51 protein-coding genes, 1 tRNA gene and 1 pseudogene (2 of these 53 only partly in view) are annotated in these 57,671 nt (G+C 37.2%); 9 read left to right on the plus strand and 44 right to left on the minus strand.

Going from position 1 to position 57,671, the window contains the following annotated elements:
- From argH to BIV16_RS06195, 4 genes are all read right to left on the minus strand, one after another.
- Window positions 1-952: the 5' portion of an argininosuccinate lyase gene (gene argH, locus BIV16_RS06180; RefSeq protein ID WP_075678662.1), read on the minus strand. Its footprint begins 443 nt before the window's first position; only the first 952 of its 1,395 coding nucleotides appear in the window; it begins with the start codon at window positions 950-952; its stop codon lies beyond the left edge, outside the window.
- Window positions 904-1,599: an epoxyqueuosine reductase QueH gene (locus tag BIV16_RS06185; protein WP_075678661.1), complete on the minus strand. Its 696-nt coding sequence runs from the start codon at window positions 1,597-1,599 to the stop codon at window positions 904-906. The genes argH and BIV16_RS06185 overlap by 49 nt, the downstream gene beginning before the upstream one ends.
- A gap of 70 nt (window positions 1,600-1,669) precedes the next feature.
- A complete protein-coding gene (locus tag BIV16_RS06190) occupies window positions 1,670-2,827 on the minus strand; it encodes a glycosyltransferase (RefSeq protein ID WP_075678660.1) in 1,158 nt (385 codons plus the stop codon).
- Between the two features lie 234 nt (window positions 2,828-3,061).
- The gene (locus BIV16_RS06195) at window positions 3,062-3,358 is read right to left on the minus strand and encodes a hypothetical protein (RefSeq protein ID WP_143524677.1); all 297 of its coding nucleotides are present in this window, start codon (window positions 3,356-3,358) and stop codon (window positions 3,062-3,064) included.
- A gap of 187 nt (window positions 3,359-3,545) precedes the next feature.
- Here BIV16_RS06195 and BIV16_RS06200 point away from each other — a divergent pair, with 187 nt between their 5' ends.
- The gene (locus tag BIV16_RS06200) at window positions 3,546-4,724 is read left to right on the plus strand and encodes a GDSL-type esterase/lipase family protein (protein ID WP_075678658.1); all 1,179 of its coding nucleotides are present in this window, start codon (window positions 3,546-3,548) and stop codon (window positions 4,722-4,724) included.
- A 111-nt stretch (window positions 4,725-4,835) separates the two neighbouring features.
- Here the strand turns inward: BIV16_RS06200 and udk are convergent, their stop codons facing one another.
- The 8 genes from udk to BIV16_RS06240 form a co-directional block, all read right to left on the minus strand.
- Entirely contained in the window at window positions 4,836-5,453 is a 618-nt protein-coding gene (gene udk, locus BIV16_RS06205) for a uridine kinase (RefSeq protein WP_075678657.1), read from the minus strand.
- Between the two features lie 55 nt (window positions 5,454-5,508).
- A complete protein-coding gene (deoC, locus tag BIV16_RS06210; RefSeq protein WP_075678656.1) occupies window positions 5,509-6,153 on the minus strand; it encodes a deoxyribose-phosphate aldolase in 645 nt (214 codons plus the stop codon).
- A gap of 44 nt (window positions 6,154-6,197) precedes the next feature.
- Window positions 6,198-6,620: a cytidine deaminase gene (locus BIV16_RS06215; RefSeq protein ID WP_075678655.1), complete on the minus strand. Its 423-nt coding sequence runs from the start codon at window positions 6,618-6,620 to the stop codon at window positions 6,198-6,200.
- Window positions 6,621-6,805: 185 nt separating this feature from the next.
- A complete protein-coding gene (locus BIV16_RS06220) occupies window positions 6,806-7,759 on the minus strand; it encodes an ABC transporter permease (RefSeq protein WP_075678654.1) in 954 nt (317 codons plus the stop codon).
- Window positions 7,759-8,868: an ABC transporter permease gene (locus tag BIV16_RS06225; protein ID WP_075678653.1), complete on the minus strand. Its 1,110-nt coding sequence runs from the start codon at window positions 8,866-8,868 to the stop codon at window positions 7,759-7,761. The genes BIV16_RS06220 and BIV16_RS06225 overlap by 1 nt, the downstream gene beginning before the upstream one ends.
- Window positions 8,869-8,870: 2 nt before the next feature.
- Window positions 8,871-10,403 carry an ABC transporter ATP-binding protein gene (locus BIV16_RS06230; RefSeq protein ID WP_075678989.1) on the minus strand — a complete coding sequence of 511 codons (1,533 nt, stop codon included), beginning with the start codon at window positions 10,401-10,403 and terminating at the stop codon, window positions 8,871-8,873.
- Between the two features lie 167 nt (window positions 10,404-10,570).
- Window positions 10,571-11,716 (minus strand): BMP family lipoprotein, encoded by a 1,146-nt coding sequence (locus BIV16_RS06235; protein ID WP_075678652.1) that lies wholly within the window; start codon window positions 11,714-11,716, stop codon window positions 10,571-10,573.
- Between the two features lie 69 nt (window positions 11,717-11,785).
- A tRNA-Thr gene (locus tag BIV16_RS06240) sits at window positions 11,786-11,858 on the minus strand.
- Window positions 11,859-12,229: 371 nt separating this feature from the next.
- Here BIV16_RS06240 and BIV16_RS06245 point away from each other — a divergent pair.
- The 6 genes from BIV16_RS06245 (at window position 12,230) to BIV16_RS06270 (ending at window position 17,598) form a co-directional block, all read left to right on the plus strand.
- Window positions 12,230-12,769: a helix-turn-helix domain-containing protein gene (locus BIV16_RS06245; protein ID WP_075678651.1), complete on the plus strand. Its 540-nt coding sequence runs from the start codon at window positions 12,230-12,232 to the stop codon at window positions 12,767-12,769.
- A 33-nt stretch (window positions 12,770-12,802) separates the two neighbouring features.
- The gene (locus BIV16_RS06250) at window positions 12,803-13,876 is read left to right on the plus strand and encodes an ABC transporter ATP-binding protein (RefSeq protein WP_075678650.1); all 1,074 of its coding nucleotides are present in this window, start codon (window positions 12,803-12,805) and stop codon (window positions 13,874-13,876) included.
- Window positions 13,869-14,708 carry an ABC transporter permease gene (locus BIV16_RS06255; RefSeq protein WP_075678649.1) on the plus strand — a complete coding sequence of 280 codons (840 nt, stop codon included), beginning with the start codon at window positions 13,869-13,871 and terminating at the stop codon, window positions 14,706-14,708. The genes BIV16_RS06250 and BIV16_RS06255 overlap by 8 nt, the downstream gene beginning before the upstream one ends.
- The gene (locus BIV16_RS06260; RefSeq protein WP_075678648.1) at window positions 14,702-15,487 is read left to right on the plus strand and encodes an ABC transporter permease; all 786 of its coding nucleotides are present in this window, start codon (window positions 14,702-14,704) and stop codon (window positions 15,485-15,487) included. The genes BIV16_RS06255 and BIV16_RS06260 overlap by 7 nt, the downstream gene beginning before the upstream one ends.
- A gap of 17 nt (window positions 15,488-15,504) precedes the next feature.
- Window positions 15,505-16,566 (plus strand): ABC transporter substrate-binding protein, encoded by a 1,062-nt coding sequence (locus BIV16_RS06265; protein ID WP_075678647.1) that lies wholly within the window; start codon window positions 15,505-15,507, stop codon window positions 16,564-16,566.
- Between the two features lie 129 nt (window positions 16,567-16,695).
- Window positions 16,696-17,598 carry a DUF5688 family protein gene (locus BIV16_RS06270; protein ID WP_075678646.1) on the plus strand — a complete coding sequence of 301 codons (903 nt, stop codon included), beginning with the start codon at window positions 16,696-16,698 and terminating at the stop codon, window positions 17,596-17,598.
- Between the two features lie 177 nt (window positions 17,599-17,775).
- Here BIV16_RS06270 and glgA read toward each other — a convergent pair whose 3' ends face one another.
- From glgA to dinB, 17 genes and pseudogenes are all read right to left on the minus strand, one after another.
- Window positions 17,776-19,236 carry a glycogen synthase GlgA gene (gene glgA / locus BIV16_RS06275; RefSeq protein WP_075678645.1) on the minus strand — a complete coding sequence of 487 codons (1,461 nt, stop codon included), beginning with the start codon at window positions 19,234-19,236 and terminating at the stop codon, window positions 17,776-17,778.
- A 138-nt stretch (window positions 19,237-19,374) separates the two neighbouring features.
- Window positions 19,375-20,175 carry a sporulation transcription factor Spo0A gene (gene spo0A / locus BIV16_RS06280; RefSeq protein ID WP_075678644.1) on the minus strand — a complete coding sequence of 267 codons (801 nt, stop codon included), beginning with the start codon at window positions 20,173-20,175 and terminating at the stop codon, window positions 19,375-19,377.
- Window positions 20,176-20,335: 160 nt separating this feature from the next.
- Entirely contained in the window at window positions 20,336-21,769 is a 1,434-nt protein-coding gene (locus BIV16_RS06285) for an MBOAT family O-acyltransferase (RefSeq protein WP_075678643.1), read from the minus strand.
- 61 nt (window positions 21,770-21,830) lie between these two features.
- Window positions 21,831-22,853 (minus strand): hypothetical protein, encoded by a 1,023-nt coding sequence (locus tag BIV16_RS06290; RefSeq protein ID WP_075678642.1) that lies wholly within the window; start codon window positions 22,851-22,853, stop codon window positions 21,831-21,833.
- An 89-nt stretch (window positions 22,854-22,942) separates the two neighbouring features.
- Window positions 22,943-23,056 (minus strand): annotated as a pseudogene (locus BIV16_RS15720) (SpoIVB peptidase S55 domain-containing protein); the annotation flags it as partial.
- 38 nt (window positions 23,057-23,094) lie between these two features.
- Window positions 23,095-24,654 carry a recombinase family protein gene (locus BIV16_RS06295; RefSeq protein WP_075678641.1) on the minus strand — a complete coding sequence of 520 codons (1,560 nt, stop codon included), beginning with the start codon at window positions 24,652-24,654 and terminating at the stop codon, window positions 23,095-23,097.
- Window positions 24,644-26,368 (minus strand): recombinase family protein, encoded by a 1,725-nt coding sequence (locus BIV16_RS06300; RefSeq protein ID WP_075678640.1) that lies wholly within the window; start codon window positions 26,366-26,368, stop codon window positions 24,644-24,646. The genes BIV16_RS06295 and BIV16_RS06300 overlap by 11 nt, the downstream gene beginning before the upstream one ends.
- Complete coding sequence (locus BIV16_RS06305) at window positions 26,368-28,014, minus strand: recombinase family protein (RefSeq protein WP_075678639.1); 1,647 nt, start codon at window positions 28,012-28,014, stop codon at window positions 26,368-26,370. Before BIV16_RS06305 ends, BIV16_RS06300 begins: the two co-directional genes overlap by 1 nt.
- 135 nt (window positions 28,015-28,149) lie before the next feature.
- A complete protein-coding gene (locus BIV16_RS06310) occupies window positions 28,150-28,383 on the minus strand; it encodes a DUF6870 family protein (protein WP_143524676.1) in 234 nt (77 codons plus the stop codon).
- Window positions 28,384-28,499: 116 nt separating this feature from the next.
- Window positions 28,500-28,856: a type II toxin-antitoxin system PemK/MazF family toxin gene (locus BIV16_RS06315; RefSeq protein WP_330546469.1), complete on the minus strand. Its 357-nt coding sequence runs from the start codon at window positions 28,854-28,856 to the stop codon at window positions 28,500-28,502.
- Window positions 28,849-29,019, minus strand: coding sequence for a hypothetical protein (locus tag BIV16_RS06320; RefSeq protein ID WP_159435903.1), 171 nt, complete (start codon window positions 29,017-29,019; stop codon window positions 28,849-28,851). Before BIV16_RS06320 ends, BIV16_RS06315 begins: the two co-directional genes overlap by 8 nt.
- Window positions 29,009-29,344 carry a hypothetical protein gene (locus tag BIV16_RS06325; RefSeq protein ID WP_075678635.1) on the minus strand — a complete coding sequence of 112 codons (336 nt, stop codon included), beginning with the start codon at window positions 29,342-29,344 and terminating at the stop codon, window positions 29,009-29,011. Before BIV16_RS06325 ends, BIV16_RS06320 begins: the two co-directional genes overlap by 11 nt.
- A 50-nt stretch (window positions 29,345-29,394) precedes the next feature.
- Entirely contained in the window at window positions 29,395-29,823 is a 429-nt protein-coding gene (locus BIV16_RS06330) for a recombinase family protein (RefSeq protein ID WP_075678634.1), read from the minus strand.
- A gap of 705 nt (window positions 29,824-30,528) precedes the next feature.
- Window positions 30,529-30,891, minus strand: coding sequence for a helix-turn-helix domain-containing protein (locus tag BIV16_RS06335; RefSeq protein WP_075678633.1), 363 nt, complete (start codon window positions 30,889-30,891; stop codon window positions 30,529-30,531).
- Window positions 30,892-31,475: 584 nt separating this feature from the next.
- Complete coding sequence (locus BIV16_RS06340; RefSeq protein WP_075678632.1) at window positions 31,476-31,688, minus strand: hypothetical protein; 213 nt, start codon at window positions 31,686-31,688, stop codon at window positions 31,476-31,478.
- Between the two features lie 174 nt (window positions 31,689-31,862).
- A complete protein-coding gene (locus BIV16_RS06345) occupies window positions 31,863-32,108 on the minus strand; it encodes a hypothetical protein (protein WP_075678631.1) in 246 nt (81 codons plus the stop codon).
- 11 nt (window positions 32,109-32,119) lie between these two features.
- Window positions 32,120-33,367 carry a DNA polymerase IV gene (gene dinB / locus BIV16_RS06350; RefSeq protein WP_075678630.1) on the minus strand — a complete coding sequence of 416 codons (1,248 nt, stop codon included), beginning with the start codon at window positions 33,365-33,367 and terminating at the stop codon, window positions 32,120-32,122.
- Between the two features lie 194 nt (window positions 33,368-33,561).
- On the opposite strand from dinB, the gene BIV16_RS06355 reads away from it, so the two are divergent.
- Together BIV16_RS06355 and BIV16_RS06360 are read left to right on the plus strand one after the other, a co-directional pair.
- Entirely contained in the window at window positions 33,562-34,260 is a 699-nt protein-coding gene (locus BIV16_RS06355) for an XRE family transcriptional regulator (RefSeq protein WP_075678629.1), read from the plus strand.
- A 95-nt stretch (window positions 34,261-34,355) separates the two neighbouring features.
- Window positions 34,356-34,562, plus strand: a complete 207-nt coding sequence (locus BIV16_RS06360) for a helix-turn-helix transcriptional regulator (RefSeq protein ID WP_075678628.1) — start codon at window positions 34,356-34,358, stop codon at window positions 34,560-34,562.
- A 175-nt stretch (window positions 34,563-34,737) separates the two neighbouring features.
- On the opposite strand, the gene BIV16_RS06365 is transcribed toward BIV16_RS06360, so the two are convergent.
- The 15 genes from BIV16_RS06365 to BIV16_RS06435 form a co-directional block, all read right to left on the minus strand.
- Entirely contained in the window at window positions 34,738-35,637 is a 900-nt protein-coding gene (locus BIV16_RS06365) for an AbiH family protein (protein WP_075678627.1), read from the minus strand.
- A gap of 93 nt (window positions 35,638-35,730) precedes the next feature.
- Window positions 35,731-36,267 (minus strand): O-acetyl-ADP-ribose deacetylase, encoded by a 537-nt coding sequence (locus BIV16_RS06370; RefSeq protein ID WP_075678626.1) that lies wholly within the window; start codon window positions 36,265-36,267, stop codon window positions 35,731-35,733.
- A 13-nt stretch (window positions 36,268-36,280) separates the two neighbouring features.
- Complete coding sequence (locus tag BIV16_RS06375) at window positions 36,281-36,691, minus strand: peptide deformylase (RefSeq protein ID WP_075678625.1); 411 nt, start codon at window positions 36,689-36,691, stop codon at window positions 36,281-36,283.
- Window positions 36,691-37,032, minus strand: coding sequence for an arsenate reductase family protein (locus BIV16_RS06380; protein WP_075678624.1), 342 nt, complete (start codon window positions 37,030-37,032; stop codon window positions 36,691-36,693). The genes BIV16_RS06375 and BIV16_RS06380 overlap by 1 nt, the downstream gene beginning before the upstream one ends.
- Before the next feature lie 12 nt (window positions 37,033-37,044).
- Window positions 37,045-37,458, minus strand: a complete 414-nt coding sequence (locus BIV16_RS06385) for a PAS domain-containing protein (protein WP_075678623.1) — start codon at window positions 37,456-37,458, stop codon at window positions 37,045-37,047.
- A gap of 3 nt (window positions 37,459-37,461) precedes the next feature.
- Complete coding sequence (locus tag BIV16_RS06390; RefSeq protein ID WP_075678622.1) at window positions 37,462-37,680, minus strand: aspartate dehydrogenase; 219 nt, start codon at window positions 37,678-37,680, stop codon at window positions 37,462-37,464.
- A 10-nt stretch (window positions 37,681-37,690) separates the two neighbouring features.
- Window positions 37,691-38,140, minus strand: coding sequence for a YaiI/YqxD family protein (locus tag BIV16_RS06395; protein ID WP_075678621.1), 450 nt, complete (start codon window positions 38,138-38,140; stop codon window positions 37,691-37,693).
- Window positions 38,141-38,171: 31 nt separating this feature from the next.
- Complete coding sequence (locus BIV16_RS06400; RefSeq protein ID WP_075678620.1) at window positions 38,172-38,963, minus strand: Shedu anti-phage system protein SduA domain-containing protein; 792 nt, start codon at window positions 38,961-38,963, stop codon at window positions 38,172-38,174.
- A 476-nt stretch (window positions 38,964-39,439) separates the two neighbouring features.
- Entirely contained in the window at window positions 39,440-43,687 is a 4,248-nt protein-coding gene (locus BIV16_RS06405; RefSeq protein WP_075678618.1) for a hypothetical protein, read from the minus strand.
- A gap of 15 nt (window positions 43,688-43,702) precedes the next feature.
- On the minus strand, window positions 43,703-44,524 hold the full coding sequence (locus BIV16_RS06410; protein WP_075678617.1) for a hypothetical protein: 822 nt from the start codon (window positions 44,522-44,524) through the stop codon (window positions 43,703-43,705).
- A gap of 4 nt (window positions 44,525-44,528) precedes the next feature.
- A complete protein-coding gene (locus BIV16_RS06415; RefSeq protein ID WP_075678616.1) occupies window positions 44,529-49,829 on the minus strand; it encodes an ATP-binding protein in 5,301 nt (1,766 codons plus the stop codon).
- Window positions 49,830-49,831: 2 nt separating this feature from the next.
- Complete coding sequence (locus BIV16_RS06420) at window positions 49,832-51,349, minus strand: hypothetical protein (protein ID WP_075678615.1); 1,518 nt, start codon at window positions 51,347-51,349, stop codon at window positions 49,832-49,834.
- Between the two features lie 11 nt (window positions 51,350-51,360).
- On the minus strand, window positions 51,361-53,046 hold the full coding sequence (locus BIV16_RS06425) for a hypothetical protein (protein WP_075678614.1): 1,686 nt from the start codon (window positions 53,044-53,046) through the stop codon (window positions 51,361-51,363).
- A 31-nt stretch (window positions 53,047-53,077) separates the two neighbouring features.
- Entirely contained in the window at window positions 53,078-54,214 is a 1,137-nt protein-coding gene (locus tag BIV16_RS06430; RefSeq protein WP_075678613.1) for an aminotransferase class V-fold PLP-dependent enzyme, read from the minus strand.
- 11 nt (window positions 54,215-54,225) lie between these two features.
- On the minus strand, window positions 54,226-57,671 hold the 3' portion of the coding sequence (locus tag BIV16_RS06435) for a hypothetical protein (protein WP_075678612.1). 139 nt of this gene lie beyond the right edge of the window; only the last 3,446 of its 3,585 coding nucleotides appear in the window; its start codon lies off the right edge, out of view; its stop codon occupies window positions 54,226-54,228.

The following is a 57,671-nucleotide window of genomic DNA, read 5'->3' on the forward strand; positions in this document are numbered from 1 at the left end:
TATAGGCAAGTGGGATTCCCTTCATTGTGGTAAGAAGTGACATTAAGGCACCATAGACACGTCCTGTCTTGCCTCGTACTAATTCTGCAATATCCGGGTTCTTTTTCTGTGGCATAATACTGCTTCCTGTGCTGTATGCGTCATCAATCTCCACAAACTGATATTCATTTGAGTTCCAGATGATAATTTCTTCTGAGAAACGGCTTAAATGCATCATAATTGTGGCACAGGCAGATAAATATTCAATCAAATAATCACGGTCTGAGACACCGTCCATGCTGTTTAAGGTAGGGCCATAAAATCCTAACAGTTCTGCCGTGTATTCACGGTCTAACGGATAGGTTGTTCCTGCTAACGCACCAGAGCCAAGCGGGCAATAATTCATTCGCTCATAAATATCATGCAAACGCAGTCTGTCGCGCTTAAACATCTCAAAATAAGCTCCCATGTGATGTGCCAGTGTGATTGGCTGTGCCTTTTGCAAATGTGTAAATCCCGGCATAATAGTCTCTGTATTCTCTTCCATAATAGAAAGGATGGTCTCTAATAATTCTTTTAAAAGTTCATCCGTATGCAAGACTTCTGCTCTTGTATACAAACGCATATCAAGTGCAACCTGGTCATTTCTGCTTCGTCCGGTATGTAATTTCTTTCCGGTATCACCTAAGCGGTCAATCAGATTCGCCTCCACAAAACTGTGAATGTCTTCGTATTCACTGGTGATCTCTAAACGGCCTTCCTCGACCTCTTTTTTGATTTCATTTAAGCAGTCAATAATTTGCTGCATTTCTTCCTTGGTTAAAATTCCCTGTTTTCCAAGCATCGATACATGTGCAATACTGCCCTCAATATCCTGTTTGTAAAACTTCTGGTCAAATCCAATCGATGCATTAAAATTATAGACTAACTGGTCTGTTTCTTTGGTGAATCTTCCACCCCACAACTGTGCCATGTTTCATTCCTCTCTTTCTGCTCCGCAATCTCTTTATCACGCTGGTTCTTCGAATAGACACATCCGCAATAATATTGACGATACATCCCATATTCTTTGGACAGTTCGACAGAACGTTTGTAACCATTTTTCTTTTTAAAATCAGAATAAAGATACGCAATTCCATATTCTTTTTCCAATGCCGCGCCAATCTCATTTAATTTCGTTGCATTTTTCAAAGGGCTGATGGAAAGTGTGGTCGTAAAATAATCCATTTTGTGTTCCTTCGCCACCTTTGCAGCCTCCCGCAGCCGAAGTTCATAACAACGGAAGCACCTTTCACCGCCCTCTTTTACATCCTCAAGCCCCCGTGCCATCTCATAGAATTTTTCTTTTTCATAGGCACCCTCAAGGAATGAAATCGGATATTTTGCCGGAAGCTTCCGAATAAATTCCTGCTGTTCTACGGTTCGTTTTGCATATTCTTCCTCCGGATAAATATTCGGGTTATAATAATACACCATTATCCGGAAATAATTGGATAAATATTCAAGGCAATACGAACTGCACGGCGCACAGCAACTATGTAACAAAAGTGTTGGAACTTTTCCTTCTTCCTCGTTCTTTTGAATTGTCTGCTCTAATATCTTTTGATAATTCTGATTCATACTCCACCTATTCTACATGACTTTTCTTAAAACTTCAAGTATATAATGTATATTTATGCATATTATTCTTTTATATTTGCATACTTATAAAACGAGCACGTTCCTTCCAGGTATGCTTTTTCTGATAGGAAGCATACGCTGTCTCCTCAATTTCTCTTCTTTTTGCAGGATTTAACAACAACTCTTCCGCAAGGTCGGCCACATTTTGTCTCTCCATCAGATTGTAGGTACAAAGTTCCCTGCCACAATCAAAATGCTCCGTTATATATGGATTCTCCTCCGTCAAAACCACAGTATGGTTTGCCATTCCCGCAAATACACGGTCGTGAACCCCATGGTGAAAAATTGGTGCAACATTTAAAAGAATGTGCTCCTTTGCAATTTTTTCAAAAGACAGATTGAAAAATACTGGCTCCTCACAAATGATGCAATCCTTGTTCGGATGCTTTAATTTCTCCCATCCATGACCAATCGCACGCATCGGAATCCGGTTGTTTAACAGCTCCTCAATCACCTGATTTCTGAAATAATTTCTGACATACACATCAACGGCATACATCCGGTTCATCTCTTCCCGAAATTCTTTTTTGGAAAGTTCCATCCCTTTTTCTTTCAGATAAATGCGAAAAGCATCTTCCATCGGAAGATTCGGATCTGCAAGGCGCATTTCAATCAGCTTCCACATACAGTTTCTTCTTTCCGGTTCTTCCTGATTGATTAGTTTTGCCACATTTTCAGGTATCTCAAACGTTCCCGTAAAAAGGACTCTTGCCTCCTTGGACTTTTCAACCGGCACAAAGGATTCTGATGCACTAAGCGGCAGCATCAGCGTCTTTTTTATATTCGGATAGTACGTCTCGACGTATGTTTTCTGTGTTTCATCCAGGCAGAGTGCATAAGAATCTTTAATATCCGCAGACAACGCCACATGATGAAACAGTGGATGATCCACAAGCCAGTCCACAAAAGGCCCCTTAAAATGATTCACAAGCAAGCTGTGATCATCCAGCTCCATTCTCGGGAGTAAGGAATTAAAATCCAGAATCAAATCGTACTCCTGATCCACATAGGGCGTCAGTTTTTGATCCAAATCATCCTCCATCGCAAGCTCGCACACAAAGACCTCGTTTCCAAGTTCTTCAAATGCAGTTGCCATCTCATTTGCGAAAAAATTGCTGGAGAAATAACAAATTTCCCTTGAGCTAAAAATCAAAATCCGCTTTCCCATTTTCGCATTATTTCCTCCCGTTTTCACCAGTTTAATCTTTTTAATACGTATAAAACTTATTTTTGTGTAATCCATTGACAAAAAGATTTACAGGATTCACTTATTGGGATTCGGGTGTCAAAAGAACTGTGAACAACCTTTTGACACCCGAATCTTATTGGTAAAGTCCTGTTATACAAAAGAAGCTCTTGCAAAAGTGATTCCTTTTGTCAAAAGCCCCTTTTCTTACTTTTCCTACGCTTCTTTCTTATATTTTAAGACCAAAATCGCAACGACATAAATCACGATACACAAAAGAATAAATACAATCTTTTTACATAAAATTCCGGCTACCAGCTCTGCAATCAATAATACCCCGTGTAACCAGACCGGTTCATGATGCAGACAACATGCAATCCCTACATTCAACAGTAAAATCACACACACTGCAACAACCGGAATCTTCAAAACAAACATGCTGATTACTATCATCGCAGCACACGCTGCCAGCGCAATCACCGACATGATAAGCTGTTTTTGATTTTCCTTCATAATGCAATCCTCCCATACTTTGACTACATAAAATATTATATCAATTTTCAAAAAAAAGGACAACCCGATTTTCATCTTTTCAAAATTTGGTAGCATTCCTCCTCCATTTAAGGTATAATAGCGTCGGTTTATGTCAGTTTATCCTATAAAAAATAGATTACAAATAGAAAATAGTGAGGTTATACTTATGAAAAATCACACAAAATGGGTGTCTATGTGGGGAAATGCGATGTCTATCGCCACACATAGACCCGAAAGTTATGCGAAAAATATTACACTGCGTTATCCCATCTACACACCGTTTGATGGTTCTTCCTTAAAATTTACGTTTGATAACTATTGTGGTACAGAACCAATCCACATCACACGCGCCACAGTTGCGCTGGCATCCGAACAAAATCCAACCCCTTTGAGCTGCAGTGCTGTGCGCGACACATTCGCTCCCATCACCTTTTCCGGCATGGAGGATGTTGTCATTGCACCTGGCGAATCCGTCGTCAGCGATGCCATTCCTTTTTCTGTCAAAAGAGGGACTTCGCTTTTGGTAAGCTTTTACCTTGCGGATTTTACACAGATGCAGTCTGCGGTCTTAATTACCGGACCTTTGTCAAAGGCTTTTTATTCCCTCAGCGACCAGACCAATGCCGTGCAGCTTCCGGTGAATGATACAAAATCCATTTCCTGGTTTTATTTTTTGAGCAACATCGATATCTTGACAAGTGAGGATTCTCATACCATTCTCTGCTACGGTGACTCCATTACTGCCCAGGACTGGCCGGATTATCTCTCACTCACTTTAGGCGAGCATCACATCTTAGACACCGCTGTCATTCGCAGAGCCACAAGCGGTTCCAGAATCCTGCGTCAGTACGATTGCATCACCTATGATTCTTATGGCTTAAAAGGAACCAACCGGTTCGACCATGAAATTCCGACCAACGGTGTTGATACCATTATTATCCAGCAAGGAATCAACGATATCATCCACCCTGTCGGCGTCGAAAAGAATCAGTTCCGTCCTATGAGTGACCTTCCAACGGTCGATGATTTGATTGCGGGTATGCGCTGGTACATCGAACGTGCACGTAACTACAATTGTAAAGTATATGTCGGAACCCTGTTGCCAATCTTTGGCTGGCGCACCTATGCACCTTTCCGGGAAGATTTAAAAAATAAGTTCAATGACTGGATTAAATCAACCGATGAGATTGATGGTTCTATCGATTTTGAAGCTGTGTTAAAAGACCCACAGCATAAAGAAGCTTTCCGCAAAGAATATGACAGTGGCGACCATTTGCATCCAAGCAGCATTGCTTATCAAAAGATGGCAGAATGTGCCTACGAGAAGCTTTACCAAAATAAATAGCAAAAAAACCTGTGACGAATGCCGGTTTTCCGGAAATTCTCACAGGTTTTTCTAATACATTAAACATCATTCCTGACATTTTGATACACTTATCTTTTCTTTGATACACGCCTATTTGGAAAGGTGATTTCTCACACGCTGGATTAACATCTCAAGTGCAACAAGGTTTTCTCCACCTTCCGGAATGATAATGTCTGCACGGCGTTTACTTGGTTCTACAAACTGCTCATGCATCGGCTTTACCGTTGTCAGATACTGATTGATGACACTGTCAAGGGAACGTCCCCTGTCTTTTACATCTCTTGCAATTCTACGCAAAATACGCACATCCGCATCCGTGTCCACAAACACTTTAATGTCCATCAAGTCGCAGAGACATTTCTCCGCAAAAATCAGAATGCCCTCTAATACGATAACCGGTGCCGGATTTACCACAATCGTCTCATCGGAACGATTGTGAATCGTATAATCATACACTGGCATCTCAATTGGTTTTCCCGCTTTTAAAGCTTGCAAATGTTCAAACAATAAATCTGTGTCAAATGCATCCGGATGGTCGTAATTTAATTTTGTTCTCTCCTCGTAACACATTTCGTCATGTCTTTTATAATAATTGTCATGACGCAGGATACTCACTTCATCACGGCCAAAACTGTCCACAAGCTTATCCGCAAGTGTCGTCTTACCGCTTCCGGTTCCTCCTGCAATTCCGATTACGATTGTATTCATAATAATCTCCATTCTAGCATGAAAAATTTATTTTCACGCTACTACCCTGTCTTACTTATTTGCCAATGATTGCAAGTGTTGCACTTGTTCCAAGACGGTTTGCTCCGGCTTCTACCATCTCTAAGGCTTCCTCTGAAGTGTGGATTCCGCCGGATGCTTTAACTCCCATTCCCTCGCCAACTGTTTTTCTCATAAGCGCTACATCAGAAGCTTTTGCTCCGGCTGTGGAGAATCCTGTTGATGTCTTTACAAAATCTGCTCCGGCTTCTTTGGAAAGTTCGCAGGCTTTTACTTTTTCTTCATCTGTCAAAAGACATGTCTCGATGATAACTTTTAATACGATATCTTTTCCGCATACTTCTTTTAATGTTTTGATATCATTTAAAACGTAATCGTATTTCTTGTCTTTTAATGCACCGACATTGATTACCATATCCACTTCTGTTGCACCATCTTCGATTGCAGCCTTTGTCTCGAAGGCTTTCACACGTGTGTCGGACATTCCAAGAGGGAAACCAACTACGGTACAAACCTTTACATCAGAACCTTTTAACTGCTCTGCTACAAATTTTGTGTAATACTGGTTCACACATACAGATGCGAAATCGTTTTCGAGTGCTTCCTTACAAATTTTTGCAACCTGTGCCTCTGTTGCATCTGCCTTTAAAATTGTGTGATCAAATAATTTTGTGTTTAACATATTCTTCTCTCCTTTTTCCTTCTTTTTCTGTTACAGCTTCTTTTTTATTTTTCAATGCCCATATCAATCGGACCAAATCCTAATGGCATTACTTCCTCTAATGTGTAGGTCTTATATTCGTCCTCCGATTTTACCAGGATTACCTGAAATGTTTTCGGATCACAAAATTCCATCATAACCTGACGACATACACCGCATGGTGGGCAATAATCTAATTCTTCTGCACCTTTTGGACCACCCGCGATTGCAATGGCACAAAAGTCCATTTCACCTTCACTGACAGCCTTAAAAAAGGCAGTTCTTTCTGCACAGTTTGTCGGTGTGTAACTTGCATTTTCGATGTTACAGCCGGTATAAATCCTGCCGTCTTTTGTCATCAGTGCCGCACCAACGCAAAAGTTAGAATATGGTACATAAGAAAATGACCTCATGCGCAATGCTTCTCTTCTCAATTCGGAAAAATCCATGTTTTACCCCTCCTACATGATGTGAATCGCTTACAAGATTTCTTGCAAGTAATTATAAGTTTTTCTTATAAGCAATTGTTTTTATTCTTATATTTCTTATAAATTGCCATAATACAAGATTAGCGACGCATGAACATCATACGCCGCAAATCTGACTTTTTACTGGTTTGATTTTGTCACGATTCTTATCGTGCACCCTTATCGTAAGGAATTCCCTCTGCCTTAGGAGCCTGTGAATGTTTGGATGTAAATACCAAAACAATCAAGGTTGCAATGTAAGGAATCATCTTGTAAACGTAACTTGGAATTCCACTGGTACTAAGTACCGGAATGGAAGAATACGTTGCTGCAATTGTCTTCATCAGACCAAAGAAAATGGATGCTCCAAAAATCTTTACCGGATGCCACTGTCCAAAAATCAATACTGCTAATGCAAGGAAACCATATCCTGCTACGGATGCATTGAAGTTGGTAGAAGTAGGAACTACAAAAACAAGTCCTCCTAAACCACCAAGTGCACCGGAAATGATAACACCTGCATACTGCATTTTATAAACGTTAATTCCAACGGAATCCGCTGCCTGTGGATGCTCACCACATGCTCTTAAACGAAGACCAAATCTTGTCTTATAAAGTACAACAACAGAAATAAATAAAATCAAAAATCCAAGGTAGGTTGTGATATAGCAGTTCTGGAAAAACAATGGTCCAATAAATGGGATATCACCTAATACCGGTACCGATTCAATACGGAACGTATTCATAAACTGAATCTGCTGTGTTCCTGTAATACGTCTTGCGACGAAAATTGCAAATGCTGGTGCAAACATGTTAAGGGCTGTACCACTAATAGTCTGATCCGCTTTCATGTTAATGGATGCAAACGCATGCAACAAAGAGAATACGATACCCGTTACAACCGCAACTAAAATTGCAAGAATCAGCTGTAACTGTCCGCTTAACACACCATTTGTCAAACTGATAAACAAAATACTGGTGAAAGCACCCATAATCATGATACCCTCTAACGCGATATTAATAATACCGGAACGTTCTGAGAACATACCGCCTAATGCTACGAGCAACAACGGAATGGTAAAAAACATTGCCTGCTGAAAAACCATATATAAAATATCCATTATTTTTCACCCTCCTTCTCGGTCACTTTAGCTTCCTGCGCCTTCTCTTCTCTCTTCTTTCTTCTTGCTAAGATAAATCCACGAATGAATAAAGAGAATGCTGCAAAGTAAATAATAACAGAAATAATAATATCGATAATCTCTGTCGGGAAGTTCAATAACTGTAAGTAGAAACCTGCCGCTGTAATGTATGCGACAAAAAGTCCCGCTAACAGAACTCCGATTGGATGTGAAAGACCAAGCAATGCAACCGAAATACCGTTAAATCCTTCTGCCGCAAGTGAATCCTGGATTACAATATGTTTTCCGGAACCTGCGAGGTAAAGCAGCGCACCTGCCAATGCAGAAAGAGAACCTGCAATTGCCATGGAAAGGATGATATTTCTCTTTTCATTCATACCTGCATATTTGCTGGCATCTTTATTAAATCCTGCCGCTTTTAATTCATAACCAAAGGTTGTCTTCTCCAAAACAATATAAATAATAACAACTGCAACAAGTGCAATGAAGAATCCACCATTGATACTAGAACCCTCAAAGAGTTTATCAAGTCCCATTCCAGGAATGTTTGCTGTCTTTGCTACATCCTTGGAGTAGTTACGGATTTTATCATAAAGGTCTGTGTTGGTAGAAACTAAATAGTTTACCAGATACATTCCAATATAGTTCATCATGATACAGGAAATTACTTCGTTCACATTAAAATATGCTTTGAAGATTCCAGGAACAGCGCCCCAGATTAAACCAGCAACGATTGCTGCAATCACTGCAACAACCCACTGTGCGCTTCCAAGTGCCTCTCCTTTGATTCCGACATATACTGCCGCAAAAGCTCCGACAATCAACTGACCGGAAGCTCCGATATTAAACAGACCTGTCTTAAAGGCAAATCCAACGGAAAGACCGGTTAAAATAATTGGTGTCGCATAATAAAATACCTGTCCGATTCCTTTTGCACCATGTGTAATCGGGCCTGTCAAAATGGTTCCAAATCCCTGAACTGCCTGAGATGGATTACTGATTAAAAGAATGATAAATCCAACCAGAAGTCCTACAATAATTGCAAACAAAGAGGATAAAAATCCAAGATTGTCTCTTTTCTTTTTCATGATTATTTATTCTCTCCCTTCTTAGAACCTGCCATATAAAGACCAAGTTCCTGAATTGTTGTCTCTTTTGGATTTAATTCTCCAACAATCTCTCCCTCATAAATAACAAGGATTCGATCACTCAGATTCATAACTTCCTCAAGTTCCAAAGAAATCAAAAGAACCGCAGCTCCTTCATCTCTTTCTTTTACAATCTGTTTATGGATAAACTCGATTGCGCCGACATCAAGTCCTCGTGTTGGCTGCACTGCTACTAAAAGTTCATGCTCTTTGGTAAGCTCTCTGGCAATGATTGCCTTCTGCTGGTTACCACCGGACATACTTCTTGTAATGGTATCTACACCCTGTCCACTTCTGATATCGTATTTTTCAATCAGTTCTGTTGCATACTCTGTAATGCGGTCTTTTCGGATAAATCCGTGATTCTGGAATCTCTTATCAAAGTATTCCTGTAACACCAGGTTATTCTCAAGCGAATAATCAAGTACAAGACCATGTTTGTGTCTGTCCTCCGGAATATGGGACATTCCATGTGTGTTGCGGTAGCGGATTGACTTCTTTGTGATGTCTTCTCCATTCAAAAGAATGGTTCCCTCATCTACTTTGCTCATTCCGGTGATTGCTTCTACAAGCTCGCTCTGGCCGTTTCCGTCGATACCTGCGATACAGACAATCTCACCTTTTCTGACCTGTAAGGACACATTCTTAATGACTTCCTTTAAGTGTCCCTGCTTTTTATCGCGGACTGTCATGTTCTTGACATCAAGGACAACATCGGTAGGTTTTGCCTCGTCTTTTTGAACGGTAAGCTGAACCTTGTGTCCAACCATCATCTCAGAGAGTGCTTCCTTATCGGTATCTGCCACGGATACCGTTCCAATATATTTTCCACGGCGTAATACAGAACATCTGTCTGCAACCGCCTTGATTTCATTCAATTTATGTGTGATAAATACGATTGACTTTCCTTCTTTGACAAGCTCTTTCATGATTGTCATAAGTTCGTCAATCTCCTGTGGAGTCAACACTGCAGTTGGCTCATCAAAAATCAGAATATCGTTGTCACGATATAACATTTTTAAAATTTCAACTCGCTGCTGCATTCCGACTGTGATATTTTCAATCAGTGCATCCGGGTCAACCGCCAAGTGATATTTTTCACTCAGCTCCATGACTTTCTTTCTTGCTTTTTTCATTTCAAGGAAACCGTTTTTTACATCTTCGTTTCCAAGTACAATGTTCTGTAATACGGTAAAATTATGTACCAGTTTAAAGTGCTGGTGCACCATACCAATTCCCAATGCATTTGCATCAAGAGGGTTGTTAATCTGTACTTCTTTTCCTCTAACCTTAATGCATCCGCCGTCTGGCTGGTATAAACCAAACAAAACGCTCATCAGAGTAGACTTACCTGCACCATTTTCTCCTAAAAGCGCGTGAATCTCCCCCTTTTTAATCTGAAGGGTAATATGGTCATTTGCCTTAATGCCAGGAAATTCCTTTGTAATGTCTAACATTTCAATAATATAATCCATAAATGTCTCCGTTTCTGCATGTTCCGCGCCAGTATTCTCTTGCGGCTGCAAATTTTCTATACTGTTCTTTTCTATTTTATCATGAAATCCATGTATAGTCCATTCCAAAACGAAAGGGATGCTCATACAAGCACCCCTTTCGAGCTATTTCAATCAATTACTTTTGATTATTCTACTACGTTAACGTTAAGATTTGTAAATGAAAGATCTTTTACGTCTTTTTCTGTATCGTTATCAATTGTGATATCGCCAGCAACAAGTTTGTCGTAGATTGCCTGATAATCTTCCTGTGTGAAGTTGTTGAACTTAGCTGTATCCATTGCAATACCTACACCATCGTTTGTGATGTCAAATGTAGTTGTTTTTCCACCTGGGAAAGATCCATCATAAGCAGATGTGATTGCATCGTATACAGAGTTGGATAACATCTTCATAGCTGATGTGATAACTGTATCAGATTCGGAAGACTGATCTACGTCAACACCGATTACTTTTCCGTTAGAAGCTTCTGCAGCTGACATTACAGAGTTACCAACAGAACCACCACAACCGAAGATTACTTCTGTTCCGGCTTTGTACCAGCTAGTAGCCATAGACTGAGCTTCTGGAGTTGCTTCGAAAGATCCTGTGTATGTGTAAGTAACGTTTACAGTTTCATCCATTTCTTTTGCAGCGTAATCAGCTCCTGCAAGGTATCCATATCCGTAACGGATAACTGCTGGAAGTGCCATACCACCCATGAAACCAAGGTTTGTGTAACCATCTTTTACTGCAGCGTAACCAGCTAAGAAACCAGCCTGATCTTCCTGATAAAGAACAGCCATTGTGTTGTCTGCTGTAGCGTAGTTGTAATCTGCATCATGAGGTTCACCATCGATTAAGATGAATTTTACATCTGGATACTGATCCTGTAAGTTGTAAATTGGCTCTTCGAATAAGTAACCCGGGCAAACGATAACTTTAGCGCCACCTTCGATTGCTAATTCGATTGTATTCTGGAAAGAATCTGTTGTTGCTTCTGCTGATTTGTAATAGTTGTAAGAAATACCATTCTCTTCACCGTATTTCTCAACACCTTCCCAAGAACCCTGGTTGAAAGATTTGTCATCGATTGTTCCTACATCGATAACCAATGCTAACTCAGCATTTCCATCCTCTGTTTTGGTTGTGACAGAAGCAGATTCTGTATCTGCAACAGTATTGTTTGTGTCTGTGTTATCTGATGCATTAGATGAATCAGAAGAACCACAACCTGCTACCATAGTAGCGGACATAGCAGCTACTAAAAGTAAGCTCAATAATTTCTTTTTCATATTATTTTTCCTCCTTGTAATGAATATAGCGGTCCCTAATGACACCGTTGTCCTCAAGTCCCGCTATAAAGCCGATAAGGGGACTCGAACCCCTGACCTACGCATTACGAATGCGCCGCTCTACCAACTGAGCCATATCGGCATGCCCTATTGTCATTCTTATCATCACTCCATGTAATGGGTGACATCACACTAAGTTATTATAACGAATTTTTTTCAAAATGCAAATGTTTTTTTAGGAAATTTTTATTTTTTCATAAAATTTTTCAGTTCTATAAGTGTCACATATAAATAAAGTGTTCCTAACTTATAAATCGTGCATTTTTACGCAAAAAATCTATTGACTTTTTTCTGCTATGAGATAAAATATTCCATGGTTTTGTTTATTATTAGTAAACTAAATATATATTATTACGATTATGTTTGTTTATTTTAGAAGTGATTTGAATTAGTTTCTACTTATTTATAAGCGTAGCTAATTATATTCTTTTACAAAGGGAGGAATGCCATATCATGGATATTGGAAAAAGAATGAAAGAACTTCGCATTCAGTATGGTCTGACGCAGCAGGAACTTGCAGACCGTTCAGAACTGACGAAGGGATTTATCTCACAGCTGGAACGAAATCAAAACTCCCCCTCCGTCGGGACACTGCTTGATATCATCCAGTGCCTTGGTACGACACCTGCCGAATTTTTTACAGACGAGGAGCCGGAACAGATTGTATTCCGGGAAGAAGATTATTTTGAAAAAAAGGATGAAGAGAATAAACGTACGATTGAATGGATTGTCCCCAATGCGCAAAAAGATGCCATGGAACCTGTCCGCCTTACCCTGGCTTCAGGAGGACGCTCTGAGGTTTATCTTCCACACGAGGGAGAGGATTTTGGTTATGTCTTAAAGGGTTCTGTCAAAGTTCACTATGGTGGCCGTTCCCACACGGTACGTGCCGGAGAATCTTTTTATTTTAAAGCCGGGAAAAAACATTTTATTGAAAATACCGGTACGAGGGAAGCCGTCTTAATCTGGGTTACGACCCCTCCTAGTTTTTAAACATCAGATACACAGAATGGAGAATTTACGATTATGAACAAAAAATTAATTAATTTTGTAGATATCACAAAATCTTATGGGGATCATGTTGTATTGGATCAGTTAAATCTATATATTAAGGAAAACGAATTTATCACGCTTCTTGGTCCATCCGGATGCGGAAAAACCACAACGCTTCGTATCCTTGGCGGATTCGAGACACCGGACAGCGGAAAAGTTCTTTTCGATGGAAAAGATATTACTGCTCTCCCACCAAATGAGCGGAATCTAAACACTGTTTTCCAAAAATATGCCTTGTTTCCTCATATGTCAATTGCAGAAAACATTGCATTCGGTTTAAAAATCAAGAAAAAGAGCAAAGCTTATATCCAGGATAAAATCAAATATGCCTTAAAACTGGTAAACCTGGACGGTTTTGAAAACCGTTCCATCGATTCATTAAGTGGTGGTCAGCAGCAACGAATTGCCATTGCCCGCGCCATTGTAAACGAACCAAAGGTCCTTTTGCTGGATGAGCCGCTTGGCGCCCTTGATTTGAAGCTTAGACAGGATATGCAATATGAATTAATCCGTTTAAAAAACGAGCTTGGAATCACCTTTGTCTATGTCACACATGATCAGGAGGAAGCACTTACCATGTCAGACGATATCGTGGTTATGAACCAGGGTTATATCCAGCAGATTGGTTCTCCTGAAATGATTTACAACGAACCGGTCAATGCCTTTGTTGCCGACTTTATCGGGGATAGCAACATCATCAACGGAACGATGATTCAGGACAAAGTGGTAGAGATTCTCGGTGTCAAAATCCCATGTGTTGACGAAGGATTTGGTCAGAACAAACCGGTCGATGTTGTAATTCGTCCAGAAGATATTGAAATTGTTGCACCAGAAGACGGCTTTATGGAAGGTGATATTACCTCAAGCATCTTCAAAGGTGTCCACTATGAATTAGAGATTATGGCAAACGGATATGAATGGCTCGTTCATACGACAAAATTGTATGAAGTTGGTTCTCATGTCGGAATCAATGTCATCCCATTTAATATCCAGATTATGCATAAACCAGAATCCTCAGATGAAAAGGCGGTGGAATTGGATGTATAAAAAATCTTTGAAAACATTAGGCAAACAGCTTTTAGCCGGTCCTTATCTTCTCTGGATTATCGGCTTTACCTTCCTGCCGCTCCTCATGATTTTGTATTATGCCGTGACCGATGCTAGCGGTGCTTTTACCTTAAGTAACCTGGCAGCCATCGCTGACCCTGTTCACGTGAAGTCCTTGCTGCTCTCCTTAAAGCTTGGACTAATCAGCACTGTGGTCTGTCTGGTACTCTCCTATCCGCTTGCAATGATTTTAAATACCTTTCATTTTAAGCATCAAAGCTTTGTTGTATTTATCTTCATTCTTCCAATGTGGATGAATTTCATGCTTCGAATCCTGGCATGGAGACTGCTGCTTTCCAACAACGGAATTGTCAACCTGGTTTTAGGCGCAGTCGGACTTAATTCCATCAAGATTTTAAACACTCCGACAGCCGTCGTATTTGGTATGGTCTACGACTTTTTACCTTTTATGATTCTTCCGATTTATAATTCCATGGCAAGAATCAAGCAGGACATTCTAGACGCTGCAAAGGATCTTGGCGCAAACAATTTTATTATTTTCATTAAGATTATCCTTCCGCTTACATTATCCGGAATCATCAGTGGTATCATTATGGTATTTGTACCGGCGCTTACCTCTTTTGTCATTTCCGATCTTTTAGGTGGCGGAAAAGTCTTATTGATTGGAAACGTCATCGAACAGGAGTTCATGCAGGGTACCAACTGGTATCTTGGCTCCGGCCTTTCGGTCGTCCTTATGATTTTTGTCATCGCAAGCATGGCGATTATGAATATTTTTGATAAAGATGGAGGTGGAAATGCCGTATGGTAAAGAAAACGATTTCGAAACTTTATATGGGACTTATTTTCTTATTCTTATACCTCCCGATTCTTGTACTTGTGGTTTTGTCCTTTAACAATTCCAAGTCACGTGTCAAATGGGGCGGTTTCACGTTAAAATGGTACCTCTCCTGCTTTCAGGATGAAACCATCATGAACGCACTCGGAATGACACTGAAAATCACACTTTCGGCTGCGATTTTATCTACCATCATCGGAACACTTGCCGCAATCGGTATCAGTGCGATGAAAAAAAGGAACAAATCCATCATGCTAGGGGCAACGAACATTCCCCTTTTAAATGCAGATATTGTAACCGGTATCTCCATGATGCTTTTATTTGTAAAATTTATGAACCTTGGATTTACCACCGTGCTTCTTGCGCACATTACCTTTGACATTCCGTATGTCATTTTAAATGTGCTGCCAAAAATGAACCAGGCAAACAAATACACCTATGAAGCTGCACGTGACCTTGGTGCCACGAAGCTTTACGCATTTGCCAAAATTACCTGGCCGGAAATCAAATCCGGGGTATTCTCCGGTTTTTTGATGGCAGTCACAATGTCCCTCGATGATTTTAGCATCACATTTTTCACAAAAGGCGCCGGTGTCAATACACTGTCAACCATGCTATACACAGAACTTCGAAAAGGAATCCGCCCGGAATTGTATGCACTTTCCACACTTTTGTTCCTGTTCGCATTTCTTTTGCTTTTGTGTATGAATTACCGTTCTGGAAGCTTTAAACGGACTGCTGGAACCAAATAAAAAGGAGATGTTTTCGAATGAAAAAAAGAATTCTGTTTTTACTCCCTTGTGTGCTTGCAGCCACTTTTCTTTCTTCCTGCGGCAATGCCTCAAAGGGACAAGATTCAAATACACTTGTAGTTTTAAATTATGGAAAATACATCGATGAAGCTGTACTTGACAAATTCCGGGAAGAAACCGGAATCAAGGTAAAATTGGAAGAATATGAAAGTCCGGAGGAAATGTATACCAAATACAAAGCCGGCTCGATTGCTTACGATGTCATCTGTACTTCCGATTATATGGTTGAAAAACTAATTAACGAAGGGGAAGTCAACAAAATAAACTTTAATCGCTTCACATACTATGACAACCTGGACCCGGAAATCATTGAAGCATCCAAAACCTTTGACCCGGACAACTCCTATTCGATGCCTTACTTTTATGGAACACTTGGAATCCTCTACAACACAACCATGGTAAATGAGGATGAAGTCGACACCTGGAATGTACTGTGGGATGATACTTACAAAGACCGCATCATTATGCAAAATTCAGTCCGTGACTCCTTTGTTCCTGCGCTGCGGCTCCTTGACTATTCTATCAATACCACAAACGAGCAGGAACTGGAAAATGCGCTTGACCTTCTCATCAAACAAAAGCCTCTCGTCTACGCTTATTATGTCGATGAAACCGGTGACGAAATGGCTGCCGGAAACGCCGCCATGGCGCTCGTTTATTCCGGTGAAGCTGCGTACGCTATGGAGTTAAATGAGGACCTTGCTTACAGCGTACCAAAGGAAGGTTCTAATCTTTGGATTGACTCCTGGTTTATTCCAAAAAGCTGCACCAATCAGGAAAATGCAGAAAAATTCCTAGACTTCCTTTGCCGGGAGGACATCGGAATGTTAAACTTTGACTATGTTTATTATGCAACTCCAAATACAGCTGTCGTTGAAAATCTGGACGAGGAAACCCTATCCGACACCACGATTTTTCCGCCGAGCGAAATACTTTCAAACTGTGTCGTCTACGAACAGTTTGATGATGAGACAACCTCCCGTTATAGTTACCTTTGGAAAAAATTAAAATCAGAATAACCTCTTGCTATTTTTGATTTTTCATGCTACATTTAAACCACACAGATTCTTACTGTGTGGTTTTTTCTTACGGATATCCCGATTTTCCCAACAAGCCAGTTTCTATTGTTCCATTCCTATGGAGGCAATATGAATTACGACGAATTTAAACAGACAATCAAGCAGACACTAGAACTGCGTCTTGGTGAACACACCACTCTTTCCATTCAGGAAATCACCAAAAACAATAACACCCACTTTGACGGTCTTACCATTACCCAGGAAAACCTCAACATTTCCCCGACCATCTACTTAAACGATTACTTTTCCAATTATCAAAACGGCGTATCGTTAGACGATATCTGTGATGATATTTTATCAGTCTACCGGAAGAACCAGCCCAAAAGAAGCATCGACATCTCCTTTTTTACAGACTATAACAAAATAAAGCACCGCATCGTTTTTAAGCTAATCAATTTCGAAAAAAATAAGACCCTGCTAGAAAAGGTGCCTCATTTCCGATACTTAGATCTCGCTATCGTCTTTCACTGTCTGATTGATTCAACGGAGAATGGAAGTGCTACAATTCTAATCTATACACACCATCTTTCCTATTGGAGCGTTACAAGAGATGACCTGTACGACCTGGCAATTCAGAACACACCACGCCTTTTGCCTTACGATTTACGCAACATGACGGATGTTGTAAAAGAACTGTTAGGTGCTCCTGATGATATGGACGCTCTCTCCTTGAATACAGATTGTCCCTACCCTATGTATGTTCTTACCAACACCCACAAACTCCACGGCTCTACCTGCCTGCTCTATGAAAACCTTCTGTATCAGTTTGCCACAAAGCTTGACGCAGACCTTTTTATTCTGCCCAGCAGCATCCATGAAGTGCTCTTAATTCCGGCATTTTCCCATTTCTCAGCCGATGAGCTAAATGCAATGGTACAGGAGGTCAACTCCACCCAGCTCTGTGCCGATGAAATTCTATCCGACCATGTCTATTTCTTTTCCAGAAAAACAAAACTCTTAAGTATTTCCTAACGAAAAAAACTTTATCACTCTCACATATTTACCTATTTTTGCATAAATAAGAATCCTGCTTGCAGGATTCTCCGCCTGCGGCGGGTCGCATTTGCGACATTGTTCTACTCCGCCGCAGTACGATTCTTGCAAAGCGTTTTTATGTAATAGGAATGAATTTTCCTATTACATAAAAACTCAATCTTTCACATTATCGTCTACCAACTCACGATAAAGCGCTTCGTATTTTCTTGCGGATGCCTCCCAGGAATTGTCTTCTCTCATCGCACGTTTTACTAATCCAACCCATTCCTTTTTGTGGTGTCTGTAAACCTCAAGTGCATATAAGATGGTATCTAACATCTCATGTGCATTGTAATTTGCAAAGGAGAAACCATTTCCGGTCTGCTCATATTCATTGTAGGCTGTCACCGTATCCTTTAATCCGCCCGTCTCACGCACGATAGGAAGCGTCCCATAGCGCATGCTCATCATCTGGCTTAAGCCACATGGCTCAAATAACGATGGCATTAAAAACAAATCTGCGGATGCATAAATCTTATGCGCCATCTCCTCCGAATACCCGATGTTTGCCTTTATCTTATCCGGATATTTTTCTTCAAAATAACGGAACATATTCTCATACTGTTCCTCCCCGGTCCCGAGTACCACCATCTGAATGTCCTCAATCGACATCAGCTGGTCCATCACATACGCAACTAAATCAAATCCCTTCTGGTTTGTCATCCGGGAAACGATCCCAAGTAATGGTGTCTTCTTTTTAAGTGGCAGGCCAAGCTCTTTTTGCAGCTGCTCTTTATTGGCAGCCTTTCCTTCTACCACATTCTGTTCGTCAAAATGCTGTAACAGATAAACGTCCTTTTTCGGATTATAAACCTCATAATCGATTCCGTTCGTAATGCCAAACAGATCGTCCTTTCTGGCATTCATCAAACCATCTAGTCCTTCTCCGCCCTGTTGGGTTGTAATCTCATACGCGTATGTCTTACTGACCGTGGTCACATAATCGGAATAGACAATACCACCCTTTAAGTAATTGGCTTCCCCGTAGGATTCTAACTTGTCCGGCACAAAAATCTGTTCCGGAAGCCCTGTCACGTCCATAATTGCCTGCAAATTCCATCTTCCTTGGAACTTCATATTATGAATGGTATAAACCGTCTTCATTCCTGCATAATAGTTCTGGTCACCATAAATCGTGTGCAAAAAGACTGGAATCAGTCCGGTCTGCCAGTCATGACAGTGAATAATATCCGGACAAAAATCCAGATATGGCAATGCTTCTAATACCGCCTTGGAAAAATAAGCAAACTTCTCCACGTCCTCATGAATGTGGTTGTATGGCTGCTCTCCTGCAAAGTAGTATTCGTTGTCCACAAAATAATACGTGATTCCTTTATATTTTGCTTCAAATATTCCTGCATACTGCTTTCTCCAACCAAGATTCACATAGAAATGGCAGAGAAAACGCATCTGTTTTCGAAATTCTTCGTTCATGCAGACGTATTTTGGCATAATCACACGAACATCGAATTCCTCTTTGTCAAAATATCCCGGTAAAGAACCGGTTACATCAGCAAGGCCTCCTGTCTTCATATAAGGAATTGCCTCTGATGCCGCAAACAATACTCTTCTCATTACGTAAACCCTCCTAAGATTTCAAAGTCCCCATTCTTTCAAATCTTCTTTTCTGCATCTAACTACTAATATCATTATAATACACTTTGGAATATATGAAAAGAACCTTTACTTTGTAAAGTAAAGATTCTTTTCTTTTTAATCATACATTTTATATTCCAGTCTGATCCGGTCCGTAATCAGTGCAATAAACTCAGAGTTCGTCGGCTTTCCTTTTCCATTGTGGATGGTATAACCGAACATCTCATCAATGGTATCCATCTTGCCTCTGCTCCATGCCACCTCAATTGCATGGCGGATTGCACGCTCCACACGGCTTGGCGTTGTCTGGTATTTTTTTGCGATAGTCGGATATAAAATCTTGGTGATGGAATTTAACATTTCCATGTCATTTACCGACATGATAATCGCATCTCTTAAATACTGGTATCCTTTGATATGTGCCGGCACTCCAATCTCATGTATAATCTCTGTGACATCCGCCTCCAGATTATGTTCCTCTGCCTCCAGTGCCTTTTCGTATGCGTTTACCTTACGGTTCTCCATATTTTTTACATTCACATGGTTTTTGACATATTTAATGCGGTCAATCACCATATCATTGTCAAAGGGTTTCATAATATAATAATCCGCGCCAAGATGGAACGCATCCTCTGTGATTTTCTCCTGTCCAATCGCACTAATCATAATAAATGTCGGGTGTTTTTTTAATGTTTTATCGCGATTTACCTTGTCAAGCACGCCGAGTCCGTCTAATTTCGGCATGACAATATCTAACAAGACCACATCCGGTTCTTTTGTTTTTATCACATTGTACGCTTCTTCTCCATCTTTTGCAGTACCTACTACGTTCAATTCCTCATCGCTTTCGATAATATCTCCTAATAAACGAAGCATTCTCTCATTATCGTCCGCAATTGCAACATTCAGTTTCTCCATTCTTACCCTCCTGCCTTCTTTCTTCCTTGACCGATTTTCTTCTGTAAAATCTGCCAAAACTCCTAAAATCGCAAAACGACTTTATTCGTACTTTGATGATACAAAATCTTTTCAAAAACAAATGTCGAAGGAAGTCGTTAACAAATTTATCACCCAACTTCTAAAATGCAAAATAGATAAATGGACTGCCCTCCACATATCCTAATCCAATAATCAGACCTGCCACAATCCAGATAATAACCAGTGACCAGAATTTGGAAAGGTCTAAAATTGGGTAAAAACCGTCAAGACGTATTTTTTTTCTTTTACTTGAAAAAATTGCGATAGCACTCGCTAACACAACAACGATAATTGCAAAAATGCTAAAGGAGAAGTATTTGGTAATTCCCACATGCCCCGGAATCATCTGCTGTAACACCAGCATCGCCTTTGTAAAGCTTTCTGCGCGGAAGAAAATCCAACAGATTGCTACAAAAAGATAGGTTCCTGCTATGGAAAGAACGGTAACCGGAATCGATTTTTGTTTCCCCGGAACCATTTTTTTGAAGCATTTATGTACGCAAAGTGCCAGGCCGTGAAGCGTTCCCCATGCCACAAATGTCCAGCTTGCACCATGCCAGAGTCCGCCTAATACCATCGTCAGTAACAGGTTCAGATAGGTACGGAATGTTCCTTTCCGGTTTCCACCAAGTGGAATATACAGGTACTGCTGCAGCCAGCTGGATAAACTAATGTGCCATCTTTTCCAAAATTCACTCACATTCTTTGAAAGATATGGAACATTAAAGTTACGTGGCAGGTCATATCCAATGCACTTCGCACATCCGACTGCCATATCCGAATATCCCGAAAAGTCACAGTAAATCTGAATCGAATAGGATATCACCGCAAGCCAGACGGATACAGTGCTATACGCTGTTGGCACACGAAAAACATCATCCACAAAAACGGACAGGTTATCTGCAAGCACAACCTTTTTAAACAATCCAAATAAGAAAATCTGAACACCGTCATTTAAACGGCGCAGTGTTATTTTTCTGGTCTGCTCTAACTGCGGCAGAAATTCTTTTGCTTTTACAATCGGTCCTGCCACAAGCTGTGGGAAGAATGCGATATAAAGTGCAAACTTCACAAAATTCTTCATGACCGGAATCTCTTTTCTTGAGACGTCTATCATGTAGCTGATTGCCTGAAACGTATAAAAAGAAATTCCAACCGGTAAAATAATGGTAAGCGCATAGGCGTTCTCAATTCCAAACGCCTCACAAAACGACGATACAAAAAAGTTATAATATTTAAAATATGCCAGAACAAGTAACGGAATCACGATTCCACATCCCAAAAACAAACGTTGGAACCGTTTCCACTTTTCCATTGCAAGGGCACAGACGTAAGCCGATACCGTCACAAATAACAGCAAAAGACAAAATCTCTTATCCCACCATCCATAGAAAAAGTAGCTGGCAAGAAGTAAAAAATACTGCGAAATTATCTGATATAACTTCTCCCTTTTTCTTGTCAGCAAATCTAAAAGTCCTAAAAATCCTAATACGATAAGGAAAAAAAGTAAAAACGAAAAACTAGCAAATGTCATACAACTATCAATGCCTTTCTTTAATCTGCAAACACATGTGAAACTTTTCCTTCCACACTGCTTATTCTTTTTGTGTCACTGCATCATAGAGTGCCTGCGCAATCAGGCGATGTCCGTATTGGTTCAAATGTCCATAACACTCTTTTGTGTTAGAAAATCCGCTGACAATATGATGATTCTGTTCATACTCTGTCAAAAAATCATCTGTCATATTCAAAAAGATAATATGATGTTCTTCACAAAGCGACGCAAATGTTGAAATTTTTCCATCCACATTCGAAGTTTTTAGTGTGCCATCCTCCTCAAGATAAAAATGAGGAAAATAATAGATAATTGGCGTTACATCATGTTCCGATGCTTCTGTTTCAATCTGTTCTAAAAGTTCCGACACCCTTTGTACATCATAAACACCATCATCCAATGCAGATTCTACAAATGCCTGTGAATCAACCTGATTCCCTTTATAGTTCTGATACTGTTGATATACAAGCTTCACATACGGAATCCGCTGCATCTGATATAAGAAACCATCGTTGTACGTTGCAAGCGGCTCTAAACTGTCATTTAATGCCGCATCTAACTCTTCTGACGTAAAATCAACCAAATCTGTTTCTAATACCACGTAATCACTTGGATGATATGTATCTAACGCAGCCTCTAGATTTGTCACCGTCCGCAAAAAACCGTGCGAGGACATCCCGATATTATATACCGGCATATCATATCCGTTTTCCTGCAAAAGGTCATTTAGCACATATCCCATATTTTTTTTCACATCCACATAAAGACCTTCCGTCTGGGAAGACCCCATCAAAAGAATGCCCACATTATCCTGCGTTGTTCCGTCTACATTGTTGTATCCATTTACATCTGTCGTTCCATGGGCGAACCCTTCTGTCCCTCTCGACCAGAATTTATTGCTCTCTCTCGTGTAATCCGTTGCTCCGTTTCCACAGGAAACATGAATCGGCGGATTATAGTAGAACATAGAAAACAGGGATAGCACACCCAATGCCACTACCCCTGCTCCAATACACTTTATCAACCAATTATGGCAAAGTTTTGACCATAATGTCTTTCTCATTTTCTTTCTCTCTTTCCTTGTGTTTCATCCGCTTACCATCATAGCATAATCTGAAAAAAATATAAAGTCTATGTTCTGGCTTTGGAGTATCATTCTAACATATTCTCAATAAAAATCCCATATCCCTTCGTCGGATCATTCACAAAGACATGTGTTACCGCACCAATGATTTTCCCATTTTGAATGATTGGTGAACCACTCACGCTCGTGTCAAGTAGGGAACAACAAAAAAATGAAAAATTTATAAAACAAAATTCCATTCAATATGAACTGCATTATTCGGATATACAACAATCCGGTTTACAAGTTCATTCATAATACCTTCATCCAGCTCCGTAACATCCTGATGCTTGACTATCCTTCCGGCATCACTCTCGCTTGCCAGCTGATCTGAAATCTTTTTCTTAACTGCTGCCATCTGTGCTTTTGTCTCATTTATCTTTTTGTTCAGTTCTTCTTCCTTATTTTTTATAAGAAGTTTCTGCTCCATAAAAATCTCTTTCGTAATTTTACCATCATAATAAGCATCCATAATGGACATAAGCTCATCTTTCCCCTCGTCCAGGGTTCTCTCCTGCTTACGCAAATCCCATTTCAGAGTATCCAATATAGCAACTTCTTTATTCTGCTGACTTCTTGCACTTTCCAGCGAAGCATCTGCAACTTTGCATTGCAACCTAATTGCAGATAAGAGTTTTTCTTTCATAGCGGCTTCATTTAGACGAATGCAACCACATTCTGTATCATCCGTGTATCTGGCAGTCGCACATAACCAGTTTTTGTTAGTTGTTCTGCCCTTAGTCAATTTGTGACCACAACAGCCGCAAACCAAATATCCGGAAAGAGGATTCTTTGTTTTTCCTGATTTAGTTTTCTTGTTAGACTTAATAACCAAACGTGCCTGATAAAACATCTCTCTGGAAATGATTGCTTCGTGGGTATCAGGAATTACAATCTGTTCTTCTTCCGGTATCATCTTTACCCGATTACTACCTACTTTAACCACATGAGACTTAAACGGAACTGTATCTCCCGTATAAATACGGTTAATCAAGATGTTCTTGACAGACTCAAATGTCCAATATTCATAAGTTTTATACTTACCTCTCACATCTGCAAGATATACGGACGGTGTTGTCACTTTCTCATCATTAAACAACTTTGCAATTTCTGAAATAGTCCTACCAGAAACAGCCAGGGAAAATATTCTATGAACTACTTCCGCTGCCACCGGATCGACAACTATTGTATTTTTCTTCTCACCTTTCTTGTATCCAAATGGAGCCGTTCCATATACATATTCTCCACGCATCTTCTTCAAATCCACCGCAGACTTGATTTTCCTTGAAATATCCTTAGAATACCACTCATTTAGGAGGTTTCTCACTGCGATTTCAAATCCTTTAGAATCTCCTTCTGCATAGTTAGCGCTATCAAAATTGTCATTAATGGAGATTATCCTCACATCGTAAGACGGAAATATAAACTCCAGATAATGCCCTGCTTCCAGATAATTTCTTGCAAATCGGGACAAGTCACGAACAATGATTGTTCTAATCCGCCCCATTGTTACAAGCTGAAGGAGTCTCTGCATTGCTGGTCTGTCCATACTTGTTCCTGAATAGCCATCATCAACAAATTCCGTTAATTCTTTTGGCACATTAGAATGGGAACGAACATATTCCTCAATACACATTCGCTGAGAAATAATACTGTTGCTTTCTTCCTGCTCCCCTTTCGTCACTTCTTCATCTTCCAATGATAATCTGAGGTATGAAGCATCTATTTTATCAACCAGCATCCTTCATCGCCTCCTCAATTTTATCTACATAGCCATTGATTGCCGTAAATGGATTCGCAAATGCCATTTTTATCTGGATATGCGTACTATCATATACTACAATCTTATCCACTAATGCTTCTACAAGCCCTCTGTCAATATTCTTAATCGACTTATATTCCTTCAAAGCATTTATCCATGACTTTGTAGTGGCATTCAATTGTTCTAATTCTTCGGAAGACTGCTTTGCTGCATAATAATCATGTTGGAGCTGTGTCAGCTGCAATTCCAGCCGGCTATTCATAAAATCATATTCACTTCTGTCAAGTAGCCCCGATATCATATCTTCGATAAGTTTTTCCTTTTTCCCCTCAACATTTGTAATCTTTGCTCTGATACTGGCAACAGATTCCTCAGCTGAGGCTTGATACGCAACAACTTTGGGCATTTTTCGTACCTGTTCTAAAAACTCTTCATAGTCTAAAGCTATTTTCAAGTGAGTATTCAAACACCTCTGCAAACTGCCCATTATAGCATCTTGGCGTATATAATGGCACTTACACTCTTTTTTACCGGTTTTATGATAGTGATTACAGTCAAAAAATACATAAGAACTGTATTCACCAGTCTTTCTAGAACGGCTACATCCCTTTCTTGCACTCATTTTGCTTCCGCAGTCCCCACATACAACTTTGTCCTGCAAAACTTCTCTCTTATCGTCCGAAACATCCGGTCTCTTTTGAAATTTTTCCCTAGTTTCCAACGCCTCTTCATTGACCTTTTGGACAGAATCAAACAACTCTTTGCTCACGATAGGCTGATGTGCATTCTCAATGATTTGCCATTCGTCCTGCTCTCTTCTGGTCTTATTCTCTCCAAGACGGTCTCTCTTTACCTTTCCATGTATCCTGCATCCTGTATATACCGGATCTGAACAGATTTTTCTAACAGCTCCTCGCAACCAGACAGCGTTTGCAAACTTCTCACTTTTTGTAAGACCTCTTTCAAATCTGATTCGTCCAGGAGACGGATACCCTTCTTCGTTTAGCTCACTTGCAATGGCGTTAAAGCACAGCCCCTGACTTCTCAGTTCAAAAATTTTCTTCACAACCGGAGCAGTTTCCGTATCAATATCAAAGGTATTTTCCTCTGGATTTCTAATGTATCCGTAAGGAATACTGCCTGAAGACGGTAAAAACTCTCCTGCTCCCATCTTTGCATTGATACTGGAACGAATTTTCTTTGAAAAATCTTTACAGTAGTTATCATTCATAACCATCTTAATCTGCATCAGCAATGCTTCTGAATCGGAGCATGGGTCAATACTGTCGTAATTGTCAAGTATGCAAATCAATCTGGCATTCATGGATGGCAATGTTTTTTCTACAAGTTCACTGGTTAAGATAAAATGTCTGCCAAGTCTGCTGATATCTTTTACAATGATACAGTTAATCACTCCTGCATATAGGTCATTCATCATTTCCAAAAAACCATCTCTCTGAAAAGTCATACCAGATACGCCATTATCAGTGTATATCTTCTTGATATGAACATGCGGCTGCTGAATCACATAATCTTCTGCTATCTTCTGTTGATTTCCGATGGAATGTAATTCTTCATCATCTCCATCCGCTTCCACTGAAAGTCTTCTATACACTCCAGCTTCATACATATGCTGCTTGTAAACGGATACCACATTCTCTTCCTGTATTTCTGTTCTACTTTTACGAGCCATTACATTGCCTCCTTCCTTAGTTCATCAATATAATTTGATAATTCCTCTAACTGATTCTTAAAATTGAATGTAATATGAATTCGTTTATCCTCATATACATCAATTCTATCTATTAAAGTTGCTACTGCTTCATGGGATAATGCATCAATTTCCTTATATTTAAGGAAACGACCAAGCCATGAAGTCGCCTCGTTTGCATTTGTCTCTATATCAATCTTTTCCGACTCAAGATTTTTGATAGCTTTTTCTATCTCCTTAATGCGTATCACATACTTTTCTTTCATCATTTTATAATCTTCACGACTTATAAGTTCCTCCACATAGGAATCATATAAACGCATGGAAGAATTCTGACACTTTTCAAGTTCCTGCTCTTTCTGTATAATCTGTTTTTCAATCTTTTTTACTTTGGAATTTGCGATCTGCTGATTGTCAATTTCCGATAAAAGATTATCCATATCAACAAGAACCTGCATTTGTGTCTGGATTGCTTTCAACACAGCACTCTCCAATAGTTCCTGCTTAATATTATGAAGTGTACAACCTTTTCCACGCTTATAAGTACCACACAGGTAATAATGAAATACCTTATTTCCACGCTTAACAGTTCTACGGGACATTGCCTTACCACAATCACCACAGAATATAAATCCTGCCAAAGCCTGAACCTCTTTTTCTGAATCTGACATTCTAATATCTCTGGACAATACTTTCCCGACAACCTCAAAAATACATTTTGGGATGATTGCATCATGTGCTTCATCTACGATTGCCCAATCTTCCCGGTCCAGTTCTTTCACTTTCTTTACTTTATATGAAACTGTAGTTGTCTTTCCCTGACATAGTTCACCGGTATAAACAGAATTTTTCAATATTCTTCTTACCGTGGTATGGTTCCAGACACCTTCACCGGCACCTTTAAAACCAGATTTATAATTAGAATTAGCCTTTTTATATTCATAGGGAGAAATAATATCATGCTCGTTTAAGTAATTAGCAATTCTCTCCGGACTGTATCCATGCAGACATAACTCAAAAATACCGACAACTACTTCCGAAGTGTTCTCATCAATAATAAGATGATGCTTATCCTCCGGATCTCTTTTATATCCGTATGGTGCAAAATTATTGATAAACTCGCCATTTTCCCGCTGTATTTTAAACTGTCTGCGAAGTTTCTTGCTGAGTTCCCTACAATAATTTTCATTCATAAGGTTCTTCATAGGAATCAATAAGTCATCACTTGCATTCCTATGATTAGAATCTACAGAGTCATTGATTGCAATAAATCGGACCTGCATCTCCGGGAACATCATTTCAATGTAACGCCCAGTCTCAATATATTCACGCCCCAGACGACTTAAATCCTTCACAATTACAGTATTTGCCTTGCCTGCTTTTAAGCACTCCAAGACATACTTAAAACCAGGGCGATCATAATTCGTCCCGGTATATCCATCGTCTATTGCTTCATCAACTATGGTAATGCCTTCAGTTTTCGCATATTCTTCTACAAGCTTGCGCTGGTTATCAATACTGTCTGAAACCGAAAGATTACTTTTGTTCCTGTCTTCTTTGGAAAGTCTGTAATAGGCTATTGCCTCATAGATTTGATTATTTTGAAATTCATTTGATAAATAGTTCATCGTATGCCTCCTTATCTGCACAAGGAAGTTTCGATGTTCTATTCCTAGCGGTGACCAAACCGCTTCATTGACTCTTCTATTATTGAATCAATTTGCGGCAAAGTCAACCCTAAAAACAAATTTACCTAAATCTTCCTATCCTAAGCTACTTGCATACATTGCAAGCTTGTTCGTCAACTTCACATCTGTATCAGCATATCCAAAGCTAATGACCATCTCATCATCCGCATAACATAACCGTCCACCAAGCTGCCTAAAAAAACTTGCTGCACGGTCATCCGGTGACTGGGATTCATCTATCGCAATGGAACTGAGTTGAGGTAAAGCTTCTCTTTTGACTGTGCGAATATCCATTTCATTTCCAGTCATATATGCACCTCCATACATGGTTAGTTTTCCCATAATCTCCAAAAATATGAGAAAGAAAAAGCCTGTAGAAATCCACAGGCTATGTAAATGCCGACTTTAATAGCCGGCTGATTATTCTAGTTATATTTGTTATCCATCCCAACCTGGATTCTTAAACACTGATTGATTTTTTTCATGATGTTTTTATCAGAAATCTTTGCAACCACTTCTTCAATTTGGGTTATATCAATAGAAACGATTTGCTCACAAAGAGCTATACTATTGCGACATCCAAAGTCCTCTTTATATTTTGTTATATCCTCTTTGCGAATATAACAGTGTGTCGGCTGGTATCTCTTCTTAGATGTCTTACTTGATAATGCCACCGCTGTAATTACCGGAGAATACTTGTTAGCCACATTATTTGAGATAACCAAATATGGTCTTCTGTATTTCTGAATGCTTCCAACGCTAACCGACTCCAGATTAGCCATTATGATATCTCCACGCTTTACTTTCATTTGATTCATCCTCCAATTCCAGTAAAAAATCCAGAGCTTCGGCTTCCGTCGGAAAACTCTGGATTTTTTGTGTTCTGTTATTGATTAATAATGTTCCAAAAGAAACAACTTTTATTGTATAGCCACTAACAACCATCTGAATCATCCCAAATAATTGCTGCCTGATACCCTTTTTTCTCTTCATTAATACTCACATCATGATCTTTGGCAAACTGTAACAGTTCTTTTATTGCATCTTCATTTGTAAATATCTCTTCTAAATCTCTGACAAGAATAGCCGATACTTTTCCCGTATCAATATAATGCTTTATTTTTTCCACCATCATCGGATCATTGATAAGTGTTTCCTGCACTTTCATTTCATAGGAAAATGCGACTTTCTCAATTCTATTTGCAACAGCTTCAGCATTGTATCCTGTTGCAACAACCAAGCAACTTACATCTTTGAATTTATTTTTCATATTCTTATGTCCTTCCTGCCTACCGGATTTCTCCGGCAGGCAATATCAATTTACTGATTACCTGCTTCAAAAAGATTCTTCATATAAGCCAAAAACCCACTTAATTCGTCATCTTTTTCAGTCTCCTCACAACTTGAGTCATAAAGGAGCTCGTACAAGTCATCCATATCGTCTGCTACAGATTCCACAAAAGTACCTAAATCTTCTAAATCAGCAAGGATATCTAATGCATTATCTGTGTTTCCAAGCATAGAACTTGAAATTGTTACTACATAGTCAATTTCCTTTTTCGCAGCCATTCCCACAGTCATATAATGGATACATGGACTCATTCCCTGTAAATCTGTAAATTCTCCAAGAGAATTTACAATTTTATATCCTTTTCTGTTGCAATACTCTTCCATAATTGCCAATGCTTTGCAGTCCAAAGCCTCATTTCCAGTGCTATTTAAGTAAATTAATACATTCTGTCTATTCATTATCAAAATCTCCTTTGAATTATATTTTTTGATTAGATTTGCGCGCCTTATCTTCTCACATAAGTGGACTTACCCAGATGTTACTGTACGGTTTTCATTATTAATTTCTTTTTGATGATTACAGACTCTGCAATAAATCCACTTGTGTGGGAAGACAAGAAATCTTCCCTGGTCTTTCGACCTGCCTCTCGGCGCTTCCCCCAGCCGGGTAACATATCCTATGCTAGCTGCATTCACTTCGTAGTATCCATGCCCATCAAGGACTTGCGAAAGTAGCCACTCTCTGCCAATGCATTTTGCTAAAAGGCAGGTGCACCATCTACTCATTATCTCCGGGTGCTAAACCGGTAGGCACAACCCTCTGCTCCGTACCTTCACAGGCGAATATCATCTGTTTCTCATAATCAGCAGGATATCAGGTACATCGTCGCACGAAATGGGATTCTGCCACCCCTCTTACATTAAGAAAGGCGAAATAGAAAATCGCGGGATATGCGTGTCCTATTCAGTTGTCAATCTGCAAATCAGCAACACATCCCACTTTTCTGTAGCAAAGCTAACAGCTTGTCTGCTATGGAATACATAGCCAAGACTTTTTGTGTTCTGTCGTTGTTGACCATGTATAAATTGTACAAAAAAAGAACTCATCCAAAAACGGAGCGTTCTTCCGAAAATTCCAAATTAATTCGTAAGATTTTACGATTTTTATACTGCAACTGGTTTCATTCGTAAAATCTTAAGCATTTCCATAAGCTGTTGCTTTTCAAATTCCGTACATTCTTCCAATTCTTTTGAAAATGCATCTTTTGTATTTATATTTGTAACCTCAACCAAAGGTTTGTCTTTTTCAAAATAGAAATAATCAGCAGAAACATTGAACTCTTGACAAAGTCTTTTTATTAAATCATGAGGAATGGCAGTTTTGCCTTTTTCATAATTATAAATAGTATCCTTACTCATGCCCATTCGTTCTGCAAATTTCTCCTGACTCAGATTTAGTGACTTTCGCAGTTTTTTCAACTGTTCGCCCATCACTTCTGCATCAAAGACTTCATCTTGAATTCCCATGTTCTGCTTCACCTCCTCTCTGTCAAATTATCTGCGGAGGCAAATAAAAAAGACCTCCACAACAAAACACAAAAATCTCTCTTCAAGTCTAAATTTCTACTTTTCCAATCGTTTTTCAAATTTTGCTATGTAAGTCTTAAAATTATAATCTAATCAAATATGTTTATAAATCTTATCTCATCATCTTTGCCTAATCATCTTTTTTCTCAATCGTTTTTCAAATTATTTTCCGGCATATGTTATCTTCACAATTTAAACATTCAAAATATTTTTTCTTAACTTTTTTTCTACATTTTTCTAAGTTTAATATTCATTCATTTGATTTTAGACGACACAATATTCAATTGTATTTTAAATATTAACATTATTTTCCAGTTGTTGTCAACCAGATTTCGACATATTTCTTACAATGTAATATTTATAATAACATCTTACATAACAAATAATAAAAGAGACGCAAAGGAAATCAGGTAATCACTGTTACCTAACTTTCCCTGCGTCTCTGGTGCTTAACTATATTTCACTACACCCTGTGTAGCTGTTTACGAAATATGCTGCCCTTATCAGGTGAGCCATAATTCAATTTATACTTTAAAAATTCCTTTCTTACTATGACTAATCAAATAGCCCTGTGTATATTTCTTTAAAGTGATAACTCGCTTACATCGGTCACATTTCATACAAATACCATGCATTACTATTTCTTTATCACTATTTTCCTCAAACTCTATCATATAATCAAAAAAATGCTTTTTGCACTGTTTACAATGTATTTCTATTACTTTATTCTCTGTCATCTCAGTTCGCTCCTTTGCTATACAAAATCAATGTTACAACTTTGTACTCGCCAAGGAAGGGAAATCACCTTTGCAAGTCTTCCGGGTATAGAGTTCCGATGCGGCACTGTCTAAGCCGCCTATACCACACTGCTGATCACTTTGGAAGCAACTGATTGTCACAATGACTATCAGTTACGCTCCGGCTCTCTCCATAAACCACATATTGTTATCTTCATAGAATAGATGTTTTTCCTGACCTCCTATCACACAGGTGTATCTCATACCGACTCCACCTGCCTTTAAGCTGGCTGCTCTTCTCACATCTTTTACTCGTTCTATCTCATAAACCTGCCCATCTTCCCAGCGGAAAGATTTTGGAACCAAGTCCCCATCTTTGGAGAACTCGGCAGTAACATCAACATAAACTTTATTGTCCATTCATATCCTCCTTAACCAAAGTATGCAACCGGATGTACGGTATGGTCCTCTTTCGCATTAACTGCCGATAAGTCCCGGTCCTGATACATCAGTCCCCGTTGCACACTATAAAATCCAAATCTTCTGCGAATGTCATCAACAGCCGCATCTACCTTCATCTGCTTCTCTCTCATGGCAGCATCGATAAACATATCAAGCTGTTCAAAGTAGTAATCTGTCACAAGGTCAGCACCTCTTACTCCAACACTGCGAATCGGCTTGTGCCAGTTATAGTTTTCTTTGAATAACCGGTAAGCCTCTCTTGCTATTTCCTCTGTAATGTTGGTGGCGTTATTCACCTTGCGCTGACGGGTAAAGGAATACAGTTCATTGTCCCTGATACTGATCTCAACTGTCCTGCATCGGAATCCATTCTCACGAAGTCTGGCAGCCACACTTTCAGACAAGACATAAATAATAATCTTCACATCCTCGTCTGTGGTTAAGTCCCTCGGTGTGGTGGTACTATTGCCTACTGACTTTATGGCTGCGTGGGTATTCTCTTTCCTGACCGGAGAATTATCATAACCATTAGCAAAGCCCCATAGGACACTTCCCATCTTTCCAAGCAACGATACCAACAGCTTCTCATCCATCGTTGCCAGTTCCCCAATGGTCTTCACTCCAATGGAATTTAATTTTTTTGCAGTGCTTTTTCCTACATATAATAAATCTGATGCAGGAAGCTTCCAGACCTTCTCCTTAAATTCATTCCGATACATGGTTGTAATGGCATCCGGCTTTTTGTAATCCGAACCAAGCTTTGCAAATATCTTATTGTAAGACACACCAATACTTACTGTTATGCCAAGCTCGGACTTCATACGGTTGCTGATTTCCTTTGCAATCAGTTCTCCGTCTCCTTTCAAAGTTGCACTTGCTGTCACATCCAGCCAGCTTTCATCACAACCAAAAGGTTCTCTCAAATCCGTGTACTCTGCATATATCTCCTGTGCCATATGGGAGAATCTTAAATACAAATCCATTCTCGGAGGCAAAAATGTAATGTCTGGGCAAAGCTGCTTTGCCTGCCATAAAGCCATCCCTGTCTTCACACCGTATTTCTTGGCTGTATAATCGGCTGTAAGAATAATACCATGTCTACTCTCCGGGTCACCGCCAACAGCCACAGGTTTGTCCCTAAGTTCCGGATGATGTAGCAGCTCCACGCTTGCGTAGAAGCAGTTACAGTCACTGTGCAGCACAACTCTGTCTCCCACTATCCATACCTCCTTTTCTGTCAGATTTTTGAGTATGTATTCCTTACTCACAAGGCAAATTATAATTCCAATTTCTTTGTATTTCAAGTGACAAGTTGGTTGTGTTTTTGCATTTGCTTGAATTTCTACTTGATTTTAATATACAGGTCGGTTATACTGTATATACCGAAACCATATAGAAAAGAGGCGTTTTTATGCATTCATTAGGTGAGATTATTGCGAAATACAGAAAAAAGAATAAATTGTCACAGAAAGAACTTTCCAATATGCTTGGAAATATCGGACACAGCATCAGCAACACTTCTGTATCAAACTGGGAAAAGAACTTCTCCGAACCTACATCTTCCATGCTGATGGCAATTTGCAAGGTTCTTGGTATTACAGACTTATATGGGGAATATTATGGAGTGAATCCGGACAACCCTCTATCCGAATTAAATGAAGAAGGAAAAGAAAAGGCATTGGAATATATCTCCTTACTTGTAGATTCCGGTAAATATGCACCGGAAAAGGCAACGATTATTCCATTTACCAGAGTGATAAAGCTTTTTGATATCCCAGCTTCTGCCGGAACAGGTAGCTTCCTTGATAGTGATGATTTCACTGAAATAGAAGTAGGTGAAGAAGTTCCCACAGATGCAGACTTTGGCATCCGTATCAGCGGTGACAGTATGGAGCCAAGATTTATCAATGGTCAGATCGTATGGGTAAAACAGCAGGAAACTCTGCTGAATGGAGAAATCGGTATCTTTTATCTTGACGGAAATGCTTACTGTAAGAAAATAAAAGATGATAAAGAGGGGCTGTTCCTTATCTCGCTGAATAGCAAATACAACCCTATTCCAGTTACAGATAACAACTCGTTCAAAGTATTTGGCAAGGTTGTGGGGTAAGTCCAGTTTTTCGGACACTATAAAGTATAGAATTTTATCATCGGCAGGTTTCTCATTTGAGAACCGGGCAAATTCACAGGAAAGAAGGGATAATAATGGCTGTATCTAATACTCTGAGACAAGTCAGAACCGAAAGAAACATCTGTCAGGAAGATTTAGCTATTGCTATCGGCTCCTGCGGTCGCACCATCGGACGAATCGAACGAGGTGAACGGAATGCTTCGCTGGAATTGGCTCTCCGCCTCTCCAAATATCTTGATGTAGCTGTTGAAGAGCTATTTGTTCTGGAGGAAGAAAAATAATCTATCACTGGTTGCCAGCCCCAGATGAATGAGGCTGGCAGTTTTTACGTCTTTATTGAATCCCCCAAACAATAGTTACATTGTCAGAAGCAATATTCTGTATTATTCGCCGTTGGATGATAAAAATACGCTTCAAAACTGGGAGTTGTAAATATCATTAACAGAATAAGTATTTCTATACTTTAATGATAACAGCATTTCTAATATCATATTCCTTTATAAGATGCCCCACATTACTTTCCTGTTCTGCTCCTTTTACATAAAACTTCCAATAAGCATTTGAATATCTTGTATTTATATAACTAAAATAGTCAAAATCAATTGCACAGGAATGTCCATAAACAATAATCTCTTCAATTTTACATTGATTTCTATCCAGAAAGTCTTTTAATGAGTCAATTCTGATTTCTTTGTAAAATGATTTGCACTTATCAATTAACTCTGCGTATGCTGTTCTGACATAATAATCTTCAATGCCGCTAATATAATCTTCTATTTCAATTTCAATATAAGGCCCTCTTCCTTTTCCCCTTGCATCATAACTATATTTTTCAGGTCTAAAATTTTCTTTTGGATATCCTAATTCTAGATTGTTTTCTCCTACTTCACCATGAATATGTAGAATCTGTTCCCATGGAATATCATAAATATCCTCCAACGTATGCGTGTAATTGAAAGTAATATAATACCCATCTGAATCAAGAATTTGTTCTATAAAATTATTAACTTGTATATTACTCAAAGAATCTTCCGCATTATCCGCAAATTCATATAAGGCATCTTGTAAATTTCCATTTAATTCCACCTGACAGATAATGCTATCACGGTCACTTTCTCTATCTGAGAAATAATCTGGCTCATACCCATAAAAGATTTCCTCAAGAGCGTTAAAGTCTGGACATCCAAGCAAATTTTCAAAATCAGACCAAATATCATTTTCACAAGATTGATATAAATCCCAAAAATTATCCGGTTCATGTTTTATGGCAATATTCTTAAAGTCTGGATCAAATCTAGTTGGAAGATTATGAGCTAAATCAAATCCATTTCCTATAACAAATAATTTGTTTTTCATAATACCTTTTCTCCATTGTTTTTGATTTTGATATAAATAAAATGCAATTAGTCCAACTAATTTGTGTCAGCAGTTCTTTCATTACCATCATACTTATAACAAAGAACATTCATTATATAATCTGTCTACTTCTGCTTCATAAACCTTTTCCGTATTTTTATCAAACAGTACCCATTCCACCAAATCAAACTTTCCCTCATTTTCATCGAGGAACCTTGCAACTGTATGTACTGCAATCTTGGCAGCCAGTTCCACCGGGAAGCGATATATACCTGTTGAAATAGATGGAAACGCAATTGTTCTTATCCCATTATCCATAGCCACCTGCATAGAATTATAATAGCAGCTTGCAAGTAGCTCTTCTTCGTTTTTCTTTCCACCATTCCATACTGGTCCAACAGTATGAATAACATAATCACATGGCAGATTATAACCTTTTGTTATTTTAACTTGTCCGGTTTTGCAGCCACCCAGCAAACGACACTCAAATAATAGTTCCGGACCTGCAGCACGATGAATGGCTCCATCCACACCACCGCCACCAAGCAAGGATGAATTAGCAGCATTTACGATTCCCTGAACATCTTGAATTTTTGTTATATCTCCTCTTACGGTTTTGATTAGATACATACTAACACCTGCCTTATATTACAATTCCGTTGCAATGGTCAATTTCATGCTGAATAATCTGTGCAGTCCACCCGGAATACTTTCCATGTTGTTTCTTAAAATTTTGATCCAGATAGTCCACTTCTATCTCCTGATATCTGGTACAGGGTCTTACCCCATCCAAAGAAAGACACCCTTCCTCTGTCTGATATGCTCCGGATTTCTTTGTAATCACCGGATTTATCATTGCAAATTGAAATGGTCCTGCTGTCACAACAATAATATTCTTTCTCACACCTATCATATTGGCAGCCATACCAACGCAGCGTTCCAAATTTGCTCTAAGTGTATCTAGTAAATCTGTTACCACTTGTTTATCTTCCTCTGTTGCATCCACAGATTTCTGTGCAAGAAACAATGGATCACGCGTTATTTTCTTTACCATTAGTTCCATCCTTTCCACACATCAGGCTGATACCCGAGTGTCGATTGCTTTCCATTTCTGACTACCGGGGTTTTGATTACCTGTGGATTTTCCAGTATCTTTTCCAGCTTGTCTTCATCAGCGATATACTTTATCAGTACAAGTGTATCTTTATCCTTGCCATCCCAGTTAATCATATTTTCAATACCACCATTAACCTGAGCCACCGAAGTAAATTCGCCCTTAGACATACCTTTTTCCTTCATATCAATGAACTGGTACTTAATGCCTCGTTCTTTGAAAAACCGCTCCGCTTTCTTGGTATCATTGCATTTCTTGGTTCCAAATATCTGTATGTTCATTCCAATCACCTTCTACCATAAATCGTATAATTGCATTATTTCTGCATCTCTGTATTCATGTTTTTCATAATACCCTATCAGTTTCCCGCTATCTCTGAGTGCAACCATATAAACATCTTTATTCTGTTTCTCATTGTGAAAAGTATAAACGATATTGTGGCTCTCATCTTCTGCAAACCAGGCAACCACACGCTGTATCTTCTCATTTGATTCTGCATTATGGCAATCCAACAAGCTTTTTCCTATCAGCTTATCTCCTCCCCGTTTCTCATAGCTTTGTACTGCTGCTGGATTCATATAAATGATCTCGTGTTTCAAATTACATATCACAATCGCAGCTCGATCCTGATCCACAATGCTCTTATAGAAACTCACATAGGATTCTTCTATTTTCTTATGTACTTTAGCCTCTTTACTCTTTTCCATTGCTTAATATTCCTTTGCGATTTCTTCTTCTATTCCGTACATCACCTTGAATTTCTCAAGATCAGCCGAATTTTTAATCAGCATAACCTCTTCTATCTTACCTGTATGAATATCCTTAAAACCTGCCACCTGTTCACCATTGCAAATACTTGACTTAATAACAGGTTTCTTATTTTCCTTGTCATAGTGCTGTACTGCCACTTTCTTCTTAAATAATCCCATTAGCAACACCTCAACTTCTCATTGCTATCAATACAAGCTTTTCAAAAGATTGTGCAAATCTTTCGTCATCCTCATCTGTTCGTTTCCTCGGTCCTTTCATATGATTCTTATGAGAACCTCGCCTTGCCTTCTTGCTTAAATGCCTTTCCATAAGCATTTGGTCGATATTCTCATTGGTATACCATTTTCCAGACTGATGAATTGCATAAGCACCTTTACCAAGTGACATAGCTGCCACTCCATAATCTTGTGAAACGACAATATCACCCTTATGACAAATGTTGATTAACTTGTAATCTACCGCATCTGCTCCGGCTCCTACAACAATCACTTCACTGTAGTCGGAAGAAAGAACATGATTGGTATCACAAAGCAGTGTTACGGAAATACCATATTTTTCTGCTATATATTCCACGATACCAACAACCGGACAGGCATCCGCATCTACAAGAATCTGCATATTTCCACCTTCCCCTCCTTTGTCAGGATACTTACCACGAATTATGCCCACTGAGCCTGCAAGTATTATCAACTAATCGGTCAAATGATACTATTTTCAAATTATTCATTTCGTAAGCTATTTGACTTCTTAACTCAGTCGCTCTTTCATCCATGTATTCTCTTCTGCTAACTACCAAATAGTAATATATCCTACTTGTTGGTATGTCTATTCCAAATTTATGCAGACCACAATCTTTCATAAAGAAATCTTTATTACCATCCATCCACCTTTTCCAATCTCTTATTTGTGTGATTCCTTTTCTAACACTTTCTGCTTCTGAGTTGGACGATTTCAATATAAAATCTGTATTCGCATCTTCAAATTCGACTAATACGATACTATATCCGTCTGAATTTTTCCCTATTAGCATATAATCTGCTATATAATCTGTACCAATCTTTTGCTCTGGAAACAAATATGCATCATGATGCCCAAAATTGTAATCCAGAAAAATCGAGCCCGGTATAAACCATTTCCTATTTTCCTTAATATATCTTTGAAAATCCTGTTCGCTTCTGGATTTTGAAAGTGCACGTGAAAACATAGCAGCCTCTTCTTCAAAATCTAGCTCTCTATATTCTCCAAAATATAAATAATTATTTGGAAACATTGATCTCTTGTGCCACAAAAAATCTCTAATACTCTTATCTGGATGTGAAAAACGTGGGAAACCTCTATTATTTTTTATTCCAGGTCGGTTTGCATATTCCGTTTCCTGTATTAATGCGTTTTTTTCTTCTTCTGAAAGTATCGTTGTATAATCGCGTTCATACAAATTCATTCGCATTCTTTCCTTTCTTCAAGTGCTAATGTTACAACTACCAATTCCAAATATGCTACTTGACGAATCCTACTATCAGTCTCTCCACCACCTAACAAATCGACATTGACTACAATTACTTTCAGTTGTACACCAGTAATTTATATTATGTCTCACAGTTTTTATCATTTTATTCTTAAAATAGTTTTTTCCCTGTCTTTGCAACGATTAAAGCCTCATCCAATGTGCAATCATATATTCTTGCATACTGGTATAAAGCGTGTTCAAGATACGGATACTTCCTAAAGTCAACAAATCCACAGTTTTCCTCCAACCATGCTCTATGATATAAAGCTTGCAATTTATCATCATCAATATCAAACAGCCCCAAATTTACACCACCATTCAAACCAACATTGATATTTTCTCTGCATTAATAATTTCACTATTTGTCTTAGAGCAAGCTGCCTCGTAAAGACAGCCTGCTCCTAATAACACTATTTTACAATAGTCTTTAATTTTTCTAAACATTCCTGTTTTTCATCAGAATTAAGCTTTTCAAAATAAAATATTACGTCCTCGATTTTTCCATCGCTGATAATTCCATCCGCTTCTTTGCTTAATTCTGCAACAGCATTCACAGTTTCATCCGATAAATACTCCGGCAAAAACTGTGTTTTTTCTTTCCACCTATGAACAGTCTCTCTAGTCTTATCTCCCAACGAAAGATTTTGCTTTTTCCAATTCTCTTCTTTCTCATCTAAAGCTTTTTGAATTTCTCCAACCACCTCCTCAATAATAGGAAGTACTTCGAAGTCAAACTCAGACTCTTCATATTTTTCTTTCATTTGTTTTGCAACTTGTTCAAATGTCTTTCTAGATGTAGTAGAGTCTTTTACCTGATTAATATCGCCCAATAATTCTTCAAGATTTCCTTGTAGTTCCACAAAATCAACTTGATCAGCAGATGATATTCCCTTCTGAAGGACTATATTGATACGTTCCAACAAATCTTCGACATCCTCTGAACATTTGACTTCATATAGATCATCCCAAATGTCAGTCATATCTTGATTTATTCTCTCTTTTGCTTTTGTTAGCTCTGTAACTCTATTATCAAGCGTGCTGACAATTATTGCTGAATCTCTTCCTAAAGTGCTCTGATATTTAGTTACCCTCTCTTGAAGTTCGATACCATCCTTTAGCAATGAACAAATACTTACATATGAAGTAAACTTATCCATCTTACTATCTTGGATATATTTTTCATAATCAGAACGTAATTCCTGTCGAGAGCGAATTTCTTCAATATTACCTAACTCTGCTTCTTTCTTTATCCTAACAGCTTCTGCAAAAGCCGAAAAACCTAAATCTCTTAATTTATTTTCTACCTTGGTATTATGGTTTCTGAATGTATTGATTCCCTCAACAGATTTACAATACATATTAGCTATGTAGGATTCCATAACCTCAGACACAAAATCTGATATTTCCTTAATGCTTCCATTTACATATTCTTTCGAATCATCATCATATTCATAACCATTATCATTAAAGATTCGATTAATTGGTAAATCCCGCAACATTTCTAATGCAACTAAAGCATTATATGGATTATTACTATCCTGTGCCGCTTCAAATTTCTCATCAATAGCACTAATGGCTGCATCCCATTCGTTTCTGGCTTTTTTACCGGAATCTAATGTCTTTTGTGCCAATAAATATGCCTGTTCAAGTTCTTCGGGCACTTCATCAACTTCTGTCATTTCTTTTAGTTTTGCAGATAAATGATTTACTTCTTGAATACTGGTATTATTTTTTATCTTGTCAAAGAATCTCATGTACTTTCCTGTTACAGCACCTGCATCAACAAATACAATCACAGATTCCTTAACTACCTTTAAATCGACCTTTTTATCATTATTTGTAACAACATCATCTTTCCATATATTTATATTTTTTAAGTTCTGATACTTAACACGCAAGCAATAACTGAGATTAGAACAAACTACTGCTATCATCAATGTAACTATATCTTCACTCATACCATATGGAGGTTTGCAAAATTTGTCATATATTTCTTTACATGGCAGCTGTTGTTTATTGTTAATTTCATCAACAATCAAATCATATACTCGCTTCGCATTCTTCTCCTCTGGCGGAATCAATTTGCATTTATCATTAATACATTTCCAGGATGTCAATGAGGTAGTTGAAAACAATGCTTCTACTCTATTTCTCATTTCAACAACAAAGTTGTGTATGGTGGCTTCACTAACAGAATTTGATAAAAGCATTTTTAAAAACGAACAATAAAATCCCGCTGCCTTATTTCCAATATTATTTCCCTTGGTTACAAATCCATCAAAGAAAAATGGAACTGCATACGGATATATTTTCTCAAATACACTGGTAAGAAACATAGGCATTCTGGAAGACACTGTTTCTATCTCACCATTGTTAAAATGGCATCTCTGTTTTTTTAAAGAATCTATCTCATCCTTAAGGTTGTTTTCTGCTCTGGAAAAATCTTCTTCAAAATGTCGTTCATATTTCTTTCTAATTGAATCATCCATATTATCAAGAACTGAATATTCCACCAGGCTATCAAACATACGATTATCTGCATCATTCAATAACATAACAACTATTGGCTTTCCTTCAAATGCAGTTATCAATTTATGAACATTCTGGACAAAATCTGGATTTGTATCTTTATTAATATACAACCATATGAGCCTTCCCTTAGCGGTCGTCGAACCTACCGCTTGTTCCCATTCTTTTACATAATTATTTACTTTTGATAACGAAAAATCCTCTATAGGATACAATTCCTGAACAAACTGCCATTCACTTGTCGTTATCTTGTGTTGAACTCCAAAATTCGTCATCTGCGGTTCAAGAATACCAGCTAATTCCTGAATTTTTATGGATGAAAGAATGGATTTATCTATATTCGCACTTGCCATCATCCTTTTCTTGATTATTTTAAAATCATGTGCTCCATTAGATTCTTCTGCAAAATCAAATACCGCAGCATGATCATCATATTCCAATACTGCGTACTCATCTTCAAGCCATTTCAGCTCTGATTTTATTTCTTCCTGAGTTAATCCGGAACAAATGGATAACGCACAAATAACATCATCATAATCAGTCGTTCTAAAACGTAAAACACGAAGAATTAAATTAGCTCGCAATACTTTCAATGAATTTTCTGAAAGCTTGTCTTCATACTTTCTCAAAACATTATCATACTTAATACATTGCTGTGTTTTCTGTCTACCTTCTTGCTCTGCCGAAAGCATCTCCGTATACAAATCACCAGCAATCAATTGTTCTGGCATAATAAGTACCGGATTAGTATCTATGTCAATATTTTTATATTCTTCTATATAATTGCTAATCAGTGTCAAAGAAGACCGATTTTGCAGATAATCAGAAAGATTAGTCAGCATGAATGTTGATATCGGATGCATAGGATAGATTCCCTCTACAACCACTTTTCTAAACAATCTATAATCTTTCCATATTCCCTTAGTAACCACCCACTTATTCAGTAATTTAAAAATATCATTCCATTCCGCTTCTTTCGAATTCTGCCAAGTAACAACTATATCGTTGAATGCTGACTTATCCTTGCGTTGAATCAAATTAGCAAATACGGTTTCAAGATTTGAAGATATATAATACTTCTCCGATTGATCAAAACGCCCAATATATCTGCTAATATTTTTAGTTTGATCAACGGTCTCTAAATATGCTTTTATATCTCTCTGAATGAAATTTATAACATGTAAATAACCCTCTACATTTTGAGTCTTCTGCGTTAATTCAAAAATCTGTTGTAATCCAGATTCACCAGATTTCGCAGCATTTACGCCTGCAGTATACTCCAAATATCTTCCAAACTCATCAAACAAAAGGATAATATGGTCAAACATTCCATTCATACCACAGTACTCAGAAACCAACATTTCCAGAATACTTGATGCGGAAAGACCTTCATCCCATCGAATTTCCTGACCATTAATCTCTGTGTAAACTTCATTAACGATTTCAAATGCATCATCATCTGTCATCAGATTTTCTCTGATTTGATTAAGCAGTTTTTCTCCGGACGCAATCCACCCCCTTTTCAGTGCAGCTTTTTCAAAAAGTGCCAATGAATTAGTAGCATTTCTTTCAAAAAATATTTGTGCAGTCTCAATTGCTCTATTCAATTTTTTCAAACTATCATCAGGTAAGCCATATAATTTTAGGCTTTTTTGTGCAGCTTTCAATATCTCCGCATGTAAATTAAAATCTCTCATGCCATTGACAACCATAACAAAATTTCTACCCTTAGATATACTGCGAATTCTCTGTGCAGCCTCTGAATCAATTTCCTGAATATTGTTTAATATTTTTTCATAGGTGTCTGGCATATATTCAGCGCCCGAAAACAACTGTGCCAATGTCACAGCAAGATGAGACTTACCAGTACCATAATCAGCTATTGCAAGAGACAAAGCATTCGATCTTTCATCATTTAGCTTTGTAATAAGTTCCTCGACCAAGCTAATAGTATCTATTCTTTTTTTACTACCAACTCCCTGTTCTTCAATTCCAAAGTATTGACTACCATGAAAAACAAAGTTCTCAGCTACTTTAGCGGCTCTGTCTGGTGCATAAAACCAATCCGCTTGTACAGCACCTTCAAAATAAAGGTCTTTTCGGAATTCTAGAATGCTTCCTAACTCCATATTGGTACCTCCTAACTAACAAAGTTCACAGTACAATTTCTCCATTACCATATCCTTATCCGTTAATCGCAAAATAGTATATGGAACCAACTGTCTATTTAATCTAACAATTCCCTTATCAGACAAATGTTCTAAAACCTCATACTCCCTTTGTTCATCCCATCCAAATATTTTACCAAAATTAAGGGTACTTAACTGAACAGAGGATATTTCCTCCTGATTAGCAAAAAATTCATTCCATAGTTCAAATAATATGTAGGCATAAAGAAAAATGAATTCTTTGTTATACATAGTGGCATTTAACGATACATTTTCTGCATCCATATTTAATATGTTTGTTGATGCAAACATTTCCTCATAAGAACCAATAAAAGGAGCAAAATTCTTTTTATTGGCTTTTCCATCAAATATTTTTTCTAACTCTTTAAGTAACAATTCTTTTTTTATTTCGCCACGATACTTTGGAAGAATCTGTGTAAACACAGCATTCCACATATCAGCCCCATTGCAATTTCTCAACATCATTGCATGGCAAAGCAAAATGGTTAAATCTTCCTGCAATCCTGGGTCTTCCAAGTAAACTACATTTCCAAGTCCTGTTCTACTTATTACATATGCCCCGTCCTTCTTGTCAGCATCAATCAATCCCATATATTTAGCATAATATATATGTGGCTCTACCTTTCCACTACTTTTCCCGTTTGGTATACCTGTATATGCTGATATTTCCTGTACACCCAATGGTTTAGCTATACTGGCAACATCTAAGATGCTGCCAATATACTGTCTCTCCGGCTTAAAAGTCTGATGAAAATTAATGTTTCCTTGACTTGCCATTATATTAACTCCTTCCATTAAATGCAGTAACACTAGTAATTGTAGGTTTTACTAAGCCGAACTTGCCATCACCTTTGACACGTTCTCCCACAACAATGCACTGACCTTTCTTTAATCCTTTTAAAGCATTAAGCCATGTACTTCCGTCTGTTGGATCTAATTGCTTAGCCATCTTAACAATCTCTGCATCTGTTGGCTTAAAATACAATTTAAATGCAGACTGCAACAGTCTTGTTACTTCATCGTCATCTAAGACTTGCAATGATTGAGTAGCATACCATGCAGACCATCCAAACTTTCGTCCTTCTGTAAGAATCTTGCAACTAGGTGATTTTTCTTTGTGAGACAAGTTTTGTGCCTCATCAAGTACTACCACAAATGGTTTTTCTTTACTTCCATTTTTAGTTGAGTAATACCATAAATCCCATAGCATCAATTCTGTGATAATAACCTGCATATCTCTATCAATTGCGGTCAACTGAAATATTGTTGCAGTTGATTCTTTAGGATATAACACATCTCCCCAATCAAAGCTATTATCATCTTCAAATTCAATACTGTAAAAAAATGGTTGCATTTTTGAAATTACAGTCTGAGCCGCCTTATTTACCTGTTTCTCATATTCCAATTCCTCTTGGAAATGTTGCATATTCATTCCATCTTTATATTTAGATAAGCCAATTCTTACAGCATCAAAAATAGCTGCTGATTGCTGGTCTCCAAATTTATATACATGTGTCATAATATTTGCAAATCGTGCTGCAATATCTGAATCCTTTTCAGGAAATTTCTGACCAGCAAATTCAATAAACTGTCTCTTGAACGGATTAATAGGAACATTTTCAAACTTAACCACTCTTTGATTAATATGATTTCCCATTTTACTTACAAATTCAGGTTCTAATTGGTCTAATCTAAAGCCCTCCGTATAATCAAATATAACAGATGAAACATTACTCTTTGATAATTCATATAGCATTGTTTGAATACTATATGTTTTTCCTTGGCCTGATGTACCAGTAATTAAAAGATGTCTATTCGCCAACTGCTTATGACCAAACTCCCAGTATACCTGTTCAGAGATTTTATCTGTTCCAATAAGAACTCTAGTAGCATCTAAATCAACTTCTGGTCTCTGTTGCACTATTTCATCATTTTCAACCAATTTTTCTTTTGTATCCTGAACATCACTCACAACATTCATAATATCATTGTCTTTTTCTTTAACTGACACTGCAATAGAATCCTCCGCTCCTTTCTGTGGGGTCGTAGTATTTGATTCCATATCCGGATCAGCCATCGCTACATCATGAATATCAAAGGAAGTATTATTAACACTGGTCTTATTCTTGTGAGAATTTAAGAGCTTAAGTTCTTCCTTTAATTCCCTCTCACGCTCCTCAATCTGCTGTTCTTCATTCTCTGCATCAATTAATACACCTGCGTTAATATCGACAAACTCCATATCATCAACTGTTTCATTTAATAGCAAATTCTGAATTCTCTTCTGTGGAATATCATAAAGCTTAATAGTTGATACATCTGTATCAATCATTACATCTGTATCCCCATCCATATCAAGCCAATATCCTAAAACTCTACCGCTCCACTCAATATCGAAATTACCATCTAATACAGAACGAAGCTTTGAGGACAACTTTGCAAATTCAGTAGAATTATCGCTAAATGTTACCTGTGCAAAAGCAAGTGCACGATATAACTGTGCATACCAATATCTTCTCTTTATTGACTTTGAATTAGGATCAAAAATTGTGGAAAGTCTCTTTATTCCATGTTTAACCTGAGCGATCGCATGTTCCTTATGTTGCGGAGCATTCATTACACTTGACATTTTACATTCTGTAACTTTTGCTGTTAATTTCAGTTTATCATCATCCGATACATTTGCCTCAAGCACCAAGAAATCCGGACGTGACTGTGACTCGTCATCATCCTTTTCAATTTCTCCACTAAACCAATGCTTATATGAATCCAAATGAATTACAATCTTAAGAGCACAATTAGAATCTTCTTCCTTTTCCCTTAATGATGTTAACACATACGCCATAAACTCATTTATATTATGGTCCTTCTGATTAATTGCCGATAATAAACTAATTCCATCTAATCCACCAGCTTCTTTTATACACAATTCAGCCGCCTTATCAATCTTGGTTTTTTCCCAATGGAACAGTTGGTATAATCTGCTCTCAAGTTTTTTCTTAATAGTATCCAAAATGCTTTTTCTTGCAGTAACCGTTAAATTATATTGTCCATATGCCCCTTTACCTGTACTGAATCCGATAATTGAATACTCATTAGGATGCTGTTCATCATTTCTAAGTAATGCCCCATCCATTCCACTATCTACACAAACAACCCAATATGCTTTTTCATGGAGTGCATGAACAATTCCCTGCGCCTCGTTATCAATGCAAACTTCTTTAACCGCAATATAATTTCCATTCGGTATAGTTTCTGAATTATTTCTATATCTAACAACCTGAGTATGTGCATATGCACTCCCAAACTGTGGCTGTGATAGTTCTATTCTTCTCTTAATATTGCTTGAGGTATCAGAAACCGGAGATGGTTTAAACACAATTGGAAATCTACATTGACTAAGATCTAAACGCACTGCTCCACTTTCATTTACAAACTGCAGATTATTAACTTTTAGCAAATCCATAACAAATACAATATCGTTATTTCCATTAAGTAACTTCTCAATATCTGCCTTTGTTCTCCATTCATTCAAATACGTCTTAATACTTACATTTGCGTCTTGTGAAAAACACTCATCCATCCAATATGCAAGATAATTTCTACCTCCTTTATTTTCTGGTTTAACCAAAATTTTGATGTTAATATTAATTTTATCATCTGAATGTTTCTTCTTTTCAATTTCTATATATTTATAAATTGATGCAATTATTGGCTGCAACTCTGAAGGATCAATAAATACAATGCTTAAATTCCTGTATGAATTAGGAAAGGCTTTAGTATAATCAGCCAAAACTCCATATATCATTTTAGCATTGTCATTCATCCTAACATTATCTTTACCATCAAAATCATCATCATAAATTGCATCTTTATGAATCATATCCTTCAGTCTACTGTTATTTTCAATATCACTTCTTCCATATACCGAAAATGTTCCAAAAGAATTAACTGCACCAAAATATGTTTGTCCATATGAAGGGAATATATCTAATGAACTCTGAATCATACTCATTTGCATAAGATTATCAATAGTATCATCAATTTCTTTTCTCTTTATCTTATCAGCATGACTCTTTTCTTCCCACCATTCTGCACATCCATCTAAAAAGAAAATCTTTTGGTCATTCAATTTTTCCAAAGCTGCCGGATGCCATGCTGGAACTACACAACATCTAAAACAGGTATCATCGGATAAAACCTTTGTTGTTTCTTCGATATTAAACGCATGTATATATGCATCCAATATCCATTTCTGATTTTCAGGCAAACTCTTCCTTGCCAATTCATTTCCGAGCTTTGTATATTCATCTACAAGCGTTACTAATTCAGATTGTTCTTTACAAATACATGAATAGAAACCATCATTTGCAACAGCATATATAAACTTTACAAAACATTTCCCCAATTTATCAAATTTTGCAGATATAAGCTTTGTATCCTCTGACGTATTCTCATCCACATATTTTGCCAAATCAAAATCAAATCTAATATCACTCTCGTCATACAAATCAAAAAACTCTTCTTCACTCTTAGCAAATAATAAAGATGTTATTTTCTTAATTGTAGCCACCGGGATAAAAATATTCTCTGAGTTGTTAAACTCACTAAGCATGCAGATATCCGAAAAATTGTGAAGCCAAGCATCTGTACTACTAAATCTCCACTGAAATGGCTGAATCATTTTTTTATTTCCAATTTTTACTATTTCACCATCCTCATCTCTACATTTAATTGAAAAATCAATTTTGCTAATTGTTTTACTTGCACTAGCTGCTTTTACATAACCACTATCAATATTTACAAATGTGCTATTTGGTGAAAATATATTTGACGGAGTACAGGTAATATCTACTTCCTCATCATTTACATACCACATATTTCTGTTTAGGTAATCAAATACCCCATTAGTATGCCTGCAAATAGTAAGCCATGTATTCTGCAACTGTTGTTTTTCTTCCTCATTCTCAATATCAGAATACATACTTACAACTTCAGCTTGACTAATATCAAATTCGATAGAAGCTACAGCTAATTTCAATTCCTTAATTGAACATAAAACTTGAAGCAACGCTGATGAAAAAGCCTCTAAAGGATCACCTGCAACAATAGGAATAGTAATTTTTTCTTTTTTCTCTTTAGTAATTTTGATATCTAATATAGATTCAATGATACTAAAATCTGTTTGTACTAATTTTTCGCGATATTCTTCAACCCTCTCACCTCTAATATAGCCTAAAATAACTGTCGCCAATTCATCATATGATTTAATTCCCTGCATAGGCCACCCACTCCATGCAGAAGAATACTCATGACCCTCTTGTTCGTATGTCTCAATTTGCTTTTTGTACTTATTATATTGTGTCTTAGACAACTTCTTAAACATCTGACGACTAATAAAGTTCTGCTCCACTCTCAAAATATTACTCTTAGACCTTAACGCTTTAAGATTTGGCAAATCCATCTTTTTAAAAGGAAGTCCCCATAAAGGAAGTGTAGAGTAAAATAGTTCAATAAAGTCATCAACTGTTGAAATCTTGTTTACCCACGTATCAAAAAGATTGCTCAACTTACAAATATCTACTGCCACAAAATCAAACAAATCTTTATATAACTTATTGACCGCATCAATCTCTGTCTTACCTAAATCAATTGTGCCAGCAAATACTGCAAAATAATCACCTGATAATTCGCTCACCAAAATATCCGGCGTAATAGTATAACAATTCAACAAACCTCCTTTATCTTCTTCATCTTCTGTTCCTAAAAGAATAAGGACATTTGTATCGTGTGAATTTCTATAATGAGTAATACTTTCCTCATCAGCAATCCAATCATTTTGTTCCATCTTCTGAATGTAGACTGAATTCTCTGTATTATTCTTAAAATGTCTCCATTTATTCTTTGCCAACTTAATTTTCACAGATAGTCCCATATTTTTTAACAAATCAGAGGCTTCTCTTGAAACATTTTCGTAAATTTTTATATCTTCAAAGTTATCGATTCTAATCATCATTTCGCCATCTTTTGCAGGAGCATTTGCCACAATAAGCTGCACTATACTATCAACAATATATTTCATGTCTATTCTGCCTCCTTCAATATATTTGTATAAGGGTTACTGACAATTGATGTTGCATCAGACAACTCTTTAAGGAATCCCGTTTCTTTCAAAAAATTCTGAAATGCCACTTCATTTTCAGCAAAACAACTAGCTAAAGCTGTATCTATCGTTGCATCATTTTCAAGCGATTTGCGATATTCGTTTGGGCCAATTACGATACCATAATGTTTATATAGTTTTTCCAAAAACATATTTAAGGTCATCTTTTCTCCCGGTGCTATTAATGCTAAAACAAGAAATCTTATTACATCCTCCGATAAACTAAACCTTTCAAAGGCACCCTTATTTGGAATAATGCACTGCATTTCTTTTCCCTTTGCCCTAAAAATATCTAATGAATCCTGTTTGGCTTTTTGCACATATGTCATCATATCATCTTCGGGAATGTCCAACCCTCTAGCAATCATATTAAGTGCAGTCATAAAATCAGCTTCTAATGCACTATAAGATTCAGCCGCAATTTTTTTAACAGAATCTTTTGATGCCCCCTTCATGTCAACTATCCATTTTCTTTTATTATTACCCAGATAAGCCGACACTCTCCATGACATCATACGCATTATCTGGAACATAATCCCTTTCGCAAGAATTTCCATTCTGTTAATCGGATGCATTTTACATGACAAATAATTAATTAATTCATCAACACTATACTCTTCACACTCTTTATACGCATCTTCCGGAATGAATGATAGATTAAGCTGTTGAACTAAATCTTCCTTATCAAAACCCATTTCGCTTTCCCAAGATTCTTGTATAAAACCAGCCATATTAGAAATCTTTTCACATTGAACTTTCACTAAATCATTAAGCAAATATTCTAGGATTTTCTTTTTATCATCTTTTCCTTCTAATCCCTGAAGGATATGCAAATAGTATACTTCACCCCCACGAGCCAAAAAGTTTCTTCTGTCAAAACTAAACTTTGTATCAACAGTAATTGGATCTTCATCCCATTTTACAGAAGCCTTTCTTTTCCTTTCACTAGGATCACATCCACACATCATAAATTCTGGACAAATTGGCAGTAATTCCTGTGCTCCCCAGAATCTATTTTTAATAACAACTGCATATCCATGAAATAAGTCCTGTATACTTTCAATGTATTCATTTTTTTCATCATCAGACATACCTTCCATCTTTGATTTTATTATTTTTATCATTTCCTGATATGCCTGTTCATCCGCTTTGATCGTTCCTTTTTTTCGAGCCTTATCATAAAAAATAAAACGTCTCAATGCCATTCTTGGTTCAACCCAATAGCTAAGTTTTTTCTCAATAGTCATATCATGAAATGACATTTTTCCATCTTTTAGATTGGCATCCTTCGCAGAAGAAAAGACCAAAAGGAACTCTATCATATACTCATATAATGTTTGATCTGATTTAAAACGATTACCAAAGAGCAATGAGGAAATAATCTTTCCCTTCTCAATTCTGTCGTAATCACTATCCATACCTTTAGGAAATGTACTCATATCATCGCCTCCTACAACTCTCTGATTATGCCATCATCAGCAATTTCCAAACTAACTGCCTTTACGCCACTATTTCTCAATATTATCATTTCAAATGTTTCATCAGAATCATCATTTAATTCTGACAGTTCTGCCTTTAAACTTTCTATACCATGAGATAGTTGTGGATCCACATTCGTTGAAATAATTCCATTCTTTAATTCCTCAAAGTAATTTAGTAAAGGCAATGTGATTTCACTCTCTAATTCTTCTTTATTTACCTCTAACTTCAGCGAATATCTTTTTTTATCGCTATTAAATAAACTGTCTTTTGTAGGTCTAAGAACAATTTTAATACTTTTGGTCATCAAAGTACCCGTAATCAACTGAACATTCTGAGCTATTCCTGCTTCTCTGCTTAAAGTAAGAGGAATCATCGAATCATTGCTAGTTGTTCCAACATAAATCATTGATAATGCATCACACACCAAATTAGCGTCCGCTCTTGATGGTGACGACTCACCATTTCTCAACTGCAAATATCTCCTATATTGCTTAGAAAAAATATCTTCATAATTATGTGCTAACACCATTTCATCAGTTTCAATATTAGTAAACAAATACGCTCTTCTTAAAAACTCAGTCCATCCAGAAATATACGCATTTTTTTGCTCTGCATCTGTTATTATTTGAGACATTTGTTTTCCAAATACCTTGTCATATTCGCGATTTACTAGTATCCTTTCGTCAGAACGCAGTCTTTTACTATCATATCCACAATTATTTGCCTCTTTTACTGCTACAATAGTAAACGCTTTAGTGTTTACCACAGTGCCTACATAGCCAAAAAATAGATTTGAAAACAAATATTTATACTTTTCAACCATTGATACCTCATCACAGTTAAATCCGCCTGTAATCATATATGCTAATTGCTCTGTCATGCTACGGATTGTAAGTCTCTTTCCATGCTCAGTAAGCCATATATAATGCATATTAAGGAATTCATTTACCCGCTGCCTATTCGCTTTGATTATCTCTCTATTAGCATTAATATGACAGTATTCCTTTTTGGGACATCCGTCACATTTTTCCCAGAGTTTATCTTGAATTAATTTATCAACAAATTGATTAGCAAAATATGTATTATCTACCGTTGCTACATTTATCACGCAGATTTTATAATCATTAATTTCTGTAATACTACCCGTATTACTATCCATAGAATCTATTAATTCAATTTTCGCTCTTTCTCTTTCATCCCCTTCGTCAAACAAATTACCAAATGTATTTATTAATGGTCCAGTATTTGCTACCATAAAGACATAATTACCATTCATTGGCATTTTCATAGCTTCTGAAAGCACACTTACTTTCTCTTCATCAGATATTTCGCTAAAGTCTTTTATACACCGGCATAATCTTCCGCTAGGCAATGCATAATCACATATTTTTACATCTGGCTCGAATGCTATTCCTAATTCAGACAATACCTGATACATAATACTTGTTTTTCCATCACCTGCATGACCAGTTAACACAATTACATGAGGTTCTTCACTTTGTAAACTATTCAAAATGAATTTGCTCAACCCAACCTCAACCATTACATCCTTAAAGAATTGATTATGCACATTCTTTTCACCGTAAGAGTTGGGATTTTGTGCATTGTAATTATGTAATGAATTAATATATGAAATATACTCTTCGTTATACATACTAAATCTCCTTTGTAAAGTATTTCTATTATCAGCTACACAACATTTCAAGCGCATCACATAATAAGTCAATATCCTTTCTGCTATTAAACTTACTAAGTCCAACCCTGACTGTTCCTAAATATTCCTCATCTTTTAACCATTTATGAATATTTGGTGCACAATGATATCCTGTCCTAACTGCGATATCATAGTCTTCATCCAATATCATGCCAACATCTTCCGATTTGTATCCTTCTACCACGAATGATACCATTCCAATATGCTTGTCTTCAGGTGGTAAAAACATCCTGATGTTATCTATTTCTTGCAATTTATCAACCAAATATTTTAAAAGTTCTTTTTCTGTTTCATATGATTCTTTCAGCAATGCTTCTTCCAAAGCAACACTCAATCCCTTAACTGCAACTACATTGGCACTAGATGCCTCATATCTGCTAGTTCCTATAATAGGCATGTCTAGATTAAGCGAATCACTTCCAGTTCCTCCAACTATCACTTCCTGCAGCATATGGTTATGATAATTAATAAATCCACCTACACCTAATGGTCCATATAAGGTCTTGTGCCCTGCGAATGCTAGGAAATCTATTTTCCAATCTTTCTCAATTTCAATCAACCCAAAAGACTGTGCTGTATCTAAGACAGTATATGAATTATATCTCTTTGCACTCTCAAATATTTCTTTGATTGGTAAAATATATCCAGTAACATTACTAACATGTGTACAGCACACACATATTGGTTTATCTTTTGCAAATAAATACTTCGTTGTTTCTAAATCTATTTCTAAAGTATCCGGTAACAATGGCAATTCTTTTACAATAATCCCAATTCTTTTTTCAAGCAGATGTAAAACCCTTGCCACCGCATTGTGCTCATATGGTGACATATAGACTATATCACCTCTATGGAAATCCAGTCCTTGCAAGATTTGATTCATTGCAACAGTTATAGATGGTGTCAATATCACATCCGAATTATCACTAGCATTTGCCAATTTTCTTAACTTATTTTTTGCATCATCTATTATAGCTGTCGCTTCACGTGCTGCTTTATATGATCCTCTACCAGAATTAAAAGCATTTTCACGATTTGCCTCGTCTAATGCTCTATATACATTTTCTGATTTTGGATATGTTGTAGCAGCATTGTCCAAGTAAATCATATATTCGCCTCCTAGCCCAATTCTTTTTCTATCATTTCCAACAATATAGCAATTTTGTCGTTCACAGATAAATCAGCAAAATCTTCCAGTGTATCTGATAAAATATTTCTAAGTATCGTACCCGTTCCTTCATCTACACATTCATAATATCGTACAATTTTTTCACCATTTTTGCCGATAAATGATAGTTCATTTTTATCACTACTTACTATAGATTTATCCATATTTTCGATTTCTTCTTTGACATGTTTAAGCTCATCAATATAGCTCTCTAACGAATTTTCATTCCATGTATCGAGATGAATTTCAGTTACTGCTCTCACTACCTTTTTAACAATTTCCATATCGTCATATGAACTATTCTCGGCAATACATGTCATAAGACCTGTTACTTGAGTAGAATGTAATCCATGCTTTGCCATATCGCTCTGTCGCTCGTACCAATCTAAAAGAGTATGATGTAAATCTTGCTTTGATTTTTTATCAAATACTTCAATCGTCTCCGAGATAGCTTTTTGTGTAATCCATTGCAAGTAAGCATTAGCCTTCACTTTTAACTCTTTAATTAATACCAATATTTCCTCATATTCTTTATTCTCAAATACTTTTGGAATATCAATAAATAATACCTCGTATGGATTAGCTTCGACATTTTGCAGTAGTGTTTTTATTTTAGGAAATGCCTTTGCTATTATGTCATTTTCCCAATATTCACTCCCCTTTCTAATATTCTTGGTAACTTGGGGCAAAGCCCTAAACCAACGCTGCATACCTTTTAATACATTATTAAGTCTTGACTCAGTTTTACCAATAGTTTCTTTTGCATCAAATAATGCTGACAATTCCGAAATGTATTTTTCCTTTTTAACATCTTCTGATGAAACAAACAAAAAATAATCGTCCGGTTCATCGCACATATTAAGAATTATTTCTGCAGATAACTGTTGCTCCTTTTTGCCAAAGTAAATGACAACATCTTCATTTCTTTGACTTATGGCGTATGCAAGGTATAAAGGAATAACTCCTTTTCTCATACCAATTGGAGCTTGAACCAACTTATTTATGATTTCACTGACAGATTTCTTAGTATCACATGCATCTATAATGAAATCATTGATCAATGACATGACATTTTCTACATTGTTTTTATACTCTTTATTTCTAATGCCAGTTCCTACAAAAACTGCTCTATAAATTGTTGATTCCGCACTTGTTCCTGACATATATACATCAGTTTGTTCTTCATTCAACAATGTTTCCATAATTGCTTTTCTTGCTTTTTTAATTGGTGAAGAAGTAACATTTTCTTTATTGATTAATTCATTATTGATAGAGATTGTAGCACTATAAATCTGCCCACACACTAAGTCTACTATATCCGCTAATTTCTTTTTGTTAGATGTTCTCAATCTTCCATTATCAATATAGAACACCTTTTTACCACTTTCATCACCATACGTTAACTCAAGATACGCACCTATTTCACCTGCTAAATCTTCCTCTATTATTGGAATCTCTTTTTCAAGAACCTTATTTTCTTCTATTGCAAAAAAAGACATATCCGCCTTAATCTCTTGCAAAATATCATACTCTTGGATCTGATTTATAATATCTAGGCTTCCATAATTGTATAAAACAATCAGCTTCGGACAATCAGCGACCTTAAGTTTCTCTTCAATTTCTGAAGAATGGTTGTCCTTATCTTCTGAATATAGAGCAAGTACCTTTCCATCACAAAACACACAATTATTAAGTAATACTTTTAAATCTGAAATGCTTAAGAAATCTTGTACAGACATATATTCATACCTAAAATATCTAGTCATTGTAAAATTATCGTTATATCTTCGAGGCAAAATATATCTTTCTTCTGATATCTGTAACAATACATTATTAATATTTACTCGCCCCGCCCTAATGGCTTTCCTCTTTTTTATCTCCGTCTTGAGTTCAGAAGTCGCTCTAGTTTTAAATACATAGCAATTATTTGCACCTTTTTTATAAATGAGATCTTTTTCAATCAATTGTCTGATTGTCTCGTCTGGATCTGTAACATTAGCAGCCAAACGCAAACACATCCTATCTGCCGGCATTTCATCCGGTTTGTTCACAATATTGATAATTGCAAGCGTCTTAATCATCTTAATCTGATCATGCACAGTAGTCCTACTCAAAGCGTATTCTGCATTCAACCATTCATTATGAACATACTCATTATTAACATCCTTTTTAAATAGCCCTTTAAAATAGTCATAAATTAAATCCGCACCAATAATCCAGGGTCTACCAGGTACATTAGAAAATGTACTTACATACTTAGCCATACTATACTGTTCCTCTTTTGAGATAAAGGTAAACAGTGTTCTTTCATTTTGTGCTACTTTTTCACTCACATTAAGCAATAAATATGCACTTGTTGGACTCAATGGGTAACATCCTTTAAGCACAATTTCTTCAAAATCTTCCCGCGTAAATGTAGATGAAAATGCCACTAAACTATAGTACTCATCTGCTTTTTCATCAGAAATGCACTTTTTTATATTATTTTCTTGTTCGTATCCATCCTTTTTATATATGGCATTCTGAATCAACTCATAATTATTCTTAGACGAAGTAACAAACAGAATTTCCCTTATTCTTCCCTCGATCCCAGTAAAAGAATTAATCGTCTCAGCAGATAAATATTTGCCATATTCCTTAATTCCTTTATGTGCAACCATCGTAATGAAAACTTGCGATTGTTTAGAACTATTTGCCAGCTCACATATGTCCTGTAATAATTTCATATTACTTCCCGCCGCTTGCTTGTCCTGTCCTTCAATGTATTTACTAAATTCATCAAACACAATATATATACCGGAATATCCATAGTCTTCTACTAACTTATCAGCAATATTCTTATACATTGGCAACATCTCTGAATTAACCAATGGATTAAAAATACTTCCAGATGTCAACTCAGGATATATTTTCTTAAACACTTCTAAATAATCAATCTCACAATTGTTTAATCCAGTTTCCATCGCTCTTTCTGATATTCTCTTATCAGCAAGTAAAGCTATATATTTTTGATAAGTTTCTGGATATTCTGCTTTCCATTTATAAATAATTTCCAAAGCAAATGTATAGTATGTCTCTGGCGTTAGGTCAGATAATCCTTCTCTTTTTAGTGCTTCATTTAAACCAACCATAAATGCTTGGTTTAAATCTCCCTGCGTACTCATAATAAGTACAGGTAAAAATCTTCCTTTATTATTCCAAATGCGATTAATGTCTTCTCCTGCCTCTTCACTTATCACAGACACTCTATTGGACAATTCACCAATTAACTCTGAATTTTTCTCTGTTCTCTCAAGTGATAATACTGCTAATAATAAAAGTAATAAATGTGATTTCCCCTTACCATACGGACCAATCAATAATGTAGATTGATTATTATTTTCCAACACTGCATTCA

Origin of the sequence: Roseburia sp. 831b (assembly GCF_001940165.2) — a bacterium.
Classification (GTDB): domain Bacteria; phylum Bacillota; class Clostridia; order Lachnospirales; family Lachnospiraceae; genus Roseburia.

Excerpts from the sequence above, each read along its gene's own strand:
- BIV16_RS06235 (WP_075678652.1), bottom strand. The coding sequence starts at position 11,716 with ATGAAAAAGAAATTATTGAGCTTACTTTTAGTAGCTGCTATGTCCGCT.
- BIV16_RS06335 (WP_075678633.1), bottom strand. The coding sequence starts at position 30,891 with ATGGGAATTCAAGATGAAGTCTTTGATGCAGAAGTGATGGGCGAACAG.
- BIV16_RS06345 (WP_075678631.1), bottom strand. The coding sequence starts at position 32,108 with ATGGACAATAAAGTTTATGTTGATGTTACTGCCGAGTTCTCCAAAGAT.
- BIV16_RS06405 (WP_075678618.1), bottom strand. The coding sequence starts at position 43,687 with ATGGAGTTAGGAAGCATTCTAGAATTCCGAAAAGACCTTTATTTTGAA.
- BIV16_RS06245 (WP_075678651.1), top strand. The coding sequence starts at position 12,230 with ATGGATATTGGAAAAAGAATGAAAGAACTTCGCATTCAGTATGGTCTG.
- BIV16_RS06305 (WP_075678639.1), bottom strand. The coding sequence starts at position 28,014 with ATGAACTATTTATCAAATGAATTTCAAAATAATCAAATCTATGAGGCA.
- BIV16_RS06385 (WP_075678623.1), bottom strand. The coding sequence starts at position 37,458 with ATGGAAAAGAGTAAAGAGGCTAAAGTACATAAGAAAATAGAAGAATCC.
- BIV16_RS06360 (WP_075678628.1), top strand. The coding sequence starts at position 34,356 with ATGGCTGTATCTAATACTCTGAGACAAGTCAGAACCGAAAGAAACATC.
- BIV16_RS06185 (WP_075678661.1), bottom strand. The coding sequence starts at position 1,599 with ATGAATCAGAATTATCAAAAGATATTAGAGCAGACAATTCAAAAGAAC.
- BIV16_RS06200 (WP_075678658.1), top strand. The coding sequence starts at position 3,546 with ATGAAAAATCACACAAAATGGGTGTCTATGTGGGGAAATGCGATGTCT.
- spo0A (WP_075678644.1), bottom strand. The coding sequence starts at position 20,175 with ATGGAGAAACTGAATGTTGCAATTGCGGACGATAATGAGAGAATGCTT.
- BIV16_RS06375 (WP_075678625.1), bottom strand. The coding sequence starts at position 36,691 with ATGGTAAAGAAAATAACGCGTGATCCATTGTTTCTTGCACAGAAATCT.
- BIV16_RS06430 (WP_075678613.1), bottom strand. The coding sequence starts at position 54,214 with ATGATTTACTTGGACAATGCTGCTACAACATATCCAAAATCAGAAAAT.
- BIV16_RS06355 (WP_075678629.1), top strand. The coding sequence starts at position 33,562 with ATGCATTCATTAGGTGAGATTATTGCGAAATACAGAAAAAAGAATAAA.
- BIV16_RS06390 (WP_075678622.1), bottom strand. The coding sequence starts at position 37,680 with ATGGGATTATTTAAGAAGAAAGTGGCAGTACAGCACTATGACAAGGAA.
- BIV16_RS06310 (WP_143524676.1), bottom strand. The coding sequence starts at position 28,383 with ATGACTGGAAATGAAATGGATATTCGCACAGTCAAAAGAGAAGCTTTA.
- BIV16_RS06300 (WP_075678640.1), bottom strand. The coding sequence starts at position 26,368 with ATGGCTCGTAAAAGTAGAACAGAAATACAGGAAGAGAATGTGGTATCC.
- BIV16_RS06410 (WP_075678617.1), bottom strand. The coding sequence starts at position 44,524 with ATGGCAAGTCAAGGAAACATTAATTTTCATCAGACTTTTAAGCCGGAG.
- BIV16_RS06325 (WP_075678635.1), bottom strand. The coding sequence starts at position 29,344 with ATGAAAAATAAATTCAAAGATGTAAGTTGCTTGGTTGTTGCAACAGGA.
- BIV16_RS06225 (WP_075678653.1), bottom strand. The coding sequence starts at position 8,868 with ATGAAAAAGAAAAGAGACAATCTTGGATTTTTATCCTCTTTGTTTGCA.
- BIV16_RS06420 (WP_075678615.1), bottom strand. The coding sequence starts at position 51,349 with ATGAGTACATTTCCTAAAGGTATGGATAGTGATTACGACAGAATTGAG.
- BIV16_RS06365 (WP_075678627.1), bottom strand. The coding sequence starts at position 35,637 with ATGAAAAACAAATTATTTGTTATAGGAAATGGATTTGATTTAGCTCAT.
- BIV16_RS06295 (WP_075678641.1), bottom strand. The coding sequence starts at position 24,654 with ATGCTGGTTGATAAAATAGATGCTTCATACCTCAGATTATCATTGGAA.
- udk (WP_075678657.1), bottom strand. The coding sequence starts at position 5,453 with ATGAATACAATCGTAATCGGAATTGCAGGAGGAACCGGAAGCGGTAAG.
- BIV16_RS06395 (WP_075678621.1), bottom strand. The coding sequence starts at position 38,140 with ATGCAGATTCTTGTAGATGCGGATGCCTGTCCGGTTGTTGGTATCGTG.
- BIV16_RS06215 (WP_075678655.1), bottom strand. The coding sequence starts at position 6,620 with ATGGATTTTTCCGAATTGAGAAGAGAAGCATTGCGCATGAGGTCATTT.
- BIV16_RS06230 (WP_075678989.1), bottom strand. The coding sequence starts at position 10,403 with ATGGATTATATTATTGAAATGTTAGACATTACAAAGGAATTTCCTGGC.
- BIV16_RS06425 (WP_075678614.1), bottom strand. The coding sequence starts at position 53,046 with ATGTATAACGAAGAGTATATTTCATATATTAATTCATTACATAATTAC.
- BIV16_RS06285 (WP_075678643.1), bottom strand. The coding sequence starts at position 21,769 with ATGACATTTGCTAGTTTTTCGTTTTTACTTTTTTTCCTTATCGTATTA.
- glgA (WP_075678645.1), bottom strand. The coding sequence starts at position 19,236 with ATGAGAAGAGTATTGTTTGCGGCATCAGAGGCAATTCCTTATATGAAG.
- BIV16_RS06190 (WP_075678660.1), bottom strand. The coding sequence starts at position 2,827 with ATGGGAAAGCGGATTTTGATTTTTAGCTCAAGGGAAATTTGTTATTTC.
- BIV16_RS06265 (WP_075678647.1), top strand. The coding sequence starts at position 15,505 with ATGAAAAAAAGAATTCTGTTTTTACTCCCTTGTGTGCTTGCAGCCACT.
- BIV16_RS06315 (WP_330546469.1), bottom strand. The coding sequence starts at position 28,856 with ATGGCTAATCTGGAGTCGGTTAGCGTTGGAAGCATTCAGAAATACAGA.
- BIV16_RS06400 (WP_075678620.1), bottom strand. The coding sequence starts at position 38,963 with ATGAATTTGTATGAACGCGATTATACAACGATACTTTCAGAAGAAGAA.
- BIV16_RS06255 (WP_075678649.1), top strand. The coding sequence starts at position 13,869 with ATGTATAAAAAATCTTTGAAAACATTAGGCAAACAGCTTTTAGCCGGT.
- deoC (WP_075678656.1), bottom strand. The coding sequence starts at position 6,153 with ATGTTAAACACAAAATTATTTGATCACACAATTTTAAAGGCAGATGCA.
- BIV16_RS06330 (WP_075678634.1), bottom strand. The coding sequence starts at position 29,823 with ATGAATAGACAGAATGTATTAATTTACTTAAATAGCACTGGAAATGAG.
- BIV16_RS06260 (WP_075678648.1), top strand. The coding sequence starts at position 14,702 with ATGGTAAAGAAAACGATTTCGAAACTTTATATGGGACTTATTTTCTTA.
- BIV16_RS06290 (WP_075678642.1), bottom strand. The coding sequence starts at position 22,853 with ATGAGAAAGACATTATGGTCAAAACTTTGCCATAATTGGTTGATAAAG.
- BIV16_RS06220 (WP_075678654.1), bottom strand. The coding sequence starts at position 7,759 with ATGGATATTTTATATATGGTTTTTCAGCAGGCAATGTTTTTTACCATT.
- BIV16_RS06370 (WP_075678626.1), bottom strand. The coding sequence starts at position 36,267 with ATGTATCTAATCAAAACCGTAAGAGGAGATATAACAAAAATTCAAGAT.
- BIV16_RS06380 (WP_075678624.1), bottom strand. The coding sequence starts at position 37,032 with ATGAACATACAGATATTTGGAACCAAGAAATGCAATGATACCAAGAAA.
- BIV16_RS06340 (WP_075678632.1), bottom strand. The coding sequence starts at position 31,688 with ATGACAGAGAATAAAGTAATAGAAATACATTGTAAACAGTGCAAAAAG.
- BIV16_RS06250 (WP_075678650.1), top strand. The coding sequence starts at position 12,803 with ATGAACAAAAAATTAATTAATTTTGTAGATATCACAAAATCTTATGGG.
- BIV16_RS06195 (WP_143524677.1), bottom strand. The coding sequence starts at position 3,358 with ATGAAGGAAAATCAAAAACAGCTTATCATGTCGGTGATTGCGCTGGCA.
- BIV16_RS06270 (WP_075678646.1), top strand. The coding sequence starts at position 16,696 with ATGAATTACGACGAATTTAAACAGACAATCAAGCAGACACTAGAACTG.
- BIV16_RS06415 (WP_075678616.1), bottom strand. The coding sequence starts at position 49,829 with ATGAAATATATTGTTGATAGTATAGTGCAGCTTATTGTGGCAAATGCT.
- BIV16_RS06320 (WP_159435903.1), bottom strand. The coding sequence starts at position 29,019 with ATGGTTGTTAGTGGCTATACAATAAAAGTTGTTTCTTTTGGAACATTA.